49 protein-coding genes (1 of these 49 running past the window's edge) are annotated in these 57,671 nt (G+C 64.8%); 14 read left to right on the forward strand and 35 right to left on the reverse strand.

Annotated elements, in window-relative coordinates:
* The 4 genes from ABDW57_RS25695 to rpsL form a co-directional block, all read right to left on the reverse strand.
* Positions 1-376: GTP-binding protein (locus ABDW57_RS25695; RefSeq protein WP_343730615.1), on the reverse strand; the 376-nt coding region annotated here is incomplete at its 3' end.
* A 72-nt stretch (positions 377-448) separates the two neighbouring features.
* A complete protein-coding gene (fusA, locus tag ABDW57_RS25700) occupies positions 449-2,554 on the reverse strand; it encodes an elongation factor G (RefSeq protein WP_343732988.1) in 2,106 nt (701 codons plus the stop codon).
* 110 nt (positions 2,555-2,664) lie between these two features.
* The gene (rpsG, locus tag ABDW57_RS25705) at positions 2,665-3,135 is read right to left on the reverse strand and encodes a 30S ribosomal protein S7 (RefSeq protein WP_155468423.1); all 471 of its coding nucleotides are present in this window, start codon (positions 3,133-3,135) and stop codon (positions 2,665-2,667) included.
* A 105-nt stretch (positions 3,136-3,240) separates the two neighbouring features.
* Complete coding sequence (rpsL, locus tag ABDW57_RS25710; RefSeq protein WP_092281397.1) at positions 3,241-3,624, reverse strand: 30S ribosomal protein S12; 384 nt, start codon at positions 3,622-3,624, stop codon at positions 3,241-3,243.
* 275 nt (positions 3,625-3,899) lie between these two features.
* On the opposite strand from rpsL, the gene ABDW57_RS25715 reads away from it, so the two are divergent.
* Positions 3,900-5,846: a phosphoethanolamine transferase gene (locus tag ABDW57_RS25715; protein ID WP_343732989.1), complete on the forward strand. Its 1,947-nt coding sequence runs from the start codon at positions 3,900-3,902 to the stop codon at positions 5,844-5,846.
* Positions 5,846-6,586, forward strand: coding sequence for a carbon-nitrogen hydrolase family protein (locus ABDW57_RS25720; RefSeq protein ID WP_343732990.1), 741 nt, complete (start codon positions 5,846-5,848; stop codon positions 6,584-6,586). Before ABDW57_RS25715 ends, ABDW57_RS25720 begins: the two co-directional genes overlap by 1 nt.
* Here the strand turns inward: ABDW57_RS25720 and ABDW57_RS25725 are convergent.
* The 5 genes from ABDW57_RS25725 to ABDW57_RS25745 all read right to left on the reverse strand — a co-directional run bounded on the left by ABDW57_RS25725 (position 6,583) and on the right by ABDW57_RS25745 (position 12,071).
* A complete protein-coding gene (locus ABDW57_RS25725) occupies positions 6,583-8,172 on the reverse strand; it encodes a methyl-accepting chemotaxis protein (RefSeq protein WP_343732991.1) in 1,590 nt (529 codons plus the stop codon). The genes ABDW57_RS25720 and ABDW57_RS25725 overlap by 4 nt on opposite strands.
* Before the next feature lie 80 nt (positions 8,173-8,252).
* Positions 8,253-8,720 (reverse strand): DUF2269 domain-containing protein, encoded by a 468-nt coding sequence (locus tag ABDW57_RS25730; RefSeq protein WP_343732992.1) that lies wholly within the window; start codon positions 8,718-8,720, stop codon positions 8,253-8,255.
* Complete coding sequence (locus ABDW57_RS25735) at positions 8,720-9,985, reverse strand: SDR family oxidoreductase (protein WP_343732993.1); 1,266 nt, start codon at positions 9,983-9,985, stop codon at positions 8,720-8,722. The genes ABDW57_RS25730 and ABDW57_RS25735 overlap by 1 nt, the downstream gene beginning before the upstream one ends.
* 52 nt (positions 9,986-10,037) lie before the next feature.
* Positions 10,038-10,565 carry a GbsR/MarR family transcriptional regulator gene (locus ABDW57_RS25740; RefSeq protein ID WP_343732994.1) on the reverse strand — a complete coding sequence of 176 codons (528 nt, stop codon included), beginning with the start codon at positions 10,563-10,565 and terminating at the stop codon, positions 10,038-10,040.
* A 54-nt stretch (positions 10,566-10,619) separates the two neighbouring features.
* Positions 10,620-12,071: a DNA mismatch repair protein MutS gene (locus tag ABDW57_RS25745; protein WP_343732995.1), complete on the reverse strand. Its 1,452-nt coding sequence runs from the start codon at positions 12,069-12,071 to the stop codon at positions 10,620-10,622.
* A gap of 172 nt (positions 12,072-12,243) precedes the next feature.
* Here ABDW57_RS25745 and ABDW57_RS25750 point away from each other — a divergent pair, with 172 nt between their 5' ends.
* From ABDW57_RS25750 to ABDW57_RS25785, 8 genes are all read left to right on the forward strand, one after another.
* Positions 12,244-13,512 carry an efflux RND transporter periplasmic adaptor subunit gene (locus tag ABDW57_RS25750; protein ID WP_343732996.1) on the forward strand — a complete coding sequence of 423 codons (1,269 nt, stop codon included), beginning with the start codon at positions 12,244-12,246 and terminating at the stop codon, positions 13,510-13,512.
* A gap of 19 nt (positions 13,513-13,531) precedes the next feature.
* Positions 13,532-14,230 carry an ABC transporter ATP-binding protein gene (locus ABDW57_RS25755; RefSeq protein WP_343732997.1) on the forward strand — a complete coding sequence of 233 codons (699 nt, stop codon included), beginning with the start codon at positions 13,532-13,534 and terminating at the stop codon, positions 14,228-14,230.
* A gap of 10 nt (positions 14,231-14,240) precedes the next feature.
* Positions 14,241-15,557 (forward strand): ABC transporter permease, encoded by a 1,317-nt coding sequence (locus ABDW57_RS25760; RefSeq protein WP_343732998.1) that lies wholly within the window; start codon positions 14,241-14,243, stop codon positions 15,555-15,557.
* A gap of 12 nt (positions 15,558-15,569) precedes the next feature.
* Entirely contained in the window at positions 15,570-16,805 is a 1,236-nt protein-coding gene (locus tag ABDW57_RS25765) for an FtsX-like permease family protein (protein WP_343732999.1), read from the forward strand.
* Between the two features lie 27 nt (positions 16,806-16,832).
* Positions 16,833-18,179, forward strand: a complete 1,347-nt coding sequence (locus ABDW57_RS25770) for a sigma-54 dependent transcriptional regulator (protein ID WP_343733000.1) — start codon at positions 16,833-16,835, stop codon at positions 18,177-18,179.
* Positions 18,176-19,633 carry a HAMP domain-containing sensor histidine kinase gene (locus ABDW57_RS25775; protein WP_343733001.1) on the forward strand — a complete coding sequence of 486 codons (1,458 nt, stop codon included), beginning with the start codon at positions 18,176-18,178 and terminating at the stop codon, positions 19,631-19,633. The genes ABDW57_RS25770 and ABDW57_RS25775 overlap by 4 nt, the downstream gene beginning before the upstream one ends.
* Before the next feature lie 12 nt (positions 19,634-19,645).
* The gene (locus ABDW57_RS25780) at positions 19,646-20,422 is read left to right on the forward strand and encodes a spermidine synthase (protein WP_343733002.1); all 777 of its coding nucleotides are present in this window, start codon (positions 19,646-19,648) and stop codon (positions 20,420-20,422) included.
* 257 nt (positions 20,423-20,679) lie between these two features.
* A complete protein-coding gene (locus ABDW57_RS25785; protein ID WP_343733003.1) occupies positions 20,680-23,115 on the forward strand; it encodes a TonB-dependent receptor in 2,436 nt (811 codons plus the stop codon).
* Here ABDW57_RS25785 and ABDW57_RS25790 read toward each other — a convergent pair.
* Positions 23,063-24,592, reverse strand: a complete 1,530-nt coding sequence (locus ABDW57_RS25790) for a PLP-dependent aminotransferase family protein (protein WP_343733004.1) — start codon at positions 24,590-24,592, stop codon at positions 23,063-23,065. The two genes, ABDW57_RS25785 and ABDW57_RS25790, sit on opposite strands and share 53 nt — an antisense overlap.
* 87 nt (positions 24,593-24,679) lie before the next feature.
* Here ABDW57_RS25790 and ABDW57_RS25795 point away from each other — a divergent pair, with 87 nt between their 5' ends.
* Together ABDW57_RS25795 and ABDW57_RS25800 are read left to right on the forward strand one after the other, a co-directional pair.
* Positions 24,680-25,330, forward strand: a complete 651-nt coding sequence (locus tag ABDW57_RS25795) for a pyridoxamine 5'-phosphate oxidase family protein (protein WP_343733005.1) — start codon at positions 24,680-24,682, stop codon at positions 25,328-25,330.
* A 170-nt stretch (positions 25,331-25,500) separates the two neighbouring features.
* Complete coding sequence (locus ABDW57_RS25800) at positions 25,501-28,230, forward strand: TonB-dependent receptor (RefSeq protein WP_343733006.1); 2,730 nt, start codon at positions 25,501-25,503, stop codon at positions 28,228-28,230.
* 39 nt (positions 28,231-28,269) lie between these two features.
* Here the strand turns inward: ABDW57_RS25800 and ABDW57_RS25805 are convergent, their stop codons facing one another.
* From ABDW57_RS25805 to ABDW57_RS25860, 12 genes are all read right to left on the reverse strand, one after another.
* Positions 28,270-28,911 carry a glutathione S-transferase family protein gene (locus tag ABDW57_RS25805; RefSeq protein WP_343733007.1) on the reverse strand — a complete coding sequence of 214 codons (642 nt, stop codon included), beginning with the start codon at positions 28,909-28,911 and terminating at the stop codon, positions 28,270-28,272.
* On the reverse strand, positions 28,905-29,738 hold the full coding sequence (locus ABDW57_RS25810) for a helix-turn-helix transcriptional regulator (RefSeq protein ID WP_343733008.1): 834 nt from the start codon (positions 29,736-29,738) through the stop codon (positions 28,905-28,907). The genes ABDW57_RS25805 and ABDW57_RS25810 overlap by 7 nt, the downstream gene beginning before the upstream one ends.
* A 90-nt stretch (positions 29,739-29,828) precedes the next feature.
* Positions 29,829-31,484 (reverse strand): hypothetical protein, encoded by a 1,656-nt coding sequence (locus ABDW57_RS25815; RefSeq protein WP_343733009.1) that lies wholly within the window; start codon positions 31,482-31,484, stop codon positions 29,829-29,831.
* Positions 31,481-33,517: a hypothetical protein gene (locus ABDW57_RS25820; RefSeq protein ID WP_343733010.1), complete on the reverse strand. Its 2,037-nt coding sequence runs from the start codon at positions 33,515-33,517 to the stop codon at positions 31,481-31,483. The genes ABDW57_RS25815 and ABDW57_RS25820 overlap by 4 nt, the downstream gene beginning before the upstream one ends.
* Positions 33,501-34,562, reverse strand: a complete 1,062-nt coding sequence (locus ABDW57_RS25825; RefSeq protein WP_343733011.1) for a BatA domain-containing protein — start codon at positions 34,560-34,562, stop codon at positions 33,501-33,503. The genes ABDW57_RS25820 and ABDW57_RS25825 overlap by 17 nt, the downstream gene beginning before the upstream one ends.
* A complete protein-coding gene (locus ABDW57_RS25830; RefSeq protein WP_343733012.1) occupies positions 34,559-35,569 on the reverse strand; it encodes a DUF58 domain-containing protein in 1,011 nt (336 codons plus the stop codon). The genes ABDW57_RS25825 and ABDW57_RS25830 overlap by 4 nt, the downstream gene beginning before the upstream one ends.
* 7 nt (positions 35,570-35,576) lie before the next feature.
* A complete protein-coding gene (locus tag ABDW57_RS25835) occupies positions 35,577-36,578 on the reverse strand; it encodes a MoxR family ATPase (RefSeq protein WP_343733013.1) in 1,002 nt (333 codons plus the stop codon).
* Positions 36,579-36,580: 2 nt separating this feature from the next.
* On the reverse strand, positions 36,581-37,204 hold the full coding sequence (locus tag ABDW57_RS25840) for a DUF4159 domain-containing protein (RefSeq protein WP_343733014.1): 624 nt from the start codon (positions 37,202-37,204) through the stop codon (positions 36,581-36,583).
* Positions 37,205-37,208: 4 nt separating this feature from the next.
* A complete protein-coding gene (locus ABDW57_RS25845) occupies positions 37,209-38,546 on the reverse strand; it encodes a TldD/PmbA family protein (protein WP_343733015.1) in 1,338 nt (445 codons plus the stop codon).
* 3 nt (positions 38,547-38,549) lie between these two features.
* Positions 38,550-40,187: a TldD/PmbA family protein gene (locus tag ABDW57_RS25850; protein WP_343733016.1), complete on the reverse strand. Its 1,638-nt coding sequence runs from the start codon at positions 40,185-40,187 to the stop codon at positions 38,550-38,552.
* Positions 40,188-40,189: 2 nt separating this feature from the next.
* Positions 40,190-41,527 carry a TldD/PmbA family protein gene (locus tag ABDW57_RS25855; RefSeq protein ID WP_343733017.1) on the reverse strand — a complete coding sequence of 446 codons (1,338 nt, stop codon included), beginning with the start codon at positions 41,525-41,527 and terminating at the stop codon, positions 40,190-40,192.
* An 18-nt stretch (positions 41,528-41,545) separates the two neighbouring features.
* Positions 41,546-43,183, reverse strand: a complete 1,638-nt coding sequence (locus ABDW57_RS25860) for a TldD/PmbA family protein (protein WP_343733018.1) — start codon at positions 43,181-43,183, stop codon at positions 41,546-41,548.
* Between the two features lie 290 nt (positions 43,184-43,473).
* On the opposite strand from ABDW57_RS25860, the gene ABDW57_RS25865 reads away from it, so the two are divergent.
* Positions 43,474-44,286: a methyltransferase gene (locus ABDW57_RS25865; RefSeq protein ID WP_343733019.1), complete on the forward strand. Its 813-nt coding sequence runs from the start codon at positions 43,474-43,476 to the stop codon at positions 44,284-44,286.
* Between the two features lie 63 nt (positions 44,287-44,349).
* Here the strand turns inward: ABDW57_RS25865 and ABDW57_RS25870 are convergent, their stop codons facing one another.
* From ABDW57_RS25870 to ABDW57_RS25930, 13 genes are all read right to left on the reverse strand, one after another.
* On the reverse strand, positions 44,350-45,825 hold the full coding sequence (locus ABDW57_RS25870) for a methyl-accepting chemotaxis protein (protein ID WP_343733020.1): 1,476 nt from the start codon (positions 45,823-45,825) through the stop codon (positions 44,350-44,352).
* Positions 45,826-45,882: 57 nt separating this feature from the next.
* Complete coding sequence (locus ABDW57_RS25875) at positions 45,883-46,626, reverse strand: transporter substrate-binding domain-containing protein (RefSeq protein ID WP_343733021.1); 744 nt, start codon at positions 46,624-46,626, stop codon at positions 45,883-45,885.
* A gap of 112 nt (positions 46,627-46,738) precedes the next feature.
* A complete protein-coding gene (locus ABDW57_RS25880; RefSeq protein WP_343733022.1) occupies positions 46,739-47,248 on the reverse strand; it encodes a chemotaxis protein CheW in 510 nt (169 codons plus the stop codon).
* Positions 47,249-47,260: 12 nt separating this feature from the next.
* Complete coding sequence (locus ABDW57_RS25885; protein ID WP_343733023.1) at positions 47,261-48,949, reverse strand: methyl-accepting chemotaxis protein; 1,689 nt, start codon at positions 48,947-48,949, stop codon at positions 47,261-47,263.
* Positions 48,950-48,977: 28 nt separating this feature from the next.
* A complete protein-coding gene (locus tag ABDW57_RS25890; RefSeq protein WP_343733024.1) occupies positions 48,978-50,255 on the reverse strand; it encodes an EAL domain-containing response regulator in 1,278 nt (425 codons plus the stop codon).
* Positions 50,256-50,257: 2 nt separating this feature from the next.
* Positions 50,258-51,331: a chemotaxis response regulator protein-glutamate methylesterase gene (locus ABDW57_RS25895; protein WP_343733025.1), complete on the reverse strand. Its 1,074-nt coding sequence runs from the start codon at positions 51,329-51,331 to the stop codon at positions 50,258-50,260.
* Positions 51,328-51,852 (reverse strand): chemotaxis protein CheD, encoded by a 525-nt coding sequence (locus ABDW57_RS25900; RefSeq protein WP_343733026.1) that lies wholly within the window; start codon positions 51,850-51,852, stop codon positions 51,328-51,330. Before ABDW57_RS25900 ends, ABDW57_RS25895 begins: the two co-directional genes overlap by 4 nt.
* Positions 51,853-51,859: 7 nt before the next feature.
* The gene (locus ABDW57_RS25905; protein ID WP_343733027.1) at positions 51,860-52,669 is read right to left on the reverse strand and encodes a protein-glutamate O-methyltransferase CheR; all 810 of its coding nucleotides are present in this window, start codon (positions 52,667-52,669) and stop codon (positions 51,860-51,862) included.
* A 14-nt stretch (positions 52,670-52,683) separates the two neighbouring features.
* Complete coding sequence (locus tag ABDW57_RS25910) at positions 52,684-53,265, reverse strand: chemotaxis protein CheW (RefSeq protein ID WP_343733028.1); 582 nt, start codon at positions 53,263-53,265, stop codon at positions 52,684-52,686.
* 10 nt (positions 53,266-53,275) lie between these two features.
* Positions 53,276-55,453: a chemotaxis protein CheA gene (locus ABDW57_RS25915; protein WP_343733029.1), complete on the reverse strand. Its 2,178-nt coding sequence runs from the start codon at positions 55,451-55,453 to the stop codon at positions 53,276-53,278.
* A gap of 10 nt (positions 55,454-55,463) precedes the next feature.
* Entirely contained in the window at positions 55,464-55,760 is a 297-nt protein-coding gene (locus tag ABDW57_RS25920) for an STAS domain-containing protein (RefSeq protein WP_343733030.1), read from the reverse strand.
* Between the two features lie 20 nt (positions 55,761-55,780).
* Positions 55,781-56,149, reverse strand: coding sequence for a response regulator (locus ABDW57_RS25925; protein ID WP_343733031.1), 369 nt, complete (start codon positions 56,147-56,149; stop codon positions 55,781-55,783).
* 13 nt (positions 56,150-56,162) lie between these two features.
* Positions 56,163-57,308: a methyl-accepting chemotaxis protein gene (locus tag ABDW57_RS25930; protein WP_343733032.1), complete on the reverse strand. Its 1,146-nt coding sequence runs from the start codon at positions 57,306-57,308 to the stop codon at positions 56,163-56,165.
* A 324-nt stretch (positions 57,309-57,632) separates the two neighbouring features.
* On the opposite strand from ABDW57_RS25930, the gene aqpZ reads away from it, so the two are divergent.
* Positions 57,633-57,671, forward strand: the start of a protein-coding gene (gene aqpZ, locus ABDW57_RS25935; protein WP_343733033.1) for an aquaporin Z. It continues 648 nt past the right edge of the window; only the first 39 of its 687 coding nucleotides appear in the window; it begins with the start codon at positions 57,633-57,635; its stop codon lies off the right edge, out of view.

Consider the following 57,671-nt stretch of genomic DNA (forward strand, 5'->3'; position numbering starts at 1 on the left):
CCTGACGGGCCAGCAGGATGTGCTCGCGGGTCTGTGGCATTGGGCCGTCAGCGGCGGAGCAAACCAGGATCGCGCCGTCCATCTGCGCGGCACCGGTAATCATGTTCTTGATGTAGTCGGCGTGGCCTGGGCAGTCAACGTGAGCGTAGTGACGGCCGGCGGTTTCGTATTCAACGTGCGCGGTGTTGATGGTAATGCCGCGTGCTTTTTCTTCTGGCGCAGCGTCGATCTGGTCGTAAGCTTTCGCTTCGCCGCCGAATTTCTTCGACAGAACGGTAGCGATCGCTGCGGTCAGGGTGGTTTTGCCGTGGTCGACGTGACCGATGGTGCCGACGTTGACGTGCGGTTTAGTCCGCTCGAACTTTTCTTTTGCCATTTTGATTCTTCCTCAGAACAAAGTTTTTAAATGTGCGGCCGGATGATCTACCCGGCCGCAAAAATACCAGAATTACTTCGCTTTCGCGGTAACGATAGCGTCGATAACGTGCTTAGGCGCTTCAGCGTAGTGCTTGAATTCCATGGTGTAGGTTGCACGACCTTGCGTTGCGGAACGCAGGGTGGTCGAGTAACCAAACATCTCCGACAGTGGCACTTCGGCTTTGATGATCTTGCCGCCGCCGCCTGGGATTTCGTCCATGCCCTGCACCATACCGCGGCGGGACGACAGGTCGCCCATCACGGTACCGGCGTAGTCTTCCGGCGTTTCCACTTCCACCGCCATCATCGGCTCCAGAATCACTGGGTTTGCGCGTTTGCACGCCTCTTTGAATGCCATCGAACCGGCCATGCGGAATGCATTTTCGTTCGAGTCAACATCGTGGTACGAACCGAAGGTCAGGGTCACTTTGACGTCCACCACCGGGTAGCCGGCCAGAACACCGGTGTTCAGGGTTTCGCGCACGCCTTTTTCCACCGCAGGGATGAATTCGCGAGGAATCACACCGCCCTTGATCGCGTCAACGAACTCGAAGCCCTTGCCTTGTTCCTGTGGTTCCAGGGTCACCACGGCGTGACCGTACTGACCACGGCCGCCCGACTGCTTGACGAACTTGCCTTCGGCGCCTTCAACGGTCTTGCGCACGGTTTCACGGTAAGCAACCTGCGGTTTGCCCACGGTGGCTTCCACGCCGAATTCGCGCTTCATGCGGTCCACGATAATTTCCAGGTGCAGCTCGCCCATACCACCGATGATGGTCTGGCCCGATTCTTCGTCGGTACGCACGCGGAACGATGGGTCTTCCTGCGCCAGACGGTTCAGTGCCAGGCCCATTTTTTCCTGGTCAGCCTTGGTCTTAGGCTCAACTGCCTGCTGGATCACTGGCTCTGGGAACACCATTTTTTCCAGGGTGATGATCGACGCTGGATCGCACAGGGTTTCACCGGTGGTCACGTCTTTCAGACCCACAGCCGCGGCGATGTCGCCGGCGCGCACTTCCTTGATCTCTTCGCGCTGGTTGGCGTGCATCTGCAGAATACGGCCCAGACGCTCTTTACGGCCTTTGACCGAGTTGTACACGGTGTCGCCAGCGTTGATCACGCCCGAGTACACGCGGAAGAAGGCCAGCTGGCCGACGAACGGGTCGGTCATGATCTTGAAGGCCAGCGCCGAGAACTTCTCGTCGTCCGCTGCTTTACGGGTGGCTGGCTGTTCCGATTCGTCGGTGCCCGACACCGCTGCGATGTCCACTGGCGATGGCAGGTATTCGATGACCGCGTCCAGCATGGCCTGCACGCCCTTGTTCTTGAAGGCGGTACCGCACATCATCGGCACGATTTCCGAAGCGATGGTACGCTCGCGCAGTGCTTTCTTGATCTCGGCTTCCGACAGATCGCCTTCTTCCAGGTACTTGTTCATCAGGTCTTCCGACGCTTCAGCAGCGGCTTCAACCATCTTCTCGCGCCACTCAGCGGCCGAATCAGCCAGCTCGGCAGGGATGTCCACGTAGTCGAACTTCATGCCCTGGGTGGCGTCGTCCCAGATGATGGCTTTCATCTTGACCAGGTCGATCACGCCCTTGAAGTTGTCTTCGGCGCCGATCGGGATCTGGATCAGGACTGGGTTGGCCTTCAGGCGTGCGCGCATCTGCTCGTACACTTTGAAGAAGTTCGCACCGGTACGGTCCATCTTGTTGACGAAGGCCAGACGTGGCACTTTGTACTTGTTGGCCTGACGCCACACGGTTTCCGACTGTGGCTGAACACCGCCCACGGCGCAGTAAACCATGCAAGCACCGTCCAGCACGCGCATCGAACGTTCCACCTCAATGGTGAAGTCCACGTGGCCTGGGGTGTCGATGATGTTGATGTGGTGTTCTGGGAAGTTGTTCGCCATGCCTTTCCAGAAGCAGGTGGTCGCTGCGGAGGTAATGGTGATACCGCGCTCTTGCTCCTGTTCCATCCAGTCCATGGTGGCGGCGCCATCGTGAACTTCACCGATCTTGTGGTTCACGCCCGTGTAGAACAGAACGCGTTCGGTGGTGGTGGTCTTACCTGCATCGATGTGAGCGGAAATACCGATATTGCGGTAGCGCTCGATGGGGGTCTTGCGGGCCATAATTAATCCTAAATCTTTGAATGGACAAAACCGAGCGCCATTTTTGCTGACAAAAATGAGCCCGGCCTCGAACAACAGATGACAGCCAGCTCAGGAGCTGGCCGATTTTATTAGAAGCGGAAGTGCGAGAACGCTTTGTTCGCTTCTGCCATGCGGTGAACTTCGTCACGACGCTTCATCGCGCCGCCACGGCCTTCGGCCGCTTCCATCAGTTCGCCTGCCAGACGTTGTGGCATGGACTTCTCGCTGCGCTTGTTGGCAGCTTCGCGCAGCCAACGCATGGACAGCGCCATACGGCGCACTGGGCGGACTTCAACCGGCACCTGGTAGTTGGCACCACCAACGCGACGGGATTTCACTTCAACCAGCGGCTTGGCGTTGTTCAGCGCGGTGGCGAACACTTCCAGCGGGTCTTTGCCCGACTTCTGGGCGATGTGCTCGAAGGCACCGTAGATGATGTTTTCAGCGACCGATTTTTTACCGGACAGCATCAGAACGTTCACGAATTTGGCGACATCAGTGTTGCCGAATTTTGGATCCGGCAGGATCTCGCGCTTGGGTACTTCACGACGACGTGGCATGTTAATTCCTTTATCTTCAGTTGAGTGCCTTGCGGTCACTCGCGGCGGCCATCATAGCCAGCCACTTACTCGGTCTCACGACCGGCTCAACTCAATTAATGTCAATTACTTCTTGGCTTGCTTAGCACGCTTGGCGCCGTACTTCGAGCGCGCTTGCTTACGGTCTTTAACGCCCTGGGTATCCAGTGCACCGCGAACCATGTGGTAACGCACACCTGGCAAGTCTTTTACACGACCGCCGCGCAGCAGCACCACGCTGTGTTCCTGCAGGTTGTGGCCTTCACCGCCGATGTACGAAATCACTTCGAAACCGTTGGTCAGACGCACTTTGGCAACTTTACGCAGTGCCGAGTTAGGCTTCTTAGGAGTGGTGGTGTACACACGGGTGCACACGCCACGCTTTTGCGGGCTGTTTTCCAGCGCCGGCGATTTGCTCTTCACGACCAGCTTGGTACGTGGTTGGCGAATCAGTTGATTGATGGTTGGCATCGTTCTTAATCCAACAAAATTACAACGTTAACAACCCGGTCAAGGTGCCGGGGACAAAAAACCTTCTCCCGATTTACGGGCCACCGGAGGCGCAAACAGCCGCTCTCGCGGAGCAGCCTGATTCAGCGTATACGATGTGCAGAATAAATTGAGAACTCGCGAGTATAGACGTGAAATGTAGCTCAGTCAACCAATTTCACGGCGCCGGGCGGCTTGCAAGGATCAAGAAACACTTGATAATAGCAAACTAATCCATCACCCCGGTGTCCGTCCGAATGCGATCCCTGCTGCGCCCCGCCCCCTTGTTTGTGCTCGTCAGTTACCTGCTGCTGTCGCTGGTGCCCTGCGTGCCCCTGCTGCTGGGCAAGCAGGTGCCGGAACTGGCGCATGTGCTGATTGTCGAGGCGCTGGCCTGGCTGGCGGTGTGGAGCGTGTTTGGCCGCCCGGCCTGGTTCCACTGGCTGCTGATCCCGGCGTTTGTGGCGCTGCCGACCGAAATCTACCTGTACATTTATTACGGCCAGGGCATTTCCACCCACCATCTGGGCATCATTGCCGAAACCAGCCCCAAGGAGGCAATGGAATTCCTCGGCCGCAAAGTCTGGCTGATGGGGGCGGTGCTGCTGGCGATGATCCTGTGGGGCGGCGCGGTGCAGGTGGCGGCGCGCCGCAGCCCGGCATTGACCTGGCGCGGCACATCGCGCTGGGGCGTGCTTGCTGTGTCGCTGGCACTGGCCGCGCTGTGGGCCTACGGCTGGGAATTCGGGGTGCGCGCCAGGCCGGCGCACGCCAGCGCCAGCACGGCGCCGGCCGCAGCACCTGCCGGTTCGGCGATTGCTTCGGCGCTGAGCTCGGCCCTGCGCTATGTCGGCGTCACCCCGGCCGAGGCCAGCGCCGCCAGCGAGGAAGAGACGGCGGAAGAAGACGCGCCTGACGACAGCGATCCGGACCATGCCGCCATCGCCGGCGCCGGCCGCACCGGCTGGCACTGGCCGGCGTTGCCGTGGCGGGCGCGCACGCCGCTGGTGTTTGGCGATTTCGCGTCCTCCTGGCCATTCGGCCTGACCGGGCGCTTCGTCGACTTCTACAAGGAGCGCGCCTACCTGGCCGACCTCGGCCAGCGCAGCAGCAGCTTCACCTTTGGCGCGCACCAGCCGCAAAAGAATGCGGCGCCGGAGATTGTCATCATGGTGATCGGCGAATCGTCGCGCTATGACCGCTGGGGCATCAACGGCTACACGCGCGACACCACGCCGCTGCTGCGCCAGGAGCCCAACCTGGTGACGCTGCCGGACGTGATTACCTCGGTCTCGGCCACGCGCCTGTCGGTGCCGGTCATCATCTCGCGCAAGCCGGCCATGCAAAGCCTGAAGGATGGCTTCTACGAAAAATCCTTCCTGACAGCGTACAAGGAAGCCGGCTTCAAGACCTTCTGGCTGTCGAACCAGATTTCGTTCGGCCAGTTCGACACGCCGGTGTCGGTGTTTGCCAAGGAAGCCAATGTGGTGCAGTTTATGAACCTGGGCGGCTTCACCAACAACTCCAACTTCGACCAGATCCTGCTGGAGCCGCTGCGGCTGGCCATCAACGACCCGGCGCCAAAAAAACTGATCGTGCTGCACACGCTGGGCAACCACTGGAACTACAGCCAGCGCTACCCGAAAGAATTCGACAAGTGGCAGCCATCGCTGTTCGGCGTCGACAAGCCGGTCTACACCGACCTGAAGATCAAGCCGCAGCTGAACAACAGCTACGACAACTCCATCCTCTACACCGACTGGTTCCTGTCGCAGGTGATCCAGCAATTGAAGGATACGCAGCAGCTCAGCTCCATGGTCTACGTGGCAGACCACGGCCAGACCCTGTACGACGGCAGCTGCAATATCGCCTTCCACGGCCATAACACCCAATATGAATTCCACGTGCCGGCCATGGTCTGGTACTCGGACCAGTACAAGGAGCGCTACCCGGAGAAGGTGCGGCAGCTGCTGCGCCACCGCAAGGCGCGGCTGGCCACCGAGAACATGTTCCACACGCTGCTGGACCTGGGCGACATCCAGTACGACGATGAAAAGCTGGAGTGGAGCTTCCTCAACAAGCAATTCAAGCAGCACAAGCGCTACGTGGACAGCTACGGCTGGTCCAACTACGACAATGCCAGCTTCAAGGGCGACTGCCGTGAAGTCATGGACAAGGGCAAACCACTCAAACAGGAGAAGTAATGGGTATCCGCATCGCTGCGGCACAAGCGCCATCGGTGGCCGGCGACCTCGCCGCCAACCTTGCCACCCACCTGCGCTTCATCGCCGCCGCCCGTGCGGAAGGCGTGCAGTTGCTGGTGTTCCCGGAATTATCACTGTGCGGCTACGAGCTGCCACTGCTGCGCCAGTGCGCACTGACGCCGGACGATGCGCGCCTGGCGCCATTGCGTACAGCCGGCATGACCGTCATCGTCGGCGCGCCGGTGCTTGATGCTGGCGCCGCGCGGCCGTGCATCGCCAGCATCAGCCTGACGGCGGACGGCGGCACCACGGTCTATCGCAAGCAATATCTGCACGCCGGCGAGGAAGCCTACGCCCAGCCCGGCCCGGCAGGTGCGCACGCACACGCTCTGCACGGTCAGCGCTATGTGGAAGCCATCTGCGCCGACACCAACCACGCGGCCCACGCGCGCGCCGCGGCCGATGCCGGCGCCTCGCTGTACGTGGCCGGTGTGCTGATTTCGGAAGGTGGCTATGCGAAGGATGCGGCGGCGCTGCGCGGCTATGCGGAAACCCACCACATGGGCGTGCTGATGGCCAACCACGCGACGCCGTCGGGCGGCTACGCCAGCGCCGGCAAAAGCGCCTTCTGGGCACCGGGCGGCGCCCTGCTGGCGCAAGCGCCCGGCCCCGGCGACTACCTGGTCATCGCGGACAGCGCGGACCGCTGGCAGGGACGCGTGGCCGCTGTCGCCGCTTAGCGCAATGCCAGGTGGCGGCTGGTCTGCGCGGCCGCGTCGCCGATCTTGAATACGCTGACGGTCTGCTGCAGCTGGCTGGCCTGGTCTTGCAGCGACTGCGTGGCGGCGGCGGCTTCCTCCACCAGCGCGGCATTCTGCTGCGTTACCTGGTCCATCTGCGCGACGGCCTGGTTGACCTGATCGATGCCCTCGCTTTGCTCGCGGCTGGCGACGGCGATTTCGCCGACGATCTGCGTCACCTGATGCACGTCGCCCACCAGCGTCGTCATGGTGGTGCCAGCCTGCTCGACCAGATTGGTGCCGAGCTGGATCTTCTGCACCGAATCATCGATCAGCACCTTGATCTCCTTGGCGGCAGCGGCCGAGCGCTGCGCCAGGTTGCGCACTTCGGTGGCCACCACCGCAAAGCCGCGCCCCTGCTCGCCGGCGCGTGCCGCCTCCACTGCCGCGTTCAGCGCCAGGATATTGGTCTGGAAGGCGATGCCGTCGATCACACCGGTGATGTCGACAATCTTGCGCGAGGCATCGTTGATGTCGTTCATGGTGGACACCACCTGCTGCATCACCTCGCCGCCCTGCGCGGCCGTGGCCGACGCGCCCTCCACCAGCTTGCGCGCGTGCTGGGCATTTTCCGAATTCTGCTTGACGGTGCTGGTCAGCTCCTCGATCGAGGCCGCGGTTTCTTCCAGCGAGCTGGCTTGCGTCTCGGTGCGCGAGGACAGTTCCATATTGCCGGCCGCCAGTTCCTGTGAGCCATTGTTGATCACATCCGCGCCCTGGCGCACGCGCGACACGGTCGACAGCAGATCCTGCTGCATGCGCTGGATCGCCTTCAACAGGCGCTGGATCTCGTTGTCGCCGGCCGCCTCGATATGTGCGGTCAGGTCGCCGCCGGCCACGCGGTCCAACTGTTCCACCGCGCCCTCCAGCGGCACCAGCACGGTCGAGCGCAGCATCAGGTGCGCGCCAAACACGATGGCCAGCGCGGCCAGCAAACCAAACGCCACCAGCCACATCACCACCTTGTACTCGCTGGCGCGGCTGTCGGCCAGGGTATTGATTTCGTCATCGCCCAGCTTCTGGAATTTTTCCAGCAGCGTGGAGAAGGCCGCGCCGGTCGGGGTCAGTTCGTCGGCGTTGATGGCGGAGTAGGCGGCGGTATCATCCTTGGCCAAGGCGGCGGAGGCGCGCTCCAGCACCGCCGACAGCTTGCGGCCGGCGTCGACCAGATCCTTCTTCAACTGCGCATCCTGGCCGGGATAATTGGCGGTTTTGTCAAACTTGTCGAGGAAATCCAGCGTGCGCTGGTAGGATTTCCGGGCGCTGGCCAGGGCCGAATCACGCTCGGTCTTGTTGTCGCTTTCTTTCAGAGCGGCATAGCCGCGCGTGAGGGCGGAGCGGGTGCGGGTGGTGTCCTTGTAAGCGTCATTGATGACGATAATCTGCGTGGAAATCTGGTGCACGTCCGCGATCGACCGGTTGGACTGCTGCAAGGCAAAAATCCCGAGCGCTGCGCCGATCACCAGCATGACCGCAAACAACACCAGCACGCCCAGCAAGCTCGTCTTCACAGTAATATTTTTCACGCCGCCCCTCCATTACACTTAGAAAGTTGCCAAGTAGTAATTATACGCGAATAAAGTACATGCTGAATGTAGTTGACGCGCTAAAGAACGGGCTTGTGCACCATGAGCCAATACACCACCAGCAGCGCGCCAAAGGCGGGAAAGCCCAGCGCGGTCCAGATTTTTTCAAAGCGCCAGTAACGCGCCGGCAGCGGCACGCCGTCACGCGCGGCCTGGGCCGCCATGTCGCGCATGCGCAATTGCAGCCACACCACCGGCAACCAGCAAGCGCCCGCCAGCAAATACAAGGCCACGGACCAGACGATCCAGCCGGAACTGAGCGGGAAACCGGCCAGGTGAATCATCCACAGCCCGGACAGCGGCTGGATGATGACGGACGGCGTGGTGAACCACCAGTCTGCGCGCGCCACCAGCCGCGAGACCACCGCAATGGCCTGCACGTTGCCGCTGCGGTTGGCAAAGAACATGTAGAAGGCCGTGCCGAAGCCGGTGCCGAACATCAGTGTGGCGGACAGGATGTGCAGCCATTTGATCGCAAGGTATTCCATTATCTGCTCGCCCTCCACATGAAGAACATCAATGCCAGCAAGGGCAGGTTCTTGCTCAGCGGGCCAAAGGGATGGAGCCAGAAGAAAGGCAGACAGATGCTCATCACCAGCGTGTAGCCGGCCACCAGCGCCAGCTGCGCGGCCCAGAGCCAGCGGCGCGGGCGCAGCAACAACAGCACGCCGATCGCGGCATCGGCCAGACTGGCGGCCAGCAGCATGCCTTCCTGCGCGAAGGCCGGCACGCCGCATGCCGCCAGCCATGCGCGGCTTTCCGCATGCGGCCAGCCAAACCAGGACACGGCGGCAGTCCACAGCCACAAGGCGGCCATGGCCAGCGTGATCAGCGTGGCAGCCCAATCCCAGGCGGCGGCCACGCGCTGCGCCGGATGCGCGAAGTGGGCGGGATCACGCAACGGGCGGTCCAGCAGCGCGGCGGCGGCGCTGGCGTCTGCAGTGTTGCTGCCGTCCGCGCTCTGCTCCAGCATCAGCAGCGATTCCGGCGTCAGCGCGCTGGACGGCATGAGCGCGGCCACCCGGGCAACCACGCGCGCGACCGGCATCGGCAGATCCAGCACCAGGCCGGGCGGCGCCTGCATGCCGCGCCGCAAATCGCCCAGATAACCAGCCATGGTGGTGGCGCGCGGGCCAACCACCGCCAGCTCGCGCGGCCCGGCAGTGGCTGCGGTCACCAGCCTGACGATGACTGCGGCCAGATCGTCAACGTGGATGGGCTGCACCCTGGCGCCATGCGCCATCGGCATCATCAGCGCAGGCAGCGTGGCGAGCATGCGGAACATGACGCTGCTGGCGCCATCGTCGCCATACACCAGCGATGGCCGGATGATGGTCGACTCCAGATTGCGCGCCAGCAGATCAACCTCCGCCGCGCCCTTGCTGCGCCAGTAGCCGGTGGCGGCATCCGGATGACTGCCGAGCGCTGACACCTGCACCACACGCCGCACGCCCAGCCGCTCGCAGGCGGCAAACAACGCGACCGGCGCGGCGCGGTGCAGGCGGTCGAAATCGCCGGGGCGCGTCTCGCGGATGATGCCGACGCAGTTGACCACGGCGTCCACGCCGGCCAGCAGCGGCAGCCAGTCCTGCTCGGCGGTCAAGGCGCCAAAGTCAGCCTCGCGCCAGTGCTGCGGATGCTCATCCGAGGGGCGGCGGCGACTCATGCCGATGACCGTGCAGCCGGCGCCGCGCAAAGCCCGCAGCGCGTGGCTGCCGATTAATCCCGTGGCGCCAAGTATCAATACTTTCATACCGCCTCCGTCTGTTATTTCTGTCAAAACAGAAATGGTTGCTGAAATTTTTTTAGTCGCTGCCCAGCAGACGGGCCACTTTACCGCCCATTTTCAGAAAGCGCTGCATGGTTGCCGGCGGCAAGTGTTTGTAGTCGTCGTAGGTGGCGGTCAGCATTTCCAGGAAATCCAGCACCTGCTCCATTTTGAGCTTGGTGGCCTGTTCCAGTTGCGGATCGCTCTCCGCCTCCACCGCGCAGGCGCGCAGCACGGTCAGGGTTGGATCGATCTCGCGCTTCTTGCGCTCCTCCACGATGACGCGGAAGATTTCCCACACATCCTGCAAAGCCAGGAAATGATCGCGCCGGTCGCCGGCCACGTGCGTAATGCGCACCAGGCCCCAGCTCTGCAGCTCCTTCAGGCTGTTGCTGACATTGGAGCGCGCCACATTCAGCGTCTCCGCGATGGTTTCCGCGTGCAGCGGCTCATTGGCCAGAAACAACAAGGCATGAATCTGCGCCACGGTCCGGTTGACGCCCCAGCGCGCGCCCATCTCGCCCCAGTGCAGGATGTATTTCTGAATGGTCGGCGTGAGGTGCATGGCTTTCTCTAATTTCTGTCAACACAGAAATAATAGGCCAGCAGTTCCGGGAAGTCAAATCGGCATTTGATCAGCCGGATGCGCCATGTAGTCGCTCAGCCAGGCGTGGACGCGGTTGGCTCTGGTAGTGATGGCCGGGGTGTAGCCCTGCTGGCTGAGCAGGGCGATGCCGTTGGTGTCTTTAAGCAGGCCCGGCGTCAGAAGCCATGCGCCGCCGCTGCGGTGCACGCACCAAGGCGCCAGGCAATCGGACAGCAGCGATGCCAGCACCAGATGATGCGAGGCCACCACCACCCGCCCCTGCTGCGCCAACGCATGCAGCACGGCCGCTGCCGCCGATACCGATTCGAGGTAGTTCGTGCCGCGGAAGATTTCGTCGATGATGAAGATGGCCGGCCGCTGCGCCGCCAGCGACAGCAGCTCACGTCCGCGCCGCAACTCGGCCATGTAAAAGCTCTCGCCATCGCCCAATGCATCTTCGTTCTGCATGCTGGAGTACACCGGCAACAACGGCGTCACCGCGCGCGCCGCATAACAGAAGCCGAACGCCCGCGCGGTGATCAGGTTCAGGCCCACCGTGCGCAGCAAGGTACTCTTGCCGACGCCGTTCTGGCCGGAGATGAACACGCCCTTGTCCGCCATGTCGAAGTCCAGCGCGCCGGCATCGGACAGCAGCGGATGCACCACCGCGCGCAGCGTCACCGCATCGCCCGGCTCCGCCCAGCAATGCGCTGTCTGCGCCAGATGGCGCGCCAGTGCGAGGTCCGCATCCAGCACCACCACGCGCTCAAAGCTGGCGCGCAGGAAGGCGATATGCTCGTTCACTACCTCGCGGCTGCGGTAGTAGTGGCGCACGTTCTGCAGGAACAGCCACTCGCTGTAATCGCGCACGCCTGGCATGTCCGCCATCAGCGAGCGGCTCAGGCGCCGATTGAGTCTGGCCGCCTGCGCCGCGTCGTCCCACGGCAGCAGCGAATGCGCGCGCAGCATCAGCTGCGTGGCGTCCAGAATGCGGCCCCACTCTTGCACCGCGTCGTGGTGCTTCATCTGCATCGCGCACAGCGCCAGGCACAGGGCCAGCGCCACGCCCCACATCGGCAGCCAGCCCAGCACCAGTGCCAGACCGGCCGACAGCAAGAGCGCCCACGGCATCCACTTCAACAGCGGCAGCCAGCGCGGCGGCGACGGCAGCGAATCGCCAAACAAGGTCTCGCTGATCTCGCGATCGGCGCGACGCAAGTCCCGGGTTGCGGTCTGCAGCTGCTGGCGGCGCGCGTCATCCGCCAGCAGGCCGCGCACGCGCTGCGCGCCGGCCGCGCCTTCCTCGGCATGCAGGCGCCGGTGCAGCTCCTGCTGGCCGAAGATGCTGGTCTCGCGCGCCAGTTGCGCGCTGTACGCCGGCAGCAGCAAATCGTCCCAGGTCTGTTCATCGATCACGCCGTCCCTGGCGGACAGCATGCGACGGTACATGGCCACGTCGCTGGGCACAAAGGGGTAATCGTTCATGCCGGCTCATGTGCGCATGATTGCCAGAATTTCAAGTCCGGTGCGGACAGCGCGGACACGCCGGACGTTGTTCGGACAGCGGACGGGCATGTCCGCCCCATAGAAATCAACGACTTAGCGCGTGGCACACTTTCTGCATAACGTTGCCCGTTCACTCACAAACGAGCAAGCCATGATCCGTGACACTTCCAATCAAGACGCCGTCATCACCCCGCCGAAAGGCCATGGGACCCGGCGCCGCCTCCTCATCGCCGCCGGCGCCGTGGCGCTGGTCGCCATCGGCTGGTCGCTGGTCCACACCTGGCGCGGCAGCGACCATTCGGTCAACGCCTCGCGCCTGCGCATTGCCGAAGTCGGGCGCGGCACGCTGATCCGCGACGCCGCCGTCAATGGCCGCGTGGTGGCTGCCGTCAGCCCGACCCTGTACGCGCCATCGCTGGCCACGGTCACCCTGAAAGTCCACGCCGGCGACACCGTCAAGAAAGGCGACGTGCTGGCGGTGCTGGAATCGCCCGACCTGTCCGATGCGCTCAAGCGCGAGCAAGCGGCCTACGCGCAGATCGAAGCGGACGTCGCGCGCCAGCGCATCCTGGCCCGCAAACAAAAGCTGCTGGCCCAGCGCGACGCCGACACCGCCGAAATCGACCAGGTCTCGGCCCAGCGCACGCTGGAGCGCTACGACGCCGTCGCCAACGAAGGCGCCGTGGCCAAGATCGAATACCAGCGCGCCAAGGACGCGGTGAATTCCGCCGTGATCCGCGCCAAGCACGCCAAGGAAGCTTCGGTGCTGGAAAACGACAACGTGGCGCTGGAACTGCAATCCAAGATCAAGCAGCTGGACCAGCAGCGCAGCACCCTGTCCAACGCCCAGCGCCGCGTCGATGAGCTGACCGTGCGCGCGCCGGTCGATGGCTTTATCGGCACGTTGTCGGTGGCCGACCGCAGCGTGGTGCCGGCCAACACGCCGCTGATGACGCTGGTCGACCTGTCGCGTCTTGAAGTGGAGCTGGAAGTGCCCGAGACCTACGTCTCCGACATCGGCCTTGGCATGAATGCGGAAGTCAATTACGGCACCGGCACCACCACCGCCAAGCTGTCCGCGCTGTCGCCGGAAGTGGTGAAGAACCAGGTGCTGGCGCGCGTGCGCTTCAACGGCGAACAGCCGGCCGGCCTGCGTCAGAACCAGCGCGTCACCGCGCGCCTGCTGATCGACGAGAAGCCGAACACCCTGATGGTGCAGCGCGGTCCGTTCGTGGAATCGGAAGGCGGCCGTTATGCCTACGTGGTGCGCGACGGCATCGCCATCCGCACCCCGGTCAAGCTGGGCGCCACCAGCGTCTCCGCCGTGGAAATCCTCGGCGGCCTGAAACAAGGCGACAGGATTGTTGTCGCCGGCACCGAAACCTTTGAGAACGCCGAACGCGTCTCGATCAACCAATAACTTTCTGAAGAGGCCCTCCATGCTGCGCATGAAAAACCTGAGCAAAGTCTATCGCACCCACATGATCGAGACCCACGCGCTGCGCGGTTTCGAGATCGAAGTCAAACAGGGCGAATTCGTCACCGTCACCGGCCCGTCGGGCTCCGGCAAAACCAGCTTCCTCAACATCGCCGGCCTGCTGGAGGAATTCACCGACGGCGAGTACATCCTGGATGGCATCAACGTCAAAGGCATGGACGACAACGCCCGCTCGCGCCTGCGCAATGAAAAACTGGGCTTCATCTTCCAGGGCTTCAACCTGATTCCCGACCTGTCGCTGTTTGATAACGTCGACGTGCCGCTGCGCTATCGCGGCTTCAACGCCGCCGAACGCAAGGAGCGCATCGAGGACGCGCTGTCCAAGGTCGGCCTGGCCTCGCGCATGAAGCATTATCCTGCCGAACTGTCGGGCGGCCAGCAGCAGCGCGTGGCGATCGCGCGCGCCCTGGCCGGTTCGCCCAAGCTGCTGCTGGCCGACGAACCGACCGGCAACCTGGACACGCAAATGGCGCGCGGCGTGATGGAACTGCTGGAAGAGATCAACGCCCAGGGCACCACCATCCTGATGGTGACCCACGATCCTGAACTGGCGGTGCGCACGCAACGCAATGTGCACATCATCGACGGCCAGGTGTCGGACCTGGTGCGCAAGGCGCCATCGCTGTCCAACGTTGCCTGAGGAGCGCAGCATGTTCCAATACTACTTCCTGCTGGGCGTGCGCAGCCTGCGCCGCAACCCGGCGCTGACCGCGCTGATGGTGCTGACGCTGGCCGTCGGCGTGGCCGCCAGCATCGCCACCCTGACCATCCTGCACGTGATGTCGGGCGACCCGATCCCGCACAAGAGCGACCGCCTGTTCGTGCCGCTGATCGACAACGGCCAGCCGGACAACTACAAGCCGGGCGACAAGCCGGACGACAATCAGCTGAGCTACCGCGATGCCACCAATCTGCTGAACAGCAAGGCCGGCGAACGCCGCACCATCATCTTTGGCGTCAGCCTGGCGATCGAACCGGAACGCAAGGACATCGGCGTGTTCAACGCGCGCGGCATTGCGCCGACCGCGGACTTCTTCAACATGTTCGACGCGCCCTTCCTGCACGGCCAGGGCTGGAGCCCGGCCGACGACAAGGCCGGCGCCGACGTGGTGGTCCTGAGCCGCAAGCTGGCGGAAAAAATCTACGGCGATGCCGACCCGGTCGGCAAGCGCCTGACCATGGGCGGCTTCCAGTACCAGGTGGTGGGCGTGCTCGATACCTGGAAAGTGGTGCCGCACTTCCACCGCATCATCGGCAGCAACGACGGCGCCTTCAGCGAAGAAGACGAGATGTTCATTCCCTTCGCCAGCGCCACCCGCCACGAATTCCAGCGCAACGGCAGCACCAGCTGCTACGAGGACATCGCGCCCGGCTATCAGGCCTTCCTTGATTCCGAATGCACCTGGATCCAGGCCTGGATTGAGACCCGCAGCGCCTCCGATCGCGCCGAGCTGCAAAGCTTCCTCGATTCCTACGCCACCGAACAGCGCAAGCTGGGCCGCCTGAAACGCAACGCGCCCAACATGCTGTACGACGTGCGCGAATGGCTGGACTACATGAAGGTGGTCGGCAATGACAACAAGCTGTCCGCCTGGCTGGCCTTCGGCTTCCTGATCCTGTGCCTGGTGAACACCATCGGCTTGCTGCTGGCGAAGTTCTCGGTGCGCGCCGCCGAAGTGGGCATCCGCCGCGCGCTGGGCGCTTCGCGCCGCGAGATCTTCGCGCAGTTCCTGATCGAGACCACGGTGGTGGGCCTGGTCGGCGGCGTGCTTGGCCTGATCCTGGCCTTTGGCGCGCTGGCGCTGATCGCCATGCAATCCAAGGCGCTGACGCTGGTGGCGCATATGGACTGGGTGATGCTGCTGACCACCTTCGCGCTGGCCGTACTGTCGGCGATCCTGGCCGGCCTGCTGCCGACCTGGCGTGCCTGCCAGGTCACGCCGGCCCTGCAACTCAAATCCCAATAAGCGAGCGCCATCATGGAAATCCGTCCTATTCTTTCCGCGCTGTTGCGCAATAAAACCGGCCCGGTGCTGGTGGCGATCCAGGTCGCGCTCAGCCTCGGCATCCTCGCCAACGCGCTGCACATCGTGCAGGTGCGGCAGGCCGTGTCGGCGCGCCCGACCGGGCTGGAACGCGAAGAAGATATCTACGTGATCTCGGTGCGCCATCTCAAGCAGGGCGGCCACGAAGAGCAACTGGCCACGCAGCGCCGGGACACGGCCACGCTGCGCGCGGTGCCGGGCGTGCTGTCGGTGTCCGAGACCAGCCAGATGCCGCTGTCGCGCTCCGGTAACTACACCGGCCTGGCGGTGGACCGCAAGCAGACCCGCACCACCGCGCAGTCGACCAGCTACAACAGCGCCGATTCGCTGGTGAAGACCTGGGGCCTGAAGCTGATCGAGGGCCGCGACTTCTATCCGAACGAGGTGCCGGAAATCGACATCACCACCAGTGACGACTTCCCGAAAGTGGGCATCGTCAGCCGCGCGCTGGCCGAGAAGATGTGGCCGGGCCAGAGCAGCTACGTCGGCAAGACGGTGTACTTCGGCACCGGCGACAAATCGCGCAGCGTGCAGGTGGTGGGCGTGGTTGACCGGCTGCAGACGCCAAGCGCGCAGATCGGCGAAACCGGCGAATTCTCCATCATCACGCCGGCCCGCCTGACCGGCAATGAAGTGGTCAGCTACACCGTGCGCGCCGAACCGGGACAGCTGGAGCGCGTGATGAAGGAAACCGAGGAAGCCATCCGCAAGGCGTCGCCCTCGCCGGTGGTAATGCGCACCAAGAGCGTGACCGAGTTCCGCACCGACCGCTATCGCGCCGACCGCGCGCTGGCGTGGATGCTGGTGACGGTGAGCGTGCTGCTGTTGCTGATCACCGCCAGCGGCATCGTCGGCATGGCCAGCCTGTGGGTGACGCAGCGCCGCAAGCAGATCGGCGTGCGGCGTGCGCTGGGCGCGCGGCGCATCGATATCCTGCGCTACTTCATCACCGAGAACTTCATGATCACCAGCACCGGCGTGGCGGCCGGCCTGCTGATCGCGCTGGGCCTGAATCAGCTGCTGGTCAGCCAGCTGGAGATGACGCGCCTGCCGTTCGGCTATCTGCTGGGCGGTGCGGTGATCTTCTGGGCGCTGGGTGTGATGGCGGTGTACGGGCCGGCGTGGCGCGCGGCCAGCATTTCACCGGCCACCGCGACGCGCAGCGCCTGAGTGGAGCGACAATGTTATGCTTACGGCATGCCTACCGTATTAATCATTGACGACAACGCCGCCGTAGCCGTGGCCCTCGAAGTGCTGTTCTCGCTGCACGATATCGAGGCGCTGCGCGCGGCCTCGCCCGAAGCCGGGCTGGCCATGCTGGAACAGCACAGTGTGGACCTGGTGATCCAGGACATGAACTTCACCGCCGACACCACCTCGGGCGAGGAAGGCACGGCGCTGTTCAATGCGATCCGCGACCGCTATCCGGATCTGCCGGTGATCCTGCTGACCGCGTGGACCCATTTAAACGCGGCGGTGGATCTGATCAAGGCCGGCGCCGCCGACTATCTGGCCAAGCCGTGGGATGATCACAAGCTGATCGCCACGGTCAACAACCTGATTGAACTGGGACAGGCCAAGCGCGCCTTGCAGCAGCGCGTGCAGGGCGAATTGCGCCAGCGCCGCGAGCTGGAACGCGGGCATGATTTGCGCGGCATGGTGTTCCAGGACCCGGCCACCGAGCGGGTGATTCATCTGGCTTGCCAGGTGGCGCGCGCGGATGTGCCGGTGCTGATCTCCGGTCCCAACGGCACCGGCAAGGAGCGGATTGCGGAAATCATCCAGGCCAATTCCTCGGTGCGCAACGGGCCGTTCGTGGTGCTCAATTGCGGCGCCATTCCGTCCGAGCTGATTGAAGCCGAGCTGTTTGGTGCGGAGGCCGGCGCTTACACCGGCGCGTCCAAGGCGCGCGAGGGCAAATTCGAAGCGGCCGATGGCGGCACGCTGTTCCTCGACGAGATCGGCAACCTGCCGCTGGCGGGACAAATGAAATTGCTGCGCGTGCTGGAGACCGGGCGCTTCGAGCGGCTGGGCTCGAATCGCGAGCGGCAGGTGAAGGTGCGTGTGGTCAGTGCCACCAATGCGGATCTGCAGGCCATGATCCGGGCAGGCACCTTCCGCGAGGATTTGTTCTATCGCCTGAATGTGATCGAGTTGCGCCTGCCGCCGCTGGCGGCGCGGCCGATGGATATTCTGCCGCTGGCGATGCACTTCCTGGGGCCGGACAAGCAGTTGCATCCAGACGCGCAGGCGGCGCTGCTGGCGCACCAGTGGCCGGGCAATGTGCGCGAACTGAAAAACGTGATGATGCGCGCCGGCCTGCTGGCCAGCGGCGATGTCATCAAGGTGGCGGACCTCGGCCTGCCAGCAGCGGCGGGCGGCGGCAACACCAGCGATGAAGCGATCCGCGAGCCGGACCGCGACGCCATCAGCCTGGCGCTGAGCCGCGCCGGCGGCGTGGTGGCGCAGGCGGCGGCGGAACTCGGCCTGTCGCGCCAGGCCCTGTACCGCCGCATGGAGCGGCTCGGCATCGTCCGTCCGTGATGGACGAGCAGGACACGCCCCGCCCCGCCGCCGCCAACGGCGACCACGCGGACCATGATCGTGGCGCGCGGCAGCAAGCGGCTGGCCGCCGCACGCCGCCGCGCAGCAGTGCGCCGCTGGGGGCGGAAGCGCGCCGGCCGCGCGGGTTGCGGCTGTCATTGCTCACGCGCTGGACGGCGCTGGTGGGCACGCTGCTGACGGTTGGCATCCTGATCGCGCTGGCGACCGACCACTTCTTCCCGCGCAATCCCGGCCTGGTGCTGGCGGTCTGCCTGCTGTGCGTGGTGCCGATCTCCATCATCACCATCCGCGCCGAACTGGAACGCATGCTGTCGCTGTTCCGCGCCCTCACCGGCACCGTCACCAGCTACAAGGACGGCGATTTTTCCTTCAGCCTGCACTGGCCGCAAAACGATGAGCTGAGCGATCTGGTCACCGCCCACAACGCGCTGGGCGACGTGCTGCGCCAGCAACGCCTCGACCTGGTCCAGCGCGAACTGCTGCTCGACACCATGGTGCAGAACACGCCGGTCGCCATGCTGCTGGTCAGCGAGTCCGGCCCCATTGTCTACGCCAACATCGCCGCGCGCCAGCTGCTCAACCAGGGCCGCAAGCTGGAAGGCCACAAACTCGACGAAGTGCTGAACAGCGCCTCGCCGGCCCTGCTGGAAGCCCTGGCGCGCGGCGGCGACGGCCTGTTCACCACCAAGGACGGCGAGGAGGAAGACGTCTACCACCTGGCCCGCCGCAGCTTCAACCTGAACGGCCGCAAACACGAACTGCTGCTGCTGCGCCAACTGACCATGGAGCTGCGCCGGCAGGAAGTACAGACGTGGAAAAAAGTCATCCGCGTCATCAGCCATGAACTCAACAACTCGCTGGCGCCGCTCACCTCGCTGGCCCACTCCGGCGCGGAACTGGTGCGGCGCGGGCAAACCGAACGCCTGCCGCAAATCCTCGCCACCATCGAGGAACGCACGCGCCACCTGGAAAGCTTCATCCTCGGCTACGCGCGCTTTGCCAAGCTGCCGGCGCCGCGCCTGGAAGCGCAGCACTGGCAGCCCTTCCTGACCCAGCTGGGCGAACAAGTGGTGTTCCAGCAGATCGGCGACGCGCCGGCGGAACCCTGCGCCTTCGACCCTGGCCAGCTGGAACAAGCCCTGCTCAACCTGCTGAAGAACGCCCACGAATCGGGCTCGCCGCCCGATCAGGTCAGCCTGGAAGTGCGCCGCCTGCACGAGGGCGTGCGCATCGACGTGCAGGACCGCGGCCCCGGCATGAGCGACGCCGTGCTGACCAACGCGCTGGTGCCGTTCTACTCCACCAAGCGCAGCGGCACCGGCCTGGGCCTGGCGCTGGCGCGCGAGATCGCGGAAGCCCACGGCGGCCGCATCACCCTCACCAACCGCGACGGCGGCGGCCTGACCGTGACCATGATACTGCCGCTGGCCTGATAAACTAGCGGCATGTCCAAGTCTTCATCTCCCGCCGTCCGTTTCGACCAGCCCGGCCACCCGCCGGCCACCATCACCGAATTCCAGGGCGTGCGCAGCCTACATCTGGGCACCTCCTGGGTGCAGGGCGCGATGCGCATCGCCAAGCCGGACAACATCGAGCTGGAATATGTGCAGATGATGATGATGTGGTTGCTCTTCAACGACCAGCCGCGGCACATCGTGCAGCTGGGCCTGGGCAGCGCCGCGCTCACCAAGTTCTGCTACCGCCGCCTGCCGCAGGCGCGCGTGACCGCCATCGAACTCAATCCCAACGTGATCGCCATGTGCGAATCGCAGTTCGCGCTGCCGCCCAACGACGCGCGCCTGAACGTGCGCGAAATGAACGCCATGGACTTCGTGCTCGATCCGGCCAACCGCAACACGGTCGATATCCTGCAGGTGGATCTGTACGATGAAGAGGCGCGCGGTCCGGTGCTGGACTCGCAGGAGTTCTACGAAGGCTGCGCCAGCGTGCTGCGCGATGGCGGCATGATGACCACCAATGTGTTCGGCGACGACTTCACCAACTACGACAAGAACCTGCAGACCATGGAACTGGTGTTCGACGCCGTGGTGTGGCTGCCGGAGGTGCACGATGCGAACATCGTCGTCATCGCCTTCAAGAACGCGCCCTCGCTGGACTTCAGCGTGTTGTACGAGCGCGCGGCGGAAATCAAAAAAACCCTCAACCTGCCGGCAAAGAACTGGGTCAACGGCCTGAAAGGCTGGATGCGCGACCACCAGTAGCTTTTCGCATATCGATATGCGCGCGCCTCATACCGATGCATGCGCGCCACACTTTTGCGCATAGCCGCACCAGGGACGTGCCGGGCCGCCGGTCACTTTACGATACATTGCGTTACAGTGCACGAAATATTGGTAAATGTGCACATTCCGCAACATTGTGGTGCAAGCCGCGTTGTCGCCCTTTGCGGGCTACCTTTAGTATTTTTATCAACGGCCCTACCCCGCTGGCCGTCTTCAAATACCTAGAGAGAAAACCAATGCAAAGAGCACCACAATTCAAACGCACCTTGCTGGCCAGCGCTATCCTGCTGTTGGCCGCGCAAAGCGCCCTGGCCCAATCGTCCACCGACAGCAGCGCCAAGGCCGAAGATCAACAAACCGTGGTGGTCCTGGGCTCGCGCTCGGTCGCCAAAACCGCGCTGGACACCTCGGCGCCGGTCGGCCTGATCGGCCTGAAAGACCTGCAGACCGCCGGTCCGCTGGAGCTGGGCAAGCTGCTGCAAACGCTGGACCCGTCGTTCAACTTCTCCACCACCTTCATCAGCGACGGCACCGACTCGATCCGTCCCGCCACCCTGCGCTCGCTGGGTCCTGACCAGGTGCTGGTGCTGATCAATGGCAAGCGCCGCCACCAGCAGGCGCTGGTCAACGTGCAGCAAACCATCGGCCGCGGTTCGGCCGGTACCGACATCAACGCCATTCCGCTGGCCGCCATCCACCACATCGAGGTGCTGCGCGACGGCGCCGCCGCCCAATACGGCTCGGACGCGATCGCCGGCGTGATCAACATCGTCCTCAAATCGAACGTGGGCGAGACCGCCGTCAGCGGCCAGCTGGGCACCACTTCGGAAGGCGACGGCGATATGTACTCGGCCAGCGCCAACCGCGGCTTCGCCCTGGGCGAGAACGGCGGCTACATCAACCTGACCGCCGAATGGCGCAAGCGCGGCGAAACCAACCGCGCCGGCCCGGACTCGCTGCGCGTGAATCCTCCGCGCGTGACCCAGCATATCGGCGACAGCAACACCAAGGACGCTTACCTGTGGTGGAATGGCGCCCTGCCGATCGACAAGAGCAGCGAGTTCTACGCCTTCGGCGGCGTCTCGCAGCGCAAGAGCGATTCGTATGGCTTCTTCCGCTCGGCCGGCGATGCCCGCACCGTGGCGGCAGTGTATCCAAACGGCTTCCTGCCAGCCATCCACACCGACATCAAGGACGCCTCGTTTGCCTTCGGCTACCGCCGCGACCTGGCCGACGACTGGAAGGCCGACGTCAGCATCAACTACGGCCAGAGCGAACTGGCATTCCATGAGTCGAACAGCTTGAACGTCTCCTACTGGTACGAGCCGAAACCGGGCGGCGGCATCTACGCCGAATCGGCGCGTGAAGCCGATACCGGCACGCTGAAATTCAACCAGCTGACCTTCAATGCCGACGTCAAGGGTCCGGTCAAGCTGGGCGACACCGAAGTGAATCTGGCCACCGGCTTCGAGTACCGCCAGGATAACTACCAGATCGTCGCCGGCGATCCGATCTCCTACCAGTATGGCCGCACCAACAACCCGGCCATCGTGATCCAGACCCCAAGCGGCGCCACCGCGGCCGCCGGCATCCAGGGCTTCCCGGGCTACACGCCAGCGACCGCCGTGGATTCGGGCCGTCACAACATCGCCCTGTACCTGGATGCGGAAACCAAGCCAGTCAAGGAGCTGACCCTGGGCGGCGCGGTGCGCTATGAAAAGTACTCGGACTTCGGCAGCACCGTCACCGGCAAACTGAGCGCGCGTTTCGACCCGACCAAGGAAGTCGGCTTCCGCGCCAGCGCCTCGACCGGCTTCCGCGCACCGAGCGTGCAGCAGGAGTTCTACAGCTCCGTGTCGACCAACCTGAATAACGGCGTGCTGACCGAAACCCTGACCGCGCGCCAGGGCAGCGCCGTGACCCAGGCCTTCGGCATCAAGCCGCTGAAAGAGGAAACCTCGACCAGCTTCAGCGGCGGTATCGTGCTGCGTCCAGCGAAGAACATGTCGCTGACCGCGGACGCTTACCAGATCAAGATCAAGGACCGCATCGTGTTCTCCAGCGAGATCGCGCCGGAAGCCGGCGGCGGCCCGATCGCCAACATCCTGAAACCACTGGGCGTGGGCCAGGCGCAGTTCTTCACCAACGCGGTCGATACCCGTACCCGCGGTCTGGACATCGTGGCCGAGCACACCACCAAGTTTGATGCGTCCACGCTGGTGCTGTCGGGCCAACTGGGCTTCAATAAAACGGAAGTGACCAAGCGCCACTCGACCTCCACGGTGCTGAGCGGCGAGAAGCTGTTCGACAAGTCGCAAGTGACCCTGATCGAACACGGCCAGCCACGCAAGCACCACGTGGTGGGTGCGGACTACACGGCCGGCGCATGGAACCTGAACGCGCGCGCCAACTACTTCGGCGAAGTGTATGCTGAAAACTTCAGCCCTCTGCAGAAGTGGGATGCCCGCTGGCTGGTGGACACCACCGTGCGTTATGCCTTCAGCAAGCGCACCTTCCTGAGCGTGGGCGTGAACAACGTGTTCAACCAGCTGCCGAACGAGTGGACCAACGGCGGCGACTTCCCGAAACTGGGCTTCACCCGCTGCTGGGAAACCTGCCCTATCGGCGTGAACGGCCGCTCGTTCTACGTGCGTGCTGATACGGCGTTCTGATTGAACGGTTGGCGGCGTAAGCCGCAAGGTGGATCAGCGCCGCCAACTGTTTGACCAGTCCTTCCATCCGCTCGGCCGGCACTTGTGCGTAGCCGAGCATCAAACCCTTCCATCCCGAATCCCCCTGCGTGTCGTGCTGACTGAGCGCGTTGACGGCAATGCCGTGTTCCAGCGCCTGCGCCACGATGGCGTTGTCGTCGATGCGCGCATCGTTGAAGCGCAGCGAGAGGTGCATGCCGGCCGAACCGCCATGCACCGTCGCTGCCGATCCCAGATGTTTTTCCAGTGCCGCCACTAAAGCGTCGCGGCGCTGGCGGTACAGCCGGCGCATGCGGCGCAGGTGCAGCACGAACTGGCCGCTGCGCAGGAACTCGGCCAGCGCCAGTTGCTCGGCCACGCGGCCGCGCGCGGACGATTGCGCGCGCATGTGGGCGAAGTCCTCGGCCAGTGCGGCAGGCACCACCACGAAGCCGATGCGCAGCGACGGGAACATGGTTTTGCTGAAGGTGCCCAGGTACACCACCGGAGCGTCTGCGGCCAGGCCCTGCATGGCGTGCAGCGGCGCGCCGTCATGACGGAATTCGCTGTCGTAATCGTCTTCAATGATCAGCGCACCGGCCGCGCGTGCGGCATCGATCAGCGCGTGGCGGCGGCGCAGGCTTAACACGCTGCCGACCGGGTACTGGTGCGAGGGCGTGGTGTAGATCAGCTTTGGAGGGCGCAGCAGCCAGTCCTCGCGCTGCGGCGCCATGCCGTCATCGTCGACATCGATGCCGCTGACCGCCAGCCCGGCGGCGCGGGCGGCAGCCAATGCGCCGCCGTAGCCCGGATTCTCGATCCAGATGGTTTCGCCGGCATCTGCCAGGGCGCGCATGCAGAGATCGAGGCTGCTTTGCGTGCCGTCAGTGATAAACACCTGACTGGCTTCGCACACCACGCCGCGCGAGGCACGCAGGTGGTCGGCAATCGCTTCGCGCAGCGGCGCCTCGCCGGCCGGATCGCCGTAGTTCAGCTGCAGCACCGTCATGCTGCGCAGCGCGCGCTCCAGCATGCGCCGCCACAGCGCCATCGGAAAATGCTCCAGCGCCGGCACGCCCGGTACGAAGGCGCCCATACGATCAGCCTCGCCCGGCAACGGCCGCAGATGACGCACGCGCTGCGACAAGCCGATACGCGGCGGCTCGGGTGCGCGGCGCGCCGGCTTGCGCCCGGCCGCGCTCAGGGTCGCCACCACCGTACCGCGCCGGTCGCTGACCACATAGCCTTCGCTGGTCAGCTGGTCATACGCATACAGCACCGTATTGCGCGCCACGCCCAATTCCTCGGCCAGCGCGCGCGAGGCGGCCAGCCGGGTGCCGGCGGCCAGCGTGCCGTCACGGATGGCGGCGCGCAGGCACTCGTGCAGCAGGCGCTGACGCGGCCAGCCGGCATCAATGTGGCGCGCCGCATAGCCGTGAAACAGCAGCGAAAAATCCATGTTCTGGCTCCATAAAAATAACACGCTCTGGACCTATTGATAGAGCCAGGGTTTCATTATATTGCTGTTTTTTTATGAAAGGGAACCATGAACCAGCCACCGAGTGATCGCACCCGCGTCCGCCGCGTCGCCACCAACGCGCGCTACGACAGCGCCACCCTGCACGCCATCGTCGATGACGCCTACCTGTGCCACATCGCCTTCAGCGATGCCAGGGGCGCGCACTGCATTCCCACCGCCTGCTGGCGCGACGGCGATCATCTCTACATCCACGGTTCCAACGGCAGCCGCATGGTCAGGCACCTGCTGGAAAACGAATGCTGCGTGACCATCACCCACCTGGATGGCCTGGTGCTGGCGCGGTCCGCCTTCAACCACTCGATGAACTACCGCTCGGCCATGGTCTACGGCCGCTTCGAAGCGGTGGACGGCGATGCCGCGCGCCACGCGATGGAAACCTTCATGGAAAAGCTGGCGCCCGGCCGCCAGGCCGAAATCCGTCCCGGCTCGGACAAGGAATACGCCGCCACTACCGTGCTGCGCATTTCACTGGCGGAAGCGGCCTGCAAAATCCGCTCGGGCGGCGCGGAAGACGATGCTGAAGACCTCGATTGGCCGGTCTGGGCCGGCGTCCTGCCGTGGGCGCGCACGCCGCTGGCGCCGCAGCCGGACCCCGCCTGCACACGGCCGGAGCCCGATTATGTCACCCACTGGACATCATGTAGTTCAGCTACATAAACCACGTATTGCATGTAGTATAAATACAACCTAGAGCGACTACAGAGGAAAAGTAGTCGGTGTAAACCGTATTTTGGCACAAACATTGTTTGACTTGCATTCTAGTTTTAATACAAGATCGAACTCAAGCGTCGCAAGAACGCGCCAATCGACAAACACCCGGAGACTATATGCAGCTCAATCCATCCGAGCGCGGCCTGCGTGCCGTGCTCCCGCTCAGCCCTGTTGCCGCCGCTTGCGCGGTCCTGATTTCCGCCCTTTCCGCGCCGGTCCACGCGGAAAACGCGGCCGACGCACCGCAGGCCGCCGACGCGCCGCCCACCACTGTGGTGGTGGCCGGCATCCGACGTGGCATCGAAGACGCCATCTCGGTCAAGAAAGACGCGACCTCCATCGTTGAAACCATCTCCGCCGAAGACATCGGCAAACTGCCGGACGTGTCGATCGCTGAATCGATCGCCCGCCTGCCTGGCCTGGCGGCACAACGCGTGGCCGGCCGCGCGCAAGTGATCTCGATCCGCGGCCTGTCGCCGGACTTCGCCACCACGCTGTTGAACGGCCGTGAGCAGGTCAGCACCGGCGACAACCGCTCGGTCGAATTCGACCAGTATCCTTCAGAGCTGCTGAGCGCCGTCACCATCTACAAAACGCCGGACGCGGGCCTGATCGGCCAGGGCCTGTCCGGCACCATCGACATGCAGACGGTGCGCCCGCTGGCCTTTGCCGGCCGCACCTTCTCGGTCAACGCACGCGGCGAGAAAAACTCGCTGGGCAAAATCGCCAACGCCAAGGATACCGGCCACCGCGTCAGCGCCAGCTACATCGACCAGTTTGCGAACCGCACGGTCGGCGTGGCGCTGGGCATCGCGCATCTGGAATCGCCGATCCTCGATCATGAAACCGGCACCTACGAACCGTTCTCGCAAAGCGCGGTATCAGGCGTCCCGGCCGGCACCTACATCACCGCCGGTGTGAAATCGCTGGCCAAGAGCGGTGTGCTGAAACGCACTGGCCTGATCGGCGTGCTGGAATATCGTCCCTCGAAAATGTGGACCAGCACCCTCGACGTGTTCGCGTCCGAGTTCAAGCAGGTCGACACCAACAACCAGTTTGAAGTGAACCTGGGCGGCTACAACGGCAGCAACAACCCGGTCGGCTTCAACTACCAGACCGTCAACGTGGTGAATGGCACCCTGCTGGGCGGCACGGCCACCGGCGCCTATCCGCTGGTGCGTGGCCAGTACAACAACCGCAAGGACCAGATCCGCACCGCCGGCTGGGCCAACCGCTTCAACTTCGGCAGCTGGACTCTGCTGGCCGACGCCAACTACTCGCGCGCCAAGCGTGACGAGACCTACCTCGAAAACAACCTGCAACTGCAGACCGCGGCCGGCGGCGCCTACAACGATCCGCTGATGACGGTGGGCTGGAAGACCGGCGACTTCGCCACCATCCACGGCACGCTGGATTACAGCGATCCGACCAAGCTGTTGACTGGTAACTCGATCTACGGTTACGGCAGCACCTACTCGCCGCACCTGGTCGATACCATGAAGAGCTTCAAGCTGGTGGCCACCGTGCCGGTGCCGGACGCGCTGGAAAGCGTGTTCCATAACGTCGATGTCGGCGTCAATCACAGCAACCGCACCAAGACCAAGCGCCAGCCTTCGGGCCAGCTGTTCGCCAAGGGGAATCCAACCATCTCCAGCGATCTGCTGTACGCGCCGGTGGACCTGGGATTTGCCGGTTCGGGCATTGTGCCGTCGTGGAATGTGCCGGCGGTGATCGCCAAGTACTTCGATCCGATCAACTACAGCCTGGCCAACAACGCCGGCACCATCAGCCGCGCATGGGACGTGACCGAAAAGATCACCACCGGCTTTGTGCGCGCGAATATCGATTCGGACCTGGGCGGCGTTTCGCTGCGCGGTAACGTCGGCGCGCAGCTGGTGCACACCAACCAGTCGTCGGAATCGCTGTATGCCGACAATGCCGGCGTGGCGCATCCGATCAGCGACGGCAAGAGCTACAACGATGTGCTGCCGAGCGTGAACCTGGCGTTCGGCCTGGCCAACGACCAGACCCTGCGCGTCTCGCTGGCCAAGCAGATCGCCCGTCCGCGCGTGGACCAATTGAACGCCGGCTTCAACTTCACCGTCGATACCGGCACCCGCCTGCCGAGCGGCAGCGGCGGCAACACCAGGCTGGATCCATGGAAGGCCAAGGCATTCGACGTCTCGTGGGAGAAGTACTTTGCCAAGAAGGGCTACGTGGCGCTGGCGGGGTTCTACAAAAAGCTGGACACCTACATCTACACCTTCTCGGAAACCCGCGACTTCTCGCAGTACACCCCGGGCACCATCGCCATCTCCAACATGGGCCAGTACACCACGGCATACAACGGCAACGGCGGCACGCTGAAAGGCGCGGAGCTGTCGGTATCGGTGCCGTTTGACATGCTGACGCCAGCGCTGGACGGCTTCGGCGTGCTGGCATCGACCTCGTACACCGAGAGCCACATCGACATCAAGGAAGTCAATTCCACGATTGGCAAGATCCCGCTGCCAGGCCTGTCGCGCAACGTCACCAATCTGACGCTGTACTATGAAAAAGCCGGCTTCTCGACCCGCGTCAGCACCCGCAAGCGTTCGGACTATGTGGGCGAGATCGGCAACTTTGCCGGCGACCGTCAGCTGCGTTACGTTGTCGGCGACAGTCCGGTTGACTTCCAGATCGGCTACACCTTCAATGACGGCGCGTACAAAGGTCTGGGCGTTCTGCTGCAGGTGAATAATCTGACCAACGAGGCGTATGAAACCTACGCCAACAGCAAGGACCGTCAGTTGGAGTATGCCAAGTACGGTCGCACTGTCCTGTTTGGAGTGAACTACAAGTTCTGAGTCCCTCCAAGGACGCCGGCCCCGCAGCATGGGCCGGCTTTAGCCCTGCGCCCCGGGTGCAGGGCTTTTTTGGATGCAGGCGCGTTGGTATGCGGGGCGCTGCGATACGCGCTCCAGCCATGCCTTGATATGCATGTAAGGTGTGAGGTCCCACGGCGAAAAATGCAGCATGGTCGTGACGCCGAATACGTTCATCACATCGGCGGCGGTGAATGCCTCACCGGCCAGCCAGGGGGATGCGGCCAGTCGTTGGTCCAGCATGTTGAGCGCGCGTTCGACACGTTCGCGGGCGAATGCCATCATGGGATGATCTTCCCTCAGTTCCGCACGGTGCAGCATCATCATGCGGCCCAGTGCCGGCACCAGATTCCCGTTTGCGAAGTGGAACCAGTACAGGTAGTGCGGGAATGCCGCGTCCTGCGTGGCGGGTGCAAGGCGCCCATCGGCGTAGCGCGCCAGGATGAATTGTGCGATGGCGCCGGATTCGGCGATGGTGACGCCTTCTTCGGTGGTCAGCACGGGCGCGGTGCCGGCCGGGTGGATGGCGCGCAGTTCGGGCGGCGCCAGGCGCGTGACAGGATCGCGCGTGTAATGCTTCAACTCATACGGCAGCTCCAGTTCTTCCAGCAGCCAGATAATGCGTTCGGACTGCGAGACGCCGAGATGGTGCAAGGTTAGCATAGTCGTTTTCCTCTGACGGTGGTGGGCGAAAAGCCGAAGCGCTGGCGGAAGCGCACGGCGAATCGGGACGAAGATTCGTAACCGACCGATAACGCGATGTCGGATACCGGATGGGTAGTGGCTTGCAGCAGCGTGAGTGCGGTGGCCATGCGGGTGTCGATCAGCAGTTCGCTGAAGGTGGTGTTCTCTTCGGCCAGCCGGCGGCGCAGGGTGGCTTCGGACAGCGCAAGCCCGGTGGCGATGGTGCTGGCGGTCCAGTCGTGGTCGAGCTGGCGCGTGATCAGTGCGCGTACTTTGAGCGAGATGCGGGCGTCGGTCACCGGGCGGTGCAGCGGCATGCCGGCTTCCAGTAGCCAGTGCATGACTTCCAGCAGGCGCTGGCGTGCGACAGCATCGGGCACGTTCTGCGCCAGCGTGCGGCGGGCGTGGTCGAACGCTGCCTGCAGGTCTGGCGCGGGTTGGCGCAGGAGTTGTGCGGGCGGCAGCGTTGTGTTGGCGCCCGCGATGCGGCTGGCGTAGTAAGCGTCGTCCAGCAGGACTGGGTCGAAGATCAGACAGCGGGCTTCGTAGGGCTGGCCATCCGCCAGGACGGCGTTGTTGAAGTCGACCGTGTGGCCGCCCGCCAGCAGAATGGCCTGACCAGGCAGGGCTTGCACGGGAGCGCTGCGTTCGGTACGGACGGCTTTGCTGCCTTGGTCGATAAAGATCAGCATCGGCTGCTCGACGCGGATGCGCAGGATTTCCAGCTGGCGTCCTTGCATGACGTGGGCGGAGGCGCCGAGGCCCGGCCTGGAGTGCACATCGCGGTCTGGGGTATCGGTCGGCACGGCGCTTATCCGGTAGTTGGAACAGGCCCAGTGTAACCGCAGCGGGACGTCAGCCTGGTGCGGTGCCGATCTGTTTTTGTGCCGATCCGATCATTGTGCCGCCGCGGCCTCGCGCTGCTCGCGCCACCACAGTCCCAGCATGCAAAGCGCAAAAGCGACAGCAAACGGCGCCGCCGGCCACGCCCGCCCCGCCCCGGCGGGCAGCGGCAAAGTTGCGGGCGAGGCCGAGCGCGCGGCGTATTGGGCAGTAGCGTCGCGGCGCAGGGCACGTTGCCACGCGGGCCAGTCGTTGGCGGCGTAGATGTACTCGACGCCCGCAGCGTCCATGCCGTCGGCACTGAATCTGAGCCATCCAGCCTTCTGCGGCCAGAACGCCGCGCACATGCCGTCCGCCTTGTCGGCGCGCGGCTGCAGGGCCATTGCTGGATAGCCTTCGGCTGCCAGCACCGTACCCGCCTTGACACCCTGCGCGCACACTTCGCTGCGCAATCCCGGCGTCGGCATCGGATCACTCATCTGCCAGCCGGTTTTCTGCACGCTCTCCAACGCAATCCGGTCCATCGCCGACTGCCACCACAGCGCCAACGACTGCGGCTCGCTGATCGCATATTTGTGCCAGTCCGTGACGCCCAGCCACACCACGCGGCCCTTGCCTATCGTGCGGCTCCACATCCATGGCTGCTTCTTCCCATCCCGCGCCAGCACTGACCAGGGCTCGGCGGCATGCTCCGCCGGATTCAGGCCGGCAGGCGGCATAGCCAGCGCGGTGCCAAACTGACGCACATCCTCTTTCTCAGTGGTCGGGGATTGCGGATGCAGCGGCAAGCCAAATTCGCGCTGCCACACGCCAAGATCCGCCGCGCTGCCGCCCAGCACGACCAGCGGCACGCCCTGCCCCGCTTGCGCCAGCAGGCTGCCACGCGCCGAAGGGCTCAGATGCTCGACATACGCGGCATCAACGAACATCACATTCGGCGCCGTGAGCGGCGCGCGTGCCGTCTCGCTACGCGTGATCGCTTTCCCCAGCGTGACGTTCCAGTCCAGGATGGCGTTGCCGTCCGCCAGCAGCTGATTCAGCACGCGCACGTCAAACGACGGCGCGTCAAAGCGGCCCTGCACCTGCAAGGGCACCGCGTCCCGCACCTGCAACGGAATCGGACCTTGGGCGATGGTTTTGCCGGCGGCATCCAGCAGGCGTGCCTGCAACACCATGGTCTCCGCCACTGGCGGCAGCCATTGCACTGTCAACTGCGGCGCCGCTACCGGGACCCCGGAATCGGCCAGCACCTGCTTGTTCTCGGCCAGCAGCTGCAAGCGCCAAGCGGCTTGCGCCGGCGCGCGGCGCACGGATAAGGTAAAGATGCGGCCCAGCGAAATCGAGCGAGGGAAATCCAGCCATAGCATGTCCGCCGGGCCAGGTTTCCATTGCAGCGGACGCGCCGGCAGATCGCGCCATTCAGCTTCGCGCACGCCGTCGCCGCTCAGCATAATGGCGCTGGCGGATGGAATCGCCAGCCGCTCGGCGTCGCTGATGCGGCCCGCTTCCGTGCTGACCGCCAGCGGTGCGGCAGCGGCAACTGGCGAACGCACATCGGCCAGCGTCATGGCCAGCGTGAGGCCTGCCACGCCAGCCAATCCGGCATTCATCCATTTCTGTTTGCGGCCATACAGCGCCGTGCTGACCAGGCCTGCCGCCGCCGCGGCTAACGGCGGCGCGACCGTCGCCAAATCGGTAGCGATCATCATTTTGCTTGCTCCTTGCCGCTCCACGCCCTGCTGAATGCGGTCTCCGCCGATGGGCGAGCCTGCAGCAGCACCGGGGCGTCAGTCAGCGTGCCGCGCAACCAGGCGCGCAGTTCGGCGCGGCACGGCACGCAGCCATCCTGCACGTCCTGCACCGCACGCTGGGCGCTGAGTTTTTGTTCCTGATCGCTGATGCGGGCGGCAATGGCGTCGCGCGCGGCTTTGCTCCACAGGGCCGGCAGAGCACCGTCCTGCGACAGGGCTTGCACCAGGTCGCGCACTTCGGCCGGTACGCTGTCGTTGGCAGCGTTCTGTTCACGCTTGTAGCTCATGGCGCCGACGATGTCGCCGGTCATGCGCTTCTCTTCCTTCAGTGCCGGCGGCACAAAGGCGGTGCGGTGCAGGTAGACGCGTTCCGCGGATTGCAGTTCCTTGATCGCGTCCAGCGCCTTGTATTCCGGCGGCAGCGCGGTCTTCGGTGAGATGGCGCGCAGGGCTTTTTCGGCATCCCACATGGCCGCCAGTGCGCGGCGCAGCACGGCTTTGGTTTGCGGATCGAAGATGGTGGCGTTGCCCTCCTGATCGTGGGCGTGGCCGAAGGCTTTCATGATGGAGATTTCGCTGCCCGGACGTTCGGGGGCGCCGCCGCTTTCGTGGTGCTCCTCGTGTTCTTCTTCGCCAAACAGGCTGGACTCCTCGCCCAGGAACTGGCCATAGCGCAGCCGCAGCTTGGTCTGGTCTGCGGCGATGGTTTCGCTGCGGCTGCGCAGGGTGGCGGCCGGCATGTCGGGATGGGCTTTGAGGTCGGCCACCAGTTGTTCGGTGTCGATGATGATCTGGCGTTGGCTGCGCAGGTTTTCCGGCTTGGTCATGGTCGGCAGCGCGGTGGAGTCCAGGCTTTCGGCGTCCGGGCCGGGCAGGCGCAGGGTGTAGGTGGGCGATTGCGCAGTGTGCGGACTGGGCGCGTTGTCGGTGGCGCGCACGAAGAAGTAGAGTTCATCGCCGGGTTCCATGCCGAGTTCCGCCAGCGTCCATTGTTTTTTCCAGTCGCGCTTTTTGGGGTCGGTGGATTGTGGCAGCGGGACTTCCTTGTCGCTGAAGCGGATGTTTTCGCCGCTGCCGCGCGCGAGAGTCATGTGCAGGCTGGCGCGGACGATGGCGTAATCGTCTTTGGCGCTGACGGAGATCTGGACGGCTTTGGCATCCTTGGCCAGCAGGTGGATTAACTCGGTTGGCGCGGCGATGGTGATTTCCGGCGTCAGGTCCGGGGTGACGCGGATGTTATAGCGGGTGCTGTTGGTGCCGCGGGTGCGCCAGAACAGGGAGTCTTCAACGCGGAGTTTGGCGCAGTCTGGGGTGACAGGCAGCGTTTGCCCATCGCCCAGTTCAACCATGGGCTGGGCGCCGGATGGGTTGCGGACGCACCAGCGGACTTCCGAGTGTTGAGGAATCTGGAGGTCGCGGGCGCCGGTTTCGAAGGCTTGCACGCCGGTGTAGGCTGGTGGCGTGATGCGCAGGTGGACTTCGCCGTCGATGATGGGTTTGTTGGCTTGGCCGGCTGCGGCTGGCGGTGGAGCGGCGGCGGTTTGCTTGCCGTGCCAGGCGGCGGCGCTGCCGGCGGCCAGCAGGCTTAATGCGATGGGCAGGACGGCGATGCGGGCGCGCTTGCGGGCGATGGCTGTGTAATCGTCGGCGGTCAGCACGTCGGCAAGGCGGGCTTGCAGGCGCTGTTGCTGGAGTTTGGCGATCGGTGTTTTGGCGTCTTCAGCCAGCAGGGCGCTGCTGTCTTCCAGTTGCGGGATGGCTTCGTTGAGCCAGGTCGGCCAGTGCTGGTTGATGCGGCTGCGCCAGCGCAGGGCGTCTGCAATGATCCAGACGACGCACAGGACAAGGACGGCGATGAGCGCCGGGCGGGCGGCGGGCAGCAGGCCGGCGGCCAGTATGAGCGGCACGAGGGCGAGCAGCCATTGCGGTGCGCGGCGGCGCCGGATGGCGGTCCAGAGGCCGCCGCGCAGGTGTTCAGTTGCGCCGGGCATGGGCGAGTATCCGTTCGATCATGAAGAGAGTCAGCAGGGCCAGCGCCAGCCAGCTCGCAGGCTGGGCTTTTACGATGGCGGGCAGCGCGCTGCGGGCGGCGGTGAAAGTTTGGGATGGCGCTGGGTAGGCTGGCGCGGGGGCCGCGTCCAGCAGCTGCCAGGCTTCGTACAGGGAGCGGGCCGTGCTGGCATCGCGCGGCGGGAATGCGTCCGAGGTCCACAGGCGGCCACGCGGCGAATGGGCGTATTTCAGCGTGATGCCGTTGATCGTCAACGGAGTTGCGTTGGCCAGCTCGGGGAAGGCTGCCGGCGTAGTGATCCACCAGTGCGGGGCGCGCCAGTTGGCAGGCGGTGCGGTGTCTGGTGTGTCCCAGACGATCAGCGCAGTCTTCGCGTCCGGCTCGACGGCTGTGGCGTAGCGAGCGACGCCCTCGCCAGCGCTGCTGAAGGCGGCGAACAGGGCACGCCATGCCGCGCTGCGCGCGTCCGGCGCGGCCAGCACGACCTGGCGCTCGGCCGGCGCGGCGGCAGATGCTGTCGGTGACGAAGCGATGGCGTGATGGGTGCGCAGCGTGAGTTGGTGGTTGTATTGCGGCAGACGCGCCGGCATCGCGATCTGGCTGGCACGGGCGACGATCAGCAGCTTGGCGTCGGCACGCCAATCGCGCTCGTTGGCGCGCAACCATTGCAGGGCGTTTGGCGGCAGCTCGGCGCGCGCGGCGGCGCTGAAGCCGGCGGCGGCGATCTCTTTTTCCGCCCACGCTTTGTCCACGCCAGCATCCACCAGTACGGTATCGCCGCGCCATGGGAAGATGGTGGCGGCCAGCCAGGCGATCAATGCGGCCAGCATCAGGCAGCGCACCAGCAGCAACAGCTTGTCGCGCCATTGCCAGACGCGCAGTTGTTCCGGCGGCGCGGATGGCAGGAACCGGGCTGTCGCCAGCATTTCGGCTTTGAGACGCTGGCGCTTCTGGCGGTGCCACCACACCGGCAGCAACAACGCCGGTAGCGCCAGCCACCATAACGGATAAGAACTCAGCATCATTTGGCCCGCGCTCCCGCGAGCTGCAACCAGCTGCGCAAGACGCCACTCAAGGGCTGCTCGATGCGCGCCTCGTAGTGGACGATGTTATGTTGACGGCAGCTGCCCGCAACACCGTCAAAGTGCGCACGGCTTTGCTGTTTATACGATTCTCGGTCGGCATTGCTCATGCGGTGCAAGCCGTCGCTCTGTTCCGGATCGCGATAGCCGGATCCGGATTTGAAGCTGGCGTCCACTTCGGCCTGCGTGCGCAGGGTCAGCAGGCGCACGTCGTGACGCATGTTGCGCAGTCGGAGCAAGGCTTCGCTCAACGGCGATGGCCAGTCGAGAAAATCGCTGGCAGCGAAGATCATGCTCGGCGAGCGCGCGAAGTGCAGGCTGGCTTTCAGCACGTCTGCGGTTGGCAGGCTGCCTTCCGGTTTGGCTTTGTTCATTGCAGCCAGCACGCGCTGCAACTGGCGCGGTCCGCGCGCGGCGGGCGTGAATTCGACTTTGCCGTTGGCGCACACCACCACCCCGAAAGCGTCGCCCTGGCGCTGAGCGATGGCGGCCACGCAGGCCAGCACGGTGCGAGCGAACCACAGTTTGTCGACGCCATTGATTTCGCGGCTGGGCTCCGCCATCGAGGCGGTGGCGTCCAGCCAGAGCCAGACGGCGACGTGGCTGTCGCGCTCCGCTTCGCGCACGAAATAGCGGTCGGCGCGGGCCAGCAGCTTCCAGTCAACCCGGCGCCATTCGTCGCCGGGGGCGTAGGCGCGGTACTCGGAGAACTCGACGCCGGCGCCGCGCTCGCGCCCCGCGTGGATGCCGTGGCCCAGGCCTGCCAGCACGTGGCGGATCACCAGGTCCAGATCCCTGGTCTGGGCCATCATGGCGGTCATGGCGCCGGGCGTTCCGCCCCGCCCTGCCCGCGCAGCGGCAGATGCCGCGCCGGCGCCAGACGTGCTTGCGGCGGCGCTCGTGGCCGAGGTGGCGGTGCCGGCGGCTGGCGGCTTGGAGGTCGAGAACATCAGCGGCTTAGTCAGGGCGGATATGCTCGCGCAGCGCCTGCAGGATGTCGGCGATCGCGATGCCGTCCGCCTCCGCTTCGAAGTTGCGCAGCACACGGTGCGCCAGCACTGGCAGCAGCATCTCAGCGATGTCTTCGCGAGTGACCGCGAGGCGGCCGTGCATCAGCGCGCGCGCCTTGGAGGCCAGCACCAGCGCCTGACCGGCACGCGGGCCGGCGCCCCAGCCGATATGTTTGGTCACCGCCGGCACCGTGGTCAGCGCGGGACGTGTGGCGCGCACCAGTCGCGTGGCGTAGGCCACCAGGTGGTCGCCAATCTCGATATCACGCACCAGCTGCTGCAAGCGCAGAAGCGTGGCGACGTCCATCACCGGCTCGGCATCTTTCAGGCCAGCGTGGGTGGTGGCGGACACCATGGCGATCTCCTCCTCTTCGGTCGGATAAACCACATCGATGCGCAGCAGGAAGCGGTCCAGCTGCGCCTCCGGCAGCGGGTAAGTGCCTGCCTGCTCGATCGGATTCTGCGTCGCCAGCACGAAGAACGGCTTGGGCAGCTTGTGGGTCTGGCCGGCGAAGGTCACCGAGCGCTCCTGCATCGCCTCCAGCAAGGCCGATTGCGTCTTCGGCGGCGCGCGGTTGATCTCGTCCGCCAGCAGCACCTGCGTGAACACCGGCCCTTGCTGGAAGCGGAATTCGCGCTTGCGCGTCGCCTGGTCCTCTTCCAGGATCTCGGTGCCGACGATATCGGACGGCATCAGGTCCGGTGTGAACTGCACGCGATGGAAGTCCAGCTCCGTCGCCTGCGACAGCGACTTCACCAGCAGCGTCTTGCCGAGTCCCGGCACGCCCTCCACCAGCGCATGGCCGCCGGCCAGCAGGCAGATGATCAGCGAGTCGATCACATTCTCCTGGCCGATAATCACGCGCCCCATGCTGGCTTTCAGCGCCTTGACCTTGGCGGTCAGTTCGCCGATTTCTTTTTCGCTCCAGGCGATTGCACCATCAGCCATTCCTAAGCTCCCAACGCATATTGAATGATATTCACCGCAAAGCGGGTATTGTCGACCGCGAGAAAACGCTTGTTGCGGAAGTCGTAGTCCCACTCGCAGCCATAGTCCTTATTGCTGTACAAAAGCCGCACGCGGCCGCCCACCTCGACCGCCTTCAGGTAGTCGTGCACCAGATCGTCGCCCCAGCCGTTCAGCTCCACGGCGGTATTGGGCGGACCGTCTTCAAACTTGAAGAAGCTCGAATAGATCGGATGGTTGTTGGGGATCTTGTGCAGCGCCTTCGGCCCGAAGATACGGGCAATCTCTGCCTCGAACGATTTCGCGAACAGTCCGTCGATGTCGTGGTTGCAGTCGTCCACGAACAGGAAACCGCCGCCCTTGATGTAGCGCTCCAGATTCTTGCGCTCGGCCGCCGTGAACTGCACCAGCTTGTGGCCGGCGAAATAGCAGAACGGCGCCTGCAGCATCCTGGGGTCGGACAGCGCGACGATGCGCTCAACGGGATCGACGCGCAAGGTCGTGTACTCGACCAGCGAATTGAGCACGTTGCTGGGCATGCGGACATCCACATCCCAGTCGCCCGACTCGTAAGTCAGGCGCGTGAAATAGAAATCGTACGAGGCCACAGCGTTAAACCGCGTCCGACAGCGACGTGAAGTTAAAGTCGCGCACCTTCATCGGCGGAATCAGCATCTGGAAGCGTACTTCGTCGCCGCCGATCACCACCGGCTTGCCCAGTTCATCGATGTTGTTCAACATCGTCACCGGGCTTTCATTGAAGCGGAAGTTCTTGATCGGATGCTTGATCTTGCCGTTCTCGATGTAGAAGGTGCCGTCGCGCGTCAGGCCGGTCAGCAGCAGCGATTGCGGATCAACCATGCGGATGTACCAGGTGCGGGTGACGAGGATGCCTTTCTTGGTCGAGGCGATCAGCTCCTCGGTCGACTTGCCGCCGCCGGCCATGATCATATTGCCGTGGCGGCCCACCGCGCGCTGGCCCTGCTTCTCGGCCCAGTAGCGCGTGTAGTCCAGCGAAGCGACCTTGCCGCCCTTGATCACGTCCGCCCGCTCGCGCGCCAGCATGGCCTGGTTATCCCAGGGCAGCACCGGCACGTCCGGATTCCACGGGTCGGCCCAGATATTCACCTGCTCGTCGAACAGTTTTTCGCCAAGGCGATTGCCGCCGCCCTTCTTCGACAGGAAGCTGCGGCCCTCGTCGGCCTGGCGCGCATCGAAGGCGCCGAACATGCGGCCGATGATTTCCGAGGTCGCCGCCGGCTGCAGGATCACCGTGTAGCGGCCCGGCTCCAGCGCCTTGGCGTCCACCGATTTCACCGCTTTTTCAATCGCGATCTCCGACGCCTGGCGCGCATCGAATTTGCGCGCGTCGTTGGCGGAGCGCGTCACCCAGCCGGAGCCGCGGCCATCTTCGGTACGGGTGGTGACGGTGAAGCCCAGATTGCTCAGGGTCTGGTAGCCAAACACGCCGTTCGAGTTGGCCACGGTTTCAAAGCCGGTGGTATCGCTGAAGAAGCCGGCCGCGATCAGGCCGTGCTTCTTCGCCGCGTTGATGCTCATCGCCGCCACTTCGGCGCGGTACTCCGGATCGATGGCGGCGGTGGCCTCGCTGAACGTGGCGGACGGCTTATACTCCTGCTTTTTGATCGCCGGCTGGAACTCCGGATTCTCCGGCGCCAGACGCGCCACATCCTCCGCGCGGCGCACCACCTTTTCCAGCGACTTGTCGTCGAACTCATTGATCGACGCCGTGCCCTGCTTTTTGCCAAACGCCACGCTCACCGTCAGCTGCGTGTTCTGCGTCAGGCCGGCGGTGGACACCGCGTTGCGCGCATAGCGGATATTGCCGTTGCGGGCACCGTTGATCTGCACGCGGCATTCATCGGCTTTGGAGAGCGACAGCACCTTGTCGCAAATACGCTTTGCTTCATCCTGCGTCAGCATCTTCATGGCTTATCCGATCTTGCGGGCGGTGTTGATCACATTGACGCCGTTGAAGCGCGTGGTTGGCGAACCGTGCGACACGGCGCTGACCTGGCTAGGCTGGCCTTTGCCGTCGAAGAAGGAGCCGCCCATGCGCCAGTCGCGTTCATCGCACAGCGCGGTGCAGGCGTTCCAGAATTCCTGCGTGTTCGACTGGTAGGCCACATCCTCCAGCTGGTTGACGATTTTGCCGTTCTTGATTTCGAAGTACAGCTGGCCGCCGAACTGGAAGTTGTAGCGCTGCTGGTCGATCGAGAACGAGCCTCGGCCGAGGATGTAGATGCCCTTCTTGACGTCCTTGATCATCTCGTCCGGCGTCAGCTTCTTCTTGCCCGCTTCCAGCGACACGTTGGGCATGCGCTGGAATTGCACGCTGCTCCAGCTATCCGCATACGAGCAGCCATGCGATTCTTTCTCCCCAATGACGGCGGCCTGGTCACGCGTGGCCTGGTAGTTCACCAGGATGCCGTTGCGGATCAGATCCCAACGCTTGGCGGCCACGCCTTCGTCGTCGTAACCGACGAGACCCAGCGAACCCGGCGTGGTCTTGTCGGCCACGAAGTTGACGATGTCCGCGCCATACTTGAAGTTCTTCGACTTCCACTTGTCCAGCGTGGCGAAGCTGGTGCCGGCGTAGTTGGCCTCGTAGCCCAGCACGCGATCGAGCTCGGTGGCGTGGCCAACCGACTCGTGGATGGTCAGGAACAGGTGTTCCGGCGACAGCACCAGATCGTACTTGCCCGGTTCGACCGTTTTGGCGGTCAGCTTTTCCCTGGCCTGACGGCCGGCTGCGCGCGCATCCTCGATCAGATCGTAGGCGCCCTTGTACAGCGTGGTAACGCCGCCGGCAGCCTTGATGCGGTGCTCCGGTTTGCAGTCGAAGAATTCATAGCCCATGCTGGACGGCGAGGACAGGCCGTCGCGCGTGCGGAACTTGCCGCTGGCCTTGTCCACCGCCGTGGCGGTGAACGGCGACCACAGACGATGGATGTCCTGGTCGATGTAGGAGCCGTCGGTGGAGGCGAAGTACTTCTGCTGATTCACCTGGAACAGCATGGAGCGCATGAAGTTGGCGCCCGCCTCCATGCCGGCCTTGTTGGCGGCGAGGAGCATCTCGGCCTTTTCAGCGATCGGTACCGCGCGCCAGTCCTTCTTGAACGGCGTGGCCCAGGCCACCTCGCCCACGCCTTTGACCGGCGCCAGCACCACTGGCTCGGTTTGCAGCTTGGCGTTGGCCCTGGCGATAGCCACCGCCTGGCGCGCGGCATCGGCCACCGAGTCCAGCGTCATGACGTTGGTCGAGCAGAAGCCGTAAGCGCCGTTGGCGATCACGCGCACGCCGACGCCGGAAGATTCGGTGTTCACGATATCTTCCACATTCAGATCGCGCGTGGTGATGAATTGGTTCAAATAGCGGCCGATGCGCACGTCGCAATACGTGGCACCGGCCTTGGTGGCGGCGTTCATCGCTGCGTCAGCCAGCGACTTCTTGAACTGCACGGCCATCGGGTTGAGCAACTCCTCAGCCGCGATGGCGTTACCGAAGACCGGCACCAGCAGCGCGCCGCCAGCGGCGGCGCCCACTTTCAGGAATGAACGTCGCTCCATGATTACACCGCGTCCGACAGAGAGGTGAAGTTGAAGTCGCGGACCTTCATGGCCGGGATCAGCAACTGGAACTGCGACTCATCGCCCGACAGGATTTCCGGCTTGCCGATTTCGTCGATGTTGTTCAACATCGTCACCGGGCTTTCATTGAAGCGGAAGTTCTTGATCGGGTGCTTGATCTTGCCGTTCTCGATGTAGAAGGTGCCGTCGCGGGTCAGGCCGGTCAGCAACACCGATTGCGGGTCCACCATGCGGATGTACCAGGTGCGGGTCACCAGGATGCCCTTCTTGGTGTTGGCGATCAGCTCTTCGGTCGACTTGTTGGTGCCGGCCATGATGATGTTGCCCGGCGTGCCGACGGCGCGCTGGCCCATCTTCTTGGCCCAGAACTGCGAATAGCCCAGCGAAGCGATCTTGCCGTTCTTGATGATGTCCTGACGCTCGCGCGCCAGCATGCTTTGCGCATCGAACGGCAGCACGGCGACATCCTTGTCCCACGGGTCGGCCCACACATTGACCTGCTCGTCGAACAGCTTTTCGCCCAGACGGTTGCCGCCGCCTTTCTTCGACAGGAAGCTGCGGCCCTCATCGGCCGAACGCGCGTCAAAGGCGTTGAACATATATGCCAGCACGTCGGAAGTGGCGGCCGGTTCCAGGATCACCGTGTAGCGGCCCGGCTCCAGCGCCTTGGCATCCACCGAGCGCAGTGCCTTCTCGATGGCGATGTCGGATGCGGCGCGCGCATCGAACTTGCTGGCGTCGCCCACGCTGCGCTTGACCCAGCCAGAACCGCGGCCGTCTTCGGTGCGCACGGTCAGGGTGAAGTCCAGGCCGGTGTCCTGCTGGTAGCCGAACACGCCGTTGGAGTTGGCGATGGAGGTGAAGGAGGTGCCGTCGGTGAAGAAGCCCGCCGCCACCAGCTTGTTCTTGCGCGAGTTCTCGATGCTGTAGGCCGCCACCTGCGCGCGGAATTCAGGATCGATATCGGCGGTCTTCTGGAAGAAGGTCTGCGAGGCCTTGTACTCCTGTTTCGACGGCGTCGGCATGAACTCCGGATTTTCCGGCGCCAGGCGCGCCAGGTCTTCCGCGCGGCGTACGGCTTTTTCCAGCGACTTGTCATCGAACTCGTTGACGGTGGCGGTGCCCTGCTTCTTGCCGAAAGCGACCGACACCACCAGCTGGGTGTCTTCAATCAGGCCGGCGGTGGAAACGGCGTTGCGCGCGTAGCGGATGTTGCCCTTGCGGCTGCCGTTGATCGACACTTCGCATTGATCGGCCTTGGTCAGCTTCAGCACTTTGTCGCTGATACGCTTGGTGTCTTCTTGACTCAGGAATTTCATCTTATCTCTCTCCGGGGCTTAGCCGATTTTGCGGGCGGTGTTGATAACGTTGATGCCGTTGAAGCGCGTGGTCGACGCGCCGTGCGACACGATGGACACTTGCGGCGGCTGGCCCTTGCCGTCGAAGAAGGAGCCGCCCATGCGCCAATCGCGCTCGTCGCAGATGCCGACGCAGGCGTTCCAGAATTCCTGGGTGTTGGACTGGTAAGCCACGTCCTCCAGCTGCTGGCCGATCTTGCCGTTCTTGATTTCGTAGAACAGCTGGCCGCCGAACTGGAAGTTGTAGCGCTGCTGGTCGATCGAGAACGAACCGTCGCCGACGATGTAGATGCCCTTCTTGACGTCCTTGATCATTTCGTCCGGCGTCATGCGCTTCTTGCCGGCCTTGAGCGAGACGTTCGGCATGCGCTGGAACTGCACATTGGCCCAGTTGTCCGCATACGAGCAGCCGTGCGATTCCTTTTCGCCGATGATGTGGGCCTGGTCGCGGGTGGCCTGGTAGTTGACCAGGATGCCGTCCTTGATGATGTCCCAGTTCTTGCACTTGACGCCTTCGTCGTCGTAGCCGACCGCGCCCAGCGAACCCGGGGTGGTCTTGTCGGCCACGATATTGACCAGCTCCGAGCCGTACTTGAAGGTCTTGGACTGCCACTTGTCCAGCGTGGCGAAGCTGGTGCCGGCGTAGTTGGCCTCGTAGCCCAGTACGCGATCAAGCTCGGTCGGGTGGCCCACCGATTCGTGGATGGTCAGCCACAGGTGTTCCGGCGTCAGCACCAGGTCGTACTTGCCCGGTTCCACCGACTTGGCTTTCAGCTTGGCCTTGGCCTGCTTGCCGGCCAGGCGCGCGTCTTCGATCAGGTCATACGATTTGGTGTACAGCGTGGTGACGCCGCCGGCGGCCTGCAGCTTGTGCTCGGGGCGCGCGTCCAGGTATTCATAGCCCATGCCGACCGGCGCCGACAGGCCCTGGCGGGTGCGGAACTTGTTTTCCTTCTGATCGACAGCAGTGGCGAAGAACGGCATCCACAGGCGATGGATGTCCTGGTCGATGTAGGAGCCGTCGGTGGAGGCGAAGTACTTCTGCTGATTCACCTGGAACAGCAGCGATTGCATGAAGCTGGCGCCGCCTTCCATGCCGGCCTTGTTGGCGGCGATCAGCAGGTCGGCCTTGTCCTTGATCGGCACCGTGCGCCAGTCCTTGGCGATCGGCGTGGTCCACGCCACCTCGCCCACGCCTTTGACGGGCGCCAGGATCAGCGGTTCGGTCTGCAGCTTGGCGTTGGCCTTGGCGATGGCCACGGCCTGGCGCGCGGCGGCGGCCACGCCGTCCGGGGTCATGTCGTTGGTGGCGGCAAAGCCGTAAGCGCCGCCGGCGATCACGCGCACGCCGACGCCGGCCGATTCGGTGTTGACCACGTTCTCGACGTTGAGGTCGCGCGTGGTGAGGAACTGGTTCAGGTAGCGGCCGATGCGCACGTCGCAGTACGAGGCGCCGGCCTGTGTGGCCGCGCCCATGGCGGTATCGGCCAGGGCCTTCTTGAATTTCACGTCCACTGGCTTGAGCAGTTCTTCCGCCGCGATGGCGCGGCCGAACGCGGGCAGCAGCATCGTGCCCAGAGCCAGACTACTGATATTGAGGAATGCACGTCGTTCCATGTTCTCTCCAACGTTGTTGTGGGCCAGCCGCCCATGAGCTTCTTTTATATTGTTACTTTACGTTACATCAGAATATCTGTTGCCGCCCTGAGCGGATTGCAAAATGTATGCCAACTAACAATGTTGCGCAAGTGTCTGTTTTGGGCGTCCGGAGTGTCCGTTTTTGTGTCCGCACAGTGTCCGCCGGGTGTCCGCGCACAGCGGCAGTGCGCGGACTGCTATTTTGCTTGACCTGCATGCGGGCATGCCCGATGATCGTCGCGCCCATCCAACAAAACAGGAGACTGTGCATGAAACGATACGTACTGGCCGCACTGGCCACCACGATGCTGTTCGGCGCGACCGGCGCCGTGCTGGCCGACGACGCGCTCAAGGCAGCTATCGCCGCCCCATCGCGCACGCCGGACAATGTGAAGCGCGACGTTTACCGTCATCCGTATGAAACCCTGACCTTCTTTGGCATCAAGCCGAACATGACGGTGGTGGAGCTGGCGCCCGGCGGCGGCTGGTACACCGAGATCCTGGCGCCCTATCTGCGCGCCAACGGCAAGCTGATTACCGGCGGCAGCGACCTGGCCTCGCCCAACGAGAATGAGCGCAAGAGCGCGGAGCGCTGGATGGCGCGCCTGAACGCCAAGCCGGAGGTGTACAACAAGGTGGCGATCGGCGTGTTCTCGCCGGGCCGCAAGTACGAGCTGGCGCCGCCGAACAGCGTCGACATGGTGGTCACCTTCCGCAACATCCACAACTGGATCCCGCTTGGCCCGGAGAAGATGAAGGACTTGTTCGGCAACCTGTACACGGTGCTGAAACCGGGCGGCGTGCTGGGCATCGAGGAGCACCGCCTGCCGGCCTCCAAGCCCCAGGATGACAAGGCCAGCACCGGCTATATGCACGAGCAGTACGTGATCAAGCTGGCGGAAGCGGCCGGCTTCAAGTTCGCCGGCAAGTCGGAGGTCAACGCCAATCCGAAGGACACCGCCGATCACAAGAACGGCGTCTGGGCGCTGCCGCCGACGCTGACCAACGGCGCGGAAGACCGCGCCAAATATCAGGCCATCGGCGAGAGCGACCGCATGACGCTCAAGTTCGTCAAGCCTTGACCCCAGCGCGTGACAGGGGGCTGACCCGCCGGGCCAGACCGCGCGACGGCGCGCCGGGCCGGGTCAGAAGCGCGTGAACTTGGTTTCATCCGGCGCGCCGTCGGGCGCCAGTCCGATATTGCGCGCCGGGCGGTTGCTGGCGGCCGCTTTCAGCACCGCCGGCCGCCGCGCGGTCACGCGCGGCCCGTCGTCGGTGGCGTACTGGCGGAACACCGCCATCAGGCGCCGCAGCTGATCGGCCTGGGCGCTCATCTCTTCCGAGGTGGCCGCCAGCTCTTCCGCACTGGCCGCATTCACCTGGGTGGTCTCGCTCAGCTGGATCACCGCGCCGTTAATCTGGCGCACGCCGGAGCTCTGCTCTTCGGACGCCGCGGCAATCTCCTGCACCAGGTCCGAGGTCTTGCGGATGTTGGGCGCCAGCTCGTCAAACATGGCGCCGGCCTGCTCGGCCAGCTTGACGCTGTCGGCCGCCACCTCGCTGATTTCCTGCGCCGCCACCTGGCTGCGTTCGGCCAGCTTGCGCACCTCGGCCGCCACCACCGCAAAGCCCTTGCCATGCTCGCCGGCGCGCGCCGCCTCGATCGCCGCGTTCAGCGCCAGCAGGTTGGTCTGGTAGGCGATATCGTCGATGATGCCGATCTTGCCGGCGATCTGCTTCATGGCGGCGGCGGTGTCCTTCACCACCTCGCCGCCGCGCGCCGCACCCTGGGCGGCCTGGGTGGCGATGCCGTCGGTCACCTTGGCGTTCTCGGTGTTCTGCGCGATGGACGCGGTCATCTGCTCGATCGAGGCGCTGGTCTCTTCCACACCCGCAGCCTGCTCGCTGGCCGCCTGTGACAGCGACTGCGCCGTCGCGTTGACCTCCTGCGCCGCGCCGGACAGGCTGCTCACCACCTGCTGCACCTCGCGCACGATGCCGGACAGGCTGCGCGTCAGCCATACCGCCAGCACGCAGCCGACGATGGCAATCACCACATCCACCGCCAGGATCAGCTGCTTGGCCGAATCGGTCACCTGGCGCATGGCCGCCGATTCGCGCTGGGTCTCGGCCTCGTTCACCTTGAGCAGCTTGCGGAAGGCGCTGGCGATGGCCTCGTCGGCGCCCTTGATGTTCTTGTCCATCTCCAGCGCGGTCATGCCCTTGTCGCGCATGGCCTCCAGCTCCGCCATGCTGTGTTCATAGCTCTTGACGCCGGCCTGCACCTCGCCCAGCAGCACCTGCTCCTCGGCCGTCAGCGGCCCGGCGTCGCGGTAAAGGCCCATCTCCTTGTCGATCACCGCCAGCTCGGCGCGGAACTGGGCGTTGCTGTCCGGCCCGCGCAGGATGTAATTTTTGAAGTGGCGCACGGCGCGCCCGTGCGCGGTCACGCCCTCCAGCACGGCGTTCTTGCGCGCCAGCGTAACGCTTTCGAAATCGCTCCAGTGATCGTGCAGCGCCGTCAGCTTGGCAAAGGCGATCACCCCCAGCAGCACCACCAGCAGCACGATGCCGCCAAAGCCGGCATGCAGCCGGGTCTCCATTTTCATGCGATTGAACATGGCGTCTCCTCCTCCAGGGCATTGTGAACCAATATTGCGGCGTAATTCTCACCAAAACTAACGGTGCAGCCATTGCTTCTGCAAACGTGCAAACGTGCCGTCCTGTTTCATGCTGTCGAGGGCGTTGCGCCAGGGCGCCACCTGGGCTTCCGGCGTGTCGGGCGGGAAGGTCAGATAGCTTTGTGTGCGCATCAGCTGCAGCAGCGGCACCACCGTGCCGGCCGGCACCCCGGCCTGCGCCAGCAGGGCCGGCAGTTGTTCGCGGTCGGTCACCATGGCCTGGCGGCGCCCGGCCAGCAGCATGTTCAGCATGGCGCGCGAGGTGGCCACCGGTTCCAGGTTGGTGAAGCCGGCCTGGCGCAGGTATTCATACGAGTAGAACTCGCGCGGCAGCAGGATGCCGTCCAGCGCGCGCGCCTGGTCCAGCGTCTGCAGACGCAGGCCGGCGCTGCGCAGCGCGTACAGATGGGTGTGGGTTTCCATCACCGGCCCCACCCACTTGAAGCGCGTCTCGCGCGCGGGCGTGCGCTTGGGGCAGGCCAGCATCACGTTTTCGCCGGCCAGCGCGGTGCGGTAGGCGCGCACCCACGGCACCACCTGGATCGGCGTGCGGTCGCCGATGCGGCGCTGGATTTCCTTGACGAGGTCGGCGCAGAAGCCGGTGATCACGCCGTTGCGCACATAAAACAGCGGCGCGGCGTCGGCGCCCAGGATGCGCAGCGGTCCGCGAGCCGCGGCCGCCGGTGGCGGCGCCACGGATATTGCCAGCAGCAGCGCCACGGCCCAGGTGATCCAACGCATGACGCCATCCTTTTTTAAAACTTGATGAAGTTCGCCTCATCGGGGTCGCTCATTTCCGCCATGTGGCGGGATGGCGGGTCCTGACTGTCATAGTTGCGAGCATGGTGTCCCCCTAGTCGATGTGCGCGACGAATTCTTGCAAATGCAGGGTCGCTATCACATGCTGCACGTTCAGCAGCAGCACAAAGCGGCCATGGACTTTGCCGATGCCGTGCAGCAGGTCGGCCTGCACCGCGCCAAAGCGCGGCGCCGGCTCGATGTCGGCGCCCGGAATGTCCAGCACCGCGTTGACGGCATCGACCAGGATGCCGATCACGAACGGTCCCTCCTCGCCCGCCACCTCCACCACAATGATGCAGGTGCGCTTGCTGATGGCCGAAGGCGCGCGCTCCAGCCGGCGCGCCAGGTCCAGCACCGGCACCGCCGTGCCGCGCAGGTTGATCACGCCGCTGATGGCCGGCGGCATCTGCGGCACCGGCGTCACGCCCGCGTACTCAAGGATCTCGCGCACCGCCAGTATCCCCATGGCGAACATGTCCTGGCCCAGCATGAAGCTGAGGTACTGCGCCGATGCCGGCGGCGGCGGCGGTTCGGATGGGTCGGTTAGGGTCAGGGCTGTCATGGCGCTACCTCGCTAGAATTTGACGAAATGCGATTCGTCCGGTTCGCTCATTTCATTCAGGCGGCGGCTGGCCGGCACGCCGGCCGCCGCGGCCGGTTTGCGGCCGCCCCGTCCCGGCTTGTGCAGCACCGGCGAACGCAGCGCGTGCGCGCCGCCGGCCAGCTTGAAGAAGGACATGGTGTGCTGCAGCTGCTCGGCCTGTCCGCTCATCTCTTCCGCCGTAGCCGCCAGCTCTTCGGAACTGGAGGCGTTCTGCTGGGTGGTCTGGCTCAGCTGCGTCACGGCCGCATTGATCTGGCCGACCCCGGCCGACTGTTCCTCCGACGCCGCCGTGATCTCCTGCACCAGGTTGGAAGTGCGGCGGATGTTCGGCACCATTTCGTCCAGCAGCTGGCCGGCCTTTTCCGCCAGCTCCACACTGCTGGACGCCACCTGTTCGATCTCCTGCGCCGCCACCTGGCTGCGCTCGGCCAGCTTGCGCACCTCGGCCGCCACCACCGCGAAGCCCTTGCCATGCTCGCCGGCGCGCGCCGCCTCGATTGCCGCGTTCAGCGCCAGCAGGTTGGTCTGGTAAGCGATATCGTCAATGATGCTGATCTTCTTGGCGATCTGCTGCATTGCCGCCACGGTCGACTTGACCGCCTCGCCGCCTTCCTGCGCTTCCAGCGCCGCCTTGCTGGCGATGCCGTCGGTGACCTTGGCGTTTTCCGTGTTCTGCGAAATCGAGGCGGTCATCTGCTCGACCGAGGCGCTGGTCTGCTCGGTGCCGGCGGCCTGCTCGCTGGCGGCCTGCGACAGCGCCTGCGCGGTGGCGCTCACCTGTTCCGAGGCCGCGGCCAGCGCCTCGGCGCCATTGTTCACTTCCTGCACCACGTGCGACAGCTTTTCAATCATGCCCTTCATGGCGGCCAGCAGGCTGCCGGTGTCGCCAGGTTTGAGCTGCACCTCTGCCGTCAGGTCGCCGTCCGCCACCTGGCGCACGATCCCGGCCGCGTAGGAGGGATCGCCGCCCAGCTGCTGCATGATGCCGCGCAGGATGAACAGGCCAATCAGCACCAGCAGCGCCAGCGCGATGGCGGATGACAGATACATGGCGTTAAGCGCCTTGGCCGATGCCGCTTCGGCGCTGCTGACCGCTTCGCTGCCGTACTGTTCGTTCAGCGCCACCAGCTTGTTGAGGCTGGCCTCGGCGTCGCGGAACACCGGGCTGTTGTCCTTGATGGCGGTGTGCATGGCGGTAAACAGTTCCTTGCGCTTGGCCGGATCGGCGCGCAACAGCTGGTTGGCCAGTTCCGTCAGGGCGACGTCGCGCTGCTTCCAGGTGTCCCATTGTTTGACAAACGTGCCCCACAGCGCCGCCTCTTCCCTGGTCTGCGGCAGCGGCTCGTAGATCTTCCACGCCTTGTCGATCCGCTCCCAGCCTTCCTGTTTGCGCTTGAGTTCATGCGCGATATTGCCCTGGTCTTCCGGGTACAGCGCCATGGCGTCAATCGCCCGGCTGGCCGAGCGGATCGCCGTCTGGCCCTCGTTGATGGCCTGCAGCGCCTGCACCGACGGCATGCGGTTCCTGCCGATTTCGTCCAGCATTTCGCCCTGCGTCTGCAGGCCTGAAAACGCGATCAGCATCACGGTCAGCAGCGCCGCCACCGCCACCCCGAGCAATACCAGAATCTTGGTCCTTACCTGCAAAGTCGACAGCATGTCATTCCCCTCCCGCCATGGTTATTGGTTATTCCTCATCCGCCAGCGCACGCAGCCGGCGCCGGTCTTGCCTGATCCACCCGACCAGCGCTTCGGCCGGCATCGGCTTGGCCAGCAGGTAGCCCTGCGCCAGATCGCAGCCGAGGTCGCGCAACAGCTTCCAGTCGTCGACCGTTTCCACCCCTTCGGCCACGGTGGCCACGCCCAGGCTTTGGCCCAGTTCAAGCGCGCTTTTCAGCACCATGTGGCGGTTGGGCCACTGGGCCGCGCCGTTGACGAAGGCGCGGTCGATCTTCAGTTCCGTGAATGGGCAGCGCGCGAACTGCTGCATCGACGAATAGCCGATGCCGAAATCGTCCATCGCCAGTCCGTAGCCGGCCAGCCGCAGGCGGCCCATATTGGTCAGGGCCTGCGACAGCTGGCGCATCACGCTGGTCTCGGTCACTTCCCACACCAGCGCGGCCGGCGCCACGCCGGCGGCGGCCACCTGCGCCATCAGGCGGTCGATGAAGCCGCGGTCGGCCAGGTTATCGGCCGACAGGTTGACCGACACCGTCAGCGGCGGCAGGCCGTGGCGCTGCCACCCCAGGATCTGCTCCAGCACCTGCCGCACCATGGCCAGCGTGAAGTCGGCCATCAGCGGCGTGCCCTCCAGCGCCTCGATGAAGTGCGGCGGCGCCAGCGTGCCGCGCTGCGGATGGCGCCAGCGCGCCAGCGCCTCCACCCCTTTCAGCTGGCCGCTGTGCATGGCCACCTTGGGCTGGAAGAACGGCGCGAACTCGCGCCGCGCCAGCGCCTGCGCCAGCTCTTCCAGCGAGGCTGGCGCCAGGGGCGGCGGCGCAGCGGCCGGCGCGCAGTCGCCGGCGCGGCCCTCGGCCTTGCACAGCAGTTGCGACAGCGCGTCCAGCTGCACCGGCTTGAGCAGGGTGCCCAGCAGGCCGAGCGAGGCGTCCTCGCATGCCATGTTTTCGATGATCTCCAGCAGGCGCGGATCGCGCGCGCTGACCACGATCAGGTTTTCCGTCAGGCGCCGCTCGCGCAGCTGGCAGGTCAGCTCGATGCCGTCCATGCCCGGCATTTCCAGGTCGGTCAGCACCAGGAACAGCGGCGCGGCCTGCGCCTCCAGCACCTGCAGCGCTTCATTGCCGTCGCCGGCCTCCAGGATCTCGCCAAAGTCCAGCTGGCGCAGCAGGCCGACCAGGTAGCCGCGCTGCACCACGCTGTCTTCCACCACCAGCACGCGGCGGCCCTGCCACGGCGGCGCGGCAGGGGCGGTGGCGGTGGCGATGGCGGGCGTGGTGGGCATGCTCAGTACTGCAGCTGCTGCAGGATTTCGCGATAGATCGCGTTCAGCGGCACCGATTTCTCGACCCCGCCCCGTTTCACCGCTTCCTTGGGCATGCCATACACCACGCAGCTGGCTTCGTCCTGCGCCACCGTGCGGGCGCCGGCCTTGAGCATTTCCAGCAGGCCGGCGGCGCCGTCGTCGCCCATGCCGGTCATGATCACGCCCAGCGCGTTGGCGCCGGCCGCGCGCGCGGCCGAGCGGAACAGCACATCCACCGACGGCCGGTGGCGGTTCACCAGCGGGCCGTCCACCACCTCCACGAAGTATTGGGCGCCGGTGCGGCGCAGCAGCATGTGCTTGCCGCCGGGCGCGATCAGCACCTGGCCCTGCAGCACGCGGTCGTTGTTGGCCGCTTCCTTGACGCGCACCGCGCACACGCTGTCCAGCCGCGCGGCAAAGGCGGCGGTGAATTTCTCCGGCATGTGCTGCACCACCACGATGCCGGGCGCCACGCGCGGCAGCGCCGTCAGCACCTCTTCCAGCGCCTGGGTGCCGCCGGTGGAGGTGCCGATCGCCACCACCCGCTCGGTGGTGGCAGTCATCGGCCGCACATGCTCGGGCGGCAGCACGGCGTCGGCGTTCAGCTTGGCGGTGACCGGCGGCGGCGCCGGCCGGTTGGCCAGCTTGCCGACATGGGCGCCGGCCGCGGCCCGCACCGCCGACACCAGCTCGTCCGCGCTGTCGTGCAGGAACTGCTTGAGGTCCAGGCGCGGCTTGGTGATGATCGCCACCGCGCCGGCGGTCAGCGCCTCGACCGAGGTTTGCGCGCCCTTCTCGGTCAGGGTCGAACAGATCACCACCGGAGTCGGGTGCTCGGCCATCAGCTTGCGCAGGAAGGTGATGCCGTCCATCTTGGGCATTTCCACGTCCAGCACCAGCACGTCCGGCCACTGGGTTTTCATGCGCTCCATCGCCAGCAGCGGGTTGGCCACCGCATGGGTGACGGTGATGCCGGGCGCCGCGTTGAGCAGGCCACTGAGCACCTGCCGCACCACGGCGGAGTCGTCGACGATCATGACCTTGATAGCGCTCATGCGTGGGCCCTTGCTCCCGCGTTGCCCCATCCCGGCTCCGGCGGCACCTGGCGGCTCAGCACTTCGCCGCTGCGGATGGTGAAGATCAGTTGACGGTGGCCGACCCCAAACAGGCTTTCGGACACCACGTGGATGCCTTGCTGCTGCAGCAGCGTGCGCGCATAGTCGCCGTTCTGGGCGCCGATGTCGCGTCCGCGAACGCGCGCGCTGCGCGGGAACATATTGCCGCCGCCGAAAATCTTGCCCTGGCACTGGGCCAGCGGCACGCCCTGCCGCGCCAGCCCGTCCAGCAGCAGCTGCATGGCGTCGGCGCCGTACATGCCCGGCTTGTCGGCCGGCCGGTCGTGCCGGCGGCGGCCGTGGCCGGGCAGCAGGAAGTGCGACATGGCGCCGATGCGCAGCGACGGGTGCCACAGGGTGATCGACACGCACGAACCCAGCAGCGTGCGCACGCGGTAGCGCGCATCGCCGACGAAGTAATCGCCCGGCATGAGGAAGATGTCGATCAGTTTGTCGTCCATGGCCGGCTCACGGCTTGCGGTAGATCGACGGCGCCACCACGGTCAGGCTGTCGTTGATGTCGTTCAGCGTTTCCGAGTGGCCGATCAGGAAGTACCCGCCCGGGCGCAGCTGCGCCAGCAGGCGCGCCACCACCTGGCGCTTGGTTTCCAGGCTAAAGTAAATCATCACATTGCGCAGGAAGATCACGTCAAACTGGCCCAGCCTGGGCAGCGGCGCGTTCAGGTTCAGGTGCTGGAACTGCACCCGCTGGCGCAGCCCGCGCTCGATCAGCAGGGTGCCGGCCTCGCTGCCCTGGCCCTTGAGGCAAAAGCGCTTGAGGTAAGCCTGCGGCATGTGCGCCGCCCGCTCCAGCGGATAATGGCCGCAGCGGGCGCGCTGCAGCACCCGGGTGCTGATGTCGGTGCCCAGCACTTCCCACGGCGCGTCCAGGCCCATCACGTCGGCCAGCACCATGGCAATGCTGTACGGCTCCTCGCCGCTGGAACTGGCCGCGCTCCACACCCGCAGCGCGCGGTTCTTGTGGTGCGCCTGCTGCGCCAGTTCGCGCAGCAGGGCAAAGTGCTTGGGCTCGCGGAAGAAATAGGTCTCGTTGGTGGTCAGCAGGTCCACCGCCACCTGCAGCTCGGCCGGCTGGGCGCGGCTTTCCAGCAGGCGCAGGTAGTCGCTGTAGCTGTTCAACTGGTAATGCGCCAGGCGCTTGGCCAGGCGGCCGCTGACCAGCGCCTGCTTGCCGTTGGCCATGGTGATGCCGGCCGCATCGTAGATGAAGCGCTGGAACTGCAGGAACTCGCGCTCGGTGATCATGGCCGTGGGCATGGGCAGCGCCTTCCCTACGCGGCAGCCGCGCTGCCGCGCGCCAGCTCGACGATTTCCTCGCTCGACAACACGCGCCCGAGGTCCAGCAGGATCACAAAGCGGTTGCGGCCCTGGTCCGGCAGCTTGCCCATGCCGGCAATGAAGTCGGGGCGGATGCGGGTGCCGAACGCGGGCGCCGGTTCGATGTCGGTGGCGGCAATCTCCACCACCGCGTTGACCGCGTCCACCAGCATGCCCATCACCTGCTTGCCCTCGCCGGCGGCGCCGGCGGTTTCCACGATGACGATGCAGCTGCGCTTGCCGATGGCGCTGGGCGCGCGGCCGAAGCGGGCCGACAGGTCCATCACCGGCACCACCGCGCCGCGCAGGTTGATCACGCCGCGCACGCAGTCCGGCATCATCGGCACCGTGGCCAGGCTGCCGTACTCGATGATTTCCTTGATGTGCAGGATGCCGACCGCGTACTGGTCCTGGTCCAGCATGAAGGTCAGGAACTGGCTGGGCAGCGCGGCGCCGCTCTGCAGGGCGGCGATGGCCGTCGACACGCTCGCGTCGACGCCGTAGCGCACCAGATGTTCGTCGATGGCTGGATTCATGGGCTCCTCTCTATGCGGCCAGCGCCACTGCGCCCTTGCCGCCGACGGTGTGCAGCAGCGCCGCCACATCCAGGATCAGCGCCACCTCGCCGCTGCCCAGGATGGTGGAACCGCTGATGCATTTGACTTCGCTGAACAGGGGGCTGAGCGGCTTGATCACGGTCTGGAATTCGCCCAGCAGGGTGTCCACCACCAGCCCGGCGCGCTGATTACCGAACTTGAGCACCACGATGCTTTCGCGCCGGGCGGCCGCGCCGTCAATGCGGAACAGCGTGCGCAGCCGCACCAGCGGCAGCACCTGGCCGCGCAGGTCGGTGTAATCCTGGCCCGGTTCGGTGGCGTACTCGATGCACTCCTCGATCATGTCCAGCGGGATCACAAACACCGAGGCCCCCACCTGCACCAGGAAGCCGTCGATGATGGCCAGCGTCAGCGGCAGGCGCACGGTGACGGTGGTGCCCTGGCCTTCGCGGCTGCTGACGTCAACGCTGCCGCGCAGCGCCTGGATGTTGCGCTTGACCACGTCCATGCCGACCCCGCGCCCGGACAGATTGGTGATTTTGTCCGCGGTGGAGAAGCCGGCCTCGAAGATCAGGTTGTAGATTTCGCTGTCGCTCAGCTTGCGCTCGGGGTCGACCAGCCCGCGCTCGATGGCCTTGGCCAGGATTTTTTCCTTGCGCAGGCCGCCGCCGTCGTCGCACACCTCGATCACGATGCTGCCCGATTCGTGGAAGGCGTTCAGCTTGATCATGCCGCGCGCCGGCTTGCCGGCCGCCACCCGCACGTCGGCCGGTTCGATGCCGTGGTCCATGGCGTTGCGCACCAGGTGCATCAGCGGGTCGCCGATTTTCTCCACCACAGTCTTGTCCAGTTCGGCGTCCTCGCCGTCGACGATCAGGCCGATGTCCTTGCCCAGCTCGCGCGCGACGTCATGCACCACGCGCTGGAAGCGGTTGAAGGTGGCGCCGATCTTGACCATGCGCAGTTCCAGCGCCGCGTCGCGCACATCTTCCACCAGGCCGGTGACGATGGAGGTGGCTTCCAGCAGTTCGCTGTTGCGGATCTGCTGGCCGATCATATTGGCGCGCGCGCCGGCGATGATCAGCTCGCCCACCAGGTCGATCAGCTTGTCCAGCTTGTCGGAATCGACGCGGATCGAGCGGCTTTCCTGCGCCTTTTGCTCGCTGACCTGCTTTTGCTTGGCCAGCGCCGCCTCCACCACCACCGGCGGCACGTTGCCGGCGCCGACCAGGATGCTGCCCAGCGGCGGCGGCGGCGCGTCGTCCGGGCGCCGGTCCGGATCGGCCTGCTGCTGCAGGGCGCCGTCCAGCTCCTGCTGGGTGACGCTGCCGCAGCGCACCAGGATCTCGCCCAGGCGCGCGGCCTGCTCCGGCAGCGCGCGGATCAGGTTGACGTATTCCGACACCTTGCTGTGCGGCGGGATGATGCGGAGCTCGCAATCATCCTGCACGAATTCAAACACGCCGGCAATCGCCTCGCGGTCGGCGCTGCTGTCGAAGGCGATTTCAAAGCCAAGGTAGCACAGCTCGGCGTCCATATCGTCCGGCGGCGGCAGGGCGTCCGGCACGGTGGCGATGCCGACCACGCGGCCCAGCTTGGCCAGGTAGCGCAGGAAGGCGATCGGGTCCATGCCGTTCTGCAGCACGCCGCGCCCGAAGCGCAGCGAGATGTGCCAGTAGTCGCTGTCGCCGCGGCCGCTGTCGATGCGCTCGACGCCGGGCTCGGCGTGCACCGCCAGCGCGGCTGCCGCGGCCGGATTTGCCGGCGCCGCCTCGCCGTCCATGTGGCGGCGCAGCTGCTGCTGCAGCATCTCGCCTTCCGGCGCGGTGTCGGGGTCCTGCTCGTGCTGGCCGGCCGCCAGCCCGTTCATCATGCCGGACAGGTAGTCGCAGCACGACAGCAGCAGCACCACCATCTCGTCGTTGAGGGTGATGCTGCCGTCGCGCACCTTGTCCAGCAGGCTTTCCACCACGTGGGTGAAGGCCACGATGTGATCCAGGCTGAACAGCCCGGCTGAACCCTTGATGGTGTGGGCGGCACGGAAGATCGCGTTGATGGCCTCGCTCTGGTCGCCGGCCAGGTCGACATTGAGCAGGGCGTTTTCCATCTCTTCCAGCAGCTCGCGGCTTTCCGCGATAAAGGTCTGTAGCGCGTCGTCCAGGTTCATGGCTTGCCCCTCAGGCGTGGATCAGCACAGCGTCGCCAAAAAAGGCGCCCAGGTCCAGCATTTCAAAAATCTCCACCACGGCCGGGCTGTGCTGCAACAGCCGCAGCTCGCGCTGGTCGGCGGCGGCGGCCTGCTTGGCCAGCATCAGCACCTGCAGGCCGGCAGTGTCGAGCTCGGTGACGCCGGACAGGTCCAGTTCCAGCACCCGGGCCTGGCGCAGCGCGTCCAGCACAGTGACCTTGAGGTCGGCGGCGCGGTAAATCGTCAGTTCGCCGTCGAGGGAAAGTCGTTTGATCTCATCCGCCATGATCGCCTCCGCCTGTCCGCTCAGGGCAAGACCAGCTTGGCCACCGCGCCCAGCAGCACTTCGGGCTTGAACGGCTTGACCACCCAGGCCTTGGCGCCGGCCGCCTTGCCCTCTTCCTTCTTGCCCTCGGCCGACTCGGTGGTGAGCATGATCACCGGCGTGAATTTATAGTTGGGCAGTTGCTTGAACTGCTTGACGAAGGTGATGCCGTCCATATTCGGCATATTGACGTCGCACACCACCAGGTGAATTTTCTGCCCGGTGCATTTGGACAGCGCATCGACGCCGTCGCGTCCCTCGATCACCTCGTAGCCCGCGCCCTTCAGCGCGATGCCGACCACTTGCCGCAACGAGGCCGAATCGTCGACCACCATGATGGTTTTAGCCATGTTCTACCTGCCCTCAGAAAAAAGTGATGTCATCGGCGGCCGCCGCAGCCGGCGCCGCCAGCCGGGCGCCGCTATGCACGGCGTGTTCCTCCGCCATGGCATAGGTCTGCTGCAGCTCGTGCAGCAGACGGTCCGGATCAAGCGGCGCCAGCACGCCGCTGGCCTGGTACAGATCGCGGTTCTCGCGCAGCAGCGCCGGCAGGCGTTCTATGTTGGCGCGCACGTGCGCCATCACCTGGCTGACGCGGTCCTGGAACTGCAGCTGCACCAGCGCCGCGCCGACCTCGCCCTGGATGCCGATGCTCTCGCGCTTGAGCAGCTCGGACGACTGCACCAGCGCATCGGTGATGTCGCGGAATTCGCTCAGCACGGCCGCGATCATGCCTTCGGCCGACTGCATCGATTTGCCTTCCGCCTCGCTGGACTGTTCGGCGGCCTGGCTGGCGGCCAGGATGGCGCTGCTGATCAGGCCGACGCGGTTGGTGATTTCCTTGCCGGTTTCCGCCGAGCGCATCGACAGCTGGCGCACTTCCTGCGCCACCACCGCGAAACCGCGCCCGGCCGGGCCGGCGCGCGCCGCCTCGATGGCGGCGTTCAGCGCCAGCAGATTGGTCTGGGCGGCAATGCTGGCCACGCCCTCGGCCATGCCGCGCAGTTCGCGGGTAAACCGTTCCAGGTCCTTGATTTGCGCCAGCATGGCGTGCTTGGACGACATGGCCGACTGCATCGAGCTGACCACCGAGCCCAGCCGCGTCTGGCTGTGGCTGAACACCTCGGTGATCGAGGTGCCGCCGGCGCAGTTGGCGCTGGAGACGTGCACTGCGTTGTCGAGCTTGTCGACGATGCCGGAGAAGCGTGCGGCCAGGTCGGCCACCGCCTCCTCCATCTGGCTGCGCGAATTTTCAATGTGGCGGCACCACACCGGCAGCACGGCGTCGCCAAAGCGTTCGCGCGCGGCCAGGTAACGGTCGATCATGGCCGCGCCGCCGTCAGCGCCGCTGGTAGCATATGCGCGCTCGCGCGTCAGCCAGAACGCCGCGCCCAGCAGCAGCGCCGCCCACAGCAAGGTGTACCCGCCCCAGGCGCTCCAGCCTGCCACGACGGTGCCCAGGGCGCCGCCGCCGGCAAGGCCCCACGGCACTAGCGTTTTGCTACTCACAAGGCTTGGATTCTTCACTGAATGCCACCCCATTTTTTGGTTCTGTGGTCTCCGGCGCCGCATCACGGCGGGCCAATCCATTGTAGCTGGTGTTTCAGGCGCCAGCCGTTCAAAATACCGGCGCAGCGTGATTCCGCCAACGTAAACCGCTGGCTGGCGCCGCGCGCCAGCGCGCGCCGCCCAAGCGCTCCCGTCACTGCAACAAGATGCATCTTGCTAGCCACATGTTGCGTGACTGCATCACTCGCCGCCAACTCGACATTTCAGCGCGGAACAGGTAAATTGCCAACGTTGAAAATTGTGCAATGCACGCAAGGAGAAAAAATGAAACAATATGGCGCGGAATTCTTTGGGACTTTCTGG

Origin of the sequence: Duganella sp. (assembly GCF_039595735.1) — a bacterium.
Classification (GTDB): Bacteria; Pseudomonadota; Gammaproteobacteria; order Burkholderiales; family Burkholderiaceae_D; genus Rugamonas.

Coding starts and splice junctions, on each gene's coding strand:
- ABDW57_RS25905 (WP_343733027.1), bottom strand. CDS start 52,669: ATGCCCACGGCCATGATCACCGAGCGCGAGTTCCTGCAGTTCCAGCGC.
- ABDW57_RS25800 (WP_343733006.1), top strand. CDS start 25,501: ATGCAGCTCAATCCATCCGAGCGCGGCCTGCGTGCCGTGCTCCCGCTC.
- ABDW57_RS25915 (WP_343733029.1), bottom strand. CDS start 55,453: ATGAACCTGGACGACGCGCTACAGACCTTTATCGCGGAAAGCCGCGAG.
- ABDW57_RS25830 (WP_343733012.1), bottom strand. CDS start 35,569: ATGTTCTCGACCTCCAAGCCGCCAGCCGCCGGCACCGCCACCTCGGCC.
- ABDW57_RS25890 (WP_343733024.1), bottom strand. CDS start 50,255: ATGCCCACCACGCCCGCCATCGCCACCGCCACCGCCCCTGCCGCGCCG.
- ABDW57_RS25895 (WP_343733025.1), bottom strand. CDS start 51,331: ATGAGCGCTATCAAGGTCATGATCGTCGACGACTCCGCCGTGGTGCGG.
- ABDW57_RS25815 (WP_343733009.1), bottom strand. CDS start 31,484: ATGATGATCGCTACCGATTTGGCGACGGTCGCGCCGCCGTTAGCCGCG.
- ABDW57_RS25770 (WP_343733000.1), top strand. CDS start 16,833: ATGCCTACCGTATTAATCATTGACGACAACGCCGCCGTAGCCGTGGCC.
- ABDW57_RS25805 (WP_343733007.1), bottom strand. CDS start 28,911: ATGCTAACCTTGCACCATCTCGGCGTCTCGCAGTCCGAACGCATTATC.
- ABDW57_RS25820 (WP_343733010.1), bottom strand. CDS start 33,517: ATGCCCGGCGCAACTGAACACCTGCGCGGCGGCCTCTGGACCGCCATC.
- rpsL (WP_092281397.1), bottom strand. CDS start 3,624: ATGCCAACCATCAATCAACTGATTCGCCAACCACGTACCAAGCTGGTC.
- ABDW57_RS25835 (WP_343733013.1), bottom strand. CDS start 36,578: ATGGCTGATGGTGCAATCGCCTGGAGCGAAAAAGAAATCGGCGAACTG.
- ABDW57_RS25850 (WP_343733016.1), bottom strand. CDS start 40,187: ATGGAGCGACGTTCATTCCTGAAAGTGGGCGCCGCCGCTGGCGGCGCG.
- ABDW57_RS25745 (WP_343732995.1), bottom strand. CDS start 12,071: ATGAACGATTACCCCTTTGTGCCCAGCGACGTGGCCATGTACCGTCGC.
- ABDW57_RS25920 (WP_343733030.1), bottom strand. CDS start 55,760: ATGGCGGATGAGATCAAACGACTTTCCCTCGACGGCGAACTGACGATT.
- ABDW57_RS25880 (WP_343733022.1), bottom strand. CDS start 47,248: ATGACAGCCCTGACCCTAACCGACCCATCCGAACCGCCGCCGCCGCCG.
- ABDW57_RS25765 (WP_343732999.1), top strand. CDS start 15,570: ATGGAAATCCGTCCTATTCTTTCCGCGCTGTTGCGCAATAAAACCGGC.
- ABDW57_RS25735 (WP_343732993.1), bottom strand. CDS start 9,985: ATGAAAGTATTGATACTTGGCGCCACGGGATTAATCGGCAGCCACGCG.
- ABDW57_RS25755 (WP_343732997.1), top strand. CDS start 13,532: ATGCTGCGCATGAAAAACCTGAGCAAAGTCTATCGCACCCACATGATC.
- ABDW57_RS25885 (WP_343733023.1), bottom strand. CDS start 48,949: ATGCTGTCGACTTTGCAGGTAAGGACCAAGATTCTGGTATTGCTCGGG.
- ABDW57_RS25795 (WP_343733005.1), top strand. CDS start 24,680: ATGAACCAGCCACCGAGTGATCGCACCCGCGTCCGCCGCGTCGCCACC.
- ABDW57_RS25720 (WP_343732990.1), top strand. CDS start 5,846: ATGGGTATCCGCATCGCTGCGGCACAAGCGCCATCGGTGGCCGGCGAC.
- ABDW57_RS25860 (WP_343733018.1), bottom strand. CDS start 43,183: ATGGAACGACGTGCATTCCTCAATATCAGTAGTCTGGCTCTGGGCACG.
- ABDW57_RS25845 (WP_343733015.1), bottom strand. CDS start 38,546: ATGAAGATGCTGACGCAGGATGAAGCAAAGCGTATTTGCGACAAGGTG.
- ABDW57_RS25780 (WP_343733002.1), top strand. CDS start 19,646: ATGTCCAAGTCTTCATCTCCCGCCGTCCGTTTCGACCAGCCCGGCCAC.
- ABDW57_RS25825 (WP_343733011.1), bottom strand. CDS start 34,562: ATGATGCTGAGTTCTTATCCGTTATGGTGGCTGGCGCTACCGGCGTTG.
- ABDW57_RS25855 (WP_343733017.1), bottom strand. CDS start 41,527: ATGAAATTCCTGAGTCAAGAAGACACCAAGCGTATCAGCGACAAAGTG.
- ABDW57_RS25740 (WP_343732994.1), bottom strand. CDS start 10,565: ATGCACCTCACGCCGACCATTCAGAAATACATCCTGCACTGGGGCGAG.
- ABDW57_RS25785 (WP_343733003.1), top strand. CDS start 20,680: ATGCAAAGAGCACCACAATTCAAACGCACCTTGCTGGCCAGCGCTATC.
- ABDW57_RS25870 (WP_343733020.1), bottom strand. CDS start 45,825: ATGTTCAATCGCATGAAAATGGAGACCCGGCTGCATGCCGGCTTTGGC.
- ABDW57_RS25760 (WP_343732998.1), top strand. CDS start 14,241: ATGTTCCAATACTACTTCCTGCTGGGCGTGCGCAGCCTGCGCCGCAAC.
- ABDW57_RS25900 (WP_343733026.1), bottom strand. CDS start 51,852: ATGGACGACAAACTGATCGACATCTTCCTCATGCCGGGCGATTACTTC.
- rpsG (WP_155468423.1), bottom strand. CDS start 3,135: ATGCCACGTCGTCGTGAAGTACCCAAGCGCGAGATCCTGCCGGATCCA.
- fusA (WP_343732988.1), bottom strand. CDS start 2,554: ATGGCCCGCAAGACCCCCATCGAGCGCTACCGCAATATCGGTATTTCC.
- ABDW57_RS25750 (WP_343732996.1), top strand. CDS start 12,244: ATGATCCGTGACACTTCCAATCAAGACGCCGTCATCACCCCGCCGAAA.
- ABDW57_RS25925 (WP_343733031.1), bottom strand. CDS start 56,149: ATGGCTAAAACCATCATGGTGGTCGACGATTCGGCCTCGTTGCGGCAA.
- ABDW57_RS25865 (WP_343733019.1), top strand. CDS start 43,474: ATGAAACGATACGTACTGGCCGCACTGGCCACCACGATGCTGTTCGGC.
- ABDW57_RS25790 (WP_343733004.1), bottom strand. CDS start 24,592: ATGGATTTTTCGCTGCTGTTTCACGGCTATGCGGCGCGCCACATTGAT.
- ABDW57_RS25715 (WP_343732989.1), top strand. CDS start 3,900: ATGCGATCCCTGCTGCGCCCCGCCCCCTTGTTTGTGCTCGTCAGTTAC.
- ABDW57_RS25875 (WP_343733021.1), bottom strand. CDS start 46,626: ATGCGTTGGATCACCTGGGCCGTGGCGCTGCTGCTGGCAATATCCGTG.
- ABDW57_RS25910 (WP_343733028.1), bottom strand. CDS start 53,265: ATGAATCCAGCCATCGACGAACATCTGGTGCGCTACGGCGTCGACGCG.
- ABDW57_RS25730 (WP_343732992.1), bottom strand. CDS start 8,720: ATGGAATACCTTGCGATCAAATGGCTGCACATCCTGTCCGCCACACTG.